The organism is Tissierella simiarum (genome assembly GCF_018917865.1).
Taxonomy (GTDB): domain Bacteria; phylum Bacillota; class Clostridia; order Tissierellales; family Tissierellaceae; genus Tissierella_C; species Tissierella_C simiarum.
In genome coordinates this window covers 173,014-230,684 of record NZ_JAHLPM010000002.1, presented here as the reverse complement: position 1 = coordinate 230,684, position 57,671 = coordinate 173,014, and the positions used below count along the sequence as shown (strand labels likewise).

Sequence of the window (57,671 nt, the reverse complement as noted above, 5' to 3'; positions counted from 1 at the left end):
CCAAATGCAGATTTTACTAACTTACTTCCAGTATTTCAAAGTAATATAAGATTAGTTCCAAAGGGAATAAGGGTTAGCTTTTTCAGTTATATAGGCTTTGAAATACTACTTTTAACTATACCCTATGCTGAAAAAAAAGAAAAAACATTAAAATATAGTCTTATGGCATTAGCCATTGTAACTTTAATATATATATTAATCTTTGTAATGGCTTTATCTCAGTATGGAATCCATCAATTGCAAAGACAAAACTGGCCTACTCTTGCTTTGATAAAAGAAATTGACTTACCCGGATATTTTATTGAAAATTTAGACGGAGTTGTTATGGCTTTCTGGGTACTGGTCATCTTTGGAACCATGGGTCCAGCTTACTACTCGGCAGGTAAAATTCTTTCTGAATTATTTAACACTAAAACTCATGAATTATTTATCATACCTTTATTGCCTATAATATATATAGTATCTTTAATTCCTCAAAACTTAGTCCAAATAAATGATCAAATGGTATCGATAGTTAACTATTTTGCTTTTTTTTCTATAATGATAATGTCTACCCTTATCTATATTGTAGGATATATTAAAAAAAGGAGGGAGAATGAATGAAAAAGAAGACCCTTCTTTTGATAATGGTAACTTCAATTATATTTCTAACTGGTTGCTGGGATATGGTTGAAATAAATCAAAGGATATTTCCATATTCAATTGGTGTAGATATTAATGAAGGGGGAGATGAAGGGAAATATCTAGTGACTATTTCTTACCCAAATGTAAATGCTATAGGTAAAAATCCCTCCCAGGAAGAACAAGTATATATAATATCCACTACTGCAACAAGTATATTTGAAGGAAGCCGACATTTAGCGACTAGGGTTCAATACCCCTTTTATTTTAAACACTTAAGAGTGCTGGTATTAGGAGAAGAGTTAGCTAAAGATGAGGTTTTAGTGCGGCAAGTTATGGATGGTTTAAATAGGGATTTTGCAATAAATAAAAAAGTCCAAGTTGCAGTGGCAGAAGGAAAGGCTAAGGATTTAATAGAAACTAAAACTGAAAGACAAGAGGTAATAGAAGGAACTATATTTTCTTTACTTATAAACGATAAGGCGTCAGCTAGATTTACATCTCAAACTTTAACAGATTTTATTAAAAGTACTGATGCTAATGGGGTGGCCTTAGTACCTAAAGCTATTAGTAAGAAAGATGAAATCAAGATTTCTGGAGGAGCTCTATTTAAAAAATATAAATTTATAGGTTATATTGGAGAGTTAGAAAATAGAGCAATATCTATGGTAAAAGAGAAGGTTAATAGAGAGCTAGTAGAAACGGAGCATAATGGAGTGACACTCTCTTATTCAATAACAGACTTAAAATCTAATAAAAAATTAATAACAACTGAAGAAGGGATGAAGATAAGAATATCCATAGAAACAGAAGGTGCTCTTCAAGAATATATATTAGAAGATAGACCTACAATTAATAATGATGAAATTTTAAATAGTATGGAAAGAGCTGTTGAAAAGCAGTTAAAAAAGGAGTTGGAAAAAACTATTGAAGTTCTTCAACAAAAATATAATGCAGATGCTTTAGGAATTGCAGAATATCTAAGTAAATTTCATCCTAGAGTGTGGAGGGAAGTAGAAAAGGATTGGGATACAATTTTTCCTGATATAGATTTTGAAGTATCTGTTGATGTAAAAATGAGACGTAGAGGCCTTGTCCGATAAAGTAATAAATTTAGGTATAAAAAAACCAATATTGGTAAGAATTAATAGTGGAGGAGAAATTATTCTACATAAAAAGGACAAGGGAGGAATGAAAATGAAGCATAAGAAATTGGTATTAATATTATCATCTTTTATATTAGCCTTCCTATATATTATCAATCCATATTTTGAGAAAAAGACTACTAATAGTGAAGGATTTAAAGATGAAATTATAAGGTTTCATATTAGAGCTAATAGTGACAGGGAAGAAGATCAAGCTTTAAAGATTAAAATTAGGGATGAAATACTTGAAGAAATGGGAGCGAAGTTTGAACATAGTAAATCTATAGGAGAAACTAGAGATATTATAACGGATAATTTACATAATATAAAAGACATATCAGAAAAGGTAATAGCTAAGGAAGGAAAAGACTATTCTGTAGACGTATTCTTAGGAAAAGATTATTTTCCAACAAGGAAGTATGGCAATATGACTTTTCCTTCAGGAGAATATGAGACTTTATTAGTAACTATTGGAGAAGGAGCAGGTCAAAATTGGTGGTGTGTAATGTTTCCGCCTCTATGCTTTGTAGATATAACTCATAGTGTATCTTATAATTTGGAAAAGGATTTATCTGAAGTTCTGACAGAGGAGGAAATAGATCTTCTTCTATCCAATAAAGAACCTCCGTTAATATTGAAATCAAAGTTAGCTGAAGTGTATGAAAAGACTAAAACTTATTTTGCAAAACTATCTATGGAAAAGATAAAATAAAAATAGCTTCCTAAATTTTAGGTCACTAACATCTAAAATTAGGAAGCTATTGATTTTGAAATTTTAATGAATTTTATCTAAGAATCTATTTTGTATTTGATCTTGGATAATAATTTGGATTTCTAAAGAATTCATCTTTTAATTCTCTAACTTCCTTCCTCATAACAATAAGACCTATCATATTAGGAATAATTATAGTTGCTAGTAGTATGTCTAGGAAATTATATAAAAATTCAATACCACCATAAGCACCTAGGAAAATAGCAACTAAATAAACAACTCGCATTATTTTGGAAAATCTAATACCAAATAAATATTCAGCTTGTTTTTCACCATAGAATATAATAACGATGATTGTTGAAAGTACAAATAAAAATATACTTAAAGTTACAATACCCCCACCTAAAGTATTTCCCATAAGCTGTTGGAAAGCTCTAGCAGGAATACTTGCAGCTTCAGCTGCTGGAATTGTTTCATATAACCCTGTAGTTAAAACTACTAATGCAGTAACAGTACACACTATTAAAGTATCTACTACGATCTCAAATACTCCCCACATAGCTTGACGAGCTGGATGATCGGTAACTGCTGTGGCGTGGGCAATAGGTGCTGTACCCATTCCAGCTTCGTTTGAATAAACTCCTCTAGCAATTCCCCATCTCATAGCTTGAGCAATAGCAGCCCCAGCGAAACCACCTTTTGCTGCTGCAGGAGTAAAGGCATGTTTAAATATCATTGCAATAACACCAGGTAAGTTTTTAATATTAATTATAATAATAATTATAGCACCAACTACATATAGAGTAGCCATGAAAGGAACTAATTTTTCTGTAACTTGAGTAATTCTTTTAATACCACCATATACAACAATACCAACTAAAACAGCAATTATAACACCAGTGGCCCAACTAGGGATACCAATGGTTCCTGCAGTTTGAACAAGGGATACAGTTTGGGTGGCTACAGAAGGTACGATTTCAAGCATTAAGAAAAATGCAAACAATGTACCGACCCAAGGAGCTTTCAAACCTTTACTTAGATAATACATAGGACCGCCAACATACTCATTAAGTTCATTTTTTTCTCTATATTTAATGCCTAAGACTATTTCACAAAATTTAGAAGCACAGCCAATAAGGGCAGTTATCCACATCCAAAATACTGCACCAGGACCGCCAAAAGCAATAGCAACGGGGACACCAACGATATTAGAAGCACCTATTGTAGAAGCTAAAGCAGCAGTAGCAGCCTGAAAAGGGGAAACGGTTCCTTCACCTTTATGGCTTCTATCAAAGATTTTACCAAAGGTTTGTTTCATTATAAATCCAAAATACCTAAATTGGAAAAAGCCTAAATAAATAGTTAAAAATAAACCTCCACCTACTAAGATAACCAACATAGGAATTCCCCAAAGCCAGTTAGAAAAATTTACAATTGCATTTACTAAGCCTTCCATAAAAATACCTCCTTATGCAGTTTTAAAATATCAGACTTTAAACGTTTGCCTCCTTTCTTATTTTTCAACAAGTATGTTATAAGGATAGTACTAGTAAAAAAGATTCCAAATTTTCAGTATATATTGTTATAAATTAAATATATCACCCATTAAATAAAAATTCAACAATTTTCGAATAATTGAAAATCTATAGAAAAGAGTGATTTTTACAGGATATATTTTAAAAAAGTTCTACTAATGAAGAATATTTAAATAAAAACCTTTTTTATCTCCAAAAATGTATAAAATACGAAGTTTTACAAAAAATAATAAAAATATATGGAAGGAGGAACTAATTTGAAAAGATTTATAGTAATGACTACTGTGTTTATAATGTTGTTTCTATCAATTTTCTTGTTTTATGAATCAAACAATAAAGTAGGAACAGCATCAAAATACAATATGTACTTTGCTCCTAGAACTCTATATTGGGGAGTAGAAGGAGCAGATGTTAAAACTGTTCAAGATAAACTTTTAAGATGGGGATATTATGATGGATATGTAGATGGAATATATGGCGCTAGAACCTATAGGGCTGTAATAAGATTCCAGAATAAAAATGGCTTAAATCCAGATGGAGTAGTAGGACCAAGTACTGCACAAGCTTTAGGTATGGTGACAACAGCTCCAAGTTCAGCTCAAGGTGTAAGTAGGAAAAGTGATGAGTACCTTTTAGCAAGAGCTATTCATGGAGAAGCTAGAGGAGAACCTTATGTAGGTAAGGTAGCAGTAGCAGCAGTAATACTTAATAGGACTAGAAGTCCATCGTTTCCAAACACTATAGCTGGAGTAATTTATCAGCCTTTAGCTTTTACAGCTGTAGCTGATGGGCAAATTAATTTAACCCCTAATAAAGATTCCATAAATGCAGCAAGAGATGCTCTAAATGGTTGGGATCCAACTTATGGATGCCTTTATTATTGGAATCCAGCTACAGCTACTAGTAAATGGATATGGTCTAGAAAAGTAGTCCTTAAAATTGGGAAACACTGGTTTGGATTATAGGAGGTGAAGATATGAACAGAAGATGGTGGATTGCCCCGACTTTACTTGCACTACTATTAGTAGTATCTGGAATTTGGGGATATAATCAATATACAATGAAAAATAGATATGAAGTAGCATTAGAAAATCATTATCAAAGATTATTCTTTGATGTAAAAAAGCATGTGGATAATGTTCAAGTATCATTATCTAAAGCATTGGTATCTGATTCTAAAGAACAAAACGTATTATTGCTTTCTCAAATAATGAATGAAGCATATTTTGCTCAAGATAAACTATCTCAGATGCCTATAACTCATGCAGAAACAGCAAAGACAGAAAAATTCTTAAATCAGGCAGCAGATTATAGCTACCATATAATACAAACACATTTACTAGGAGAAAATGTGACTAAGGAACAAAGAGAAGCTTTAACCAATCTTCAAAAGAATTCAGCTACTTTTAATGGAGAATTAGCAAAGCTTCATGCAAGTATGATGGAATCTAACTTTGCTTTAGGAGAATTAAGTAATAAACAAAGCAGAAGAGTTGAAGAGGGGAATGAAAAAGTATTTCAAACTAGTCTTGTAAGTATGGATAAACAAATGAGCAAATCTCCAGAGTTAATTTATGATGGTCCTTTTTCCGATCAAATGCTTAACAGGAAGCCCTTAGGTTTAGGAGGTAATAATGTATCATTAGAGGAAGCAAAAAGGATAGCAACAGATTTCTTTGGAAAAGATAGGGTAGCAAGACTTGAAGTCTTTGAACAAGGAGAGAATGCATCAGAAGTGAGGATACCTGCATATACTTTCCACCTATATCCTAAGAATCAGCAAAAAGATTTGGCTGTATATATTGGTGTATCCAAAAAAGGTGGCAAAGTAGTTTGGATGGTAAATCCAAGACCTGTTTCAAAGAAAACCTTGTCACCTAAACAAGCAGAAGAAAAGGCTTTGAAATACTTAAAAGAAAAAGGTTTTGAAAGCATGGAAGCTAATTATTCCTTAAAATATGATGGAACAATTTTATTTAACTTTGTAAATAAGGAAAAGGATGTAACTATTTATCCAGATTTAATTAAAGTTAAAGTAGCTTTAGATACTGGTGAAATAGTAGGATTCGATGCTTCAGCTTATTATTTAAATCATCATGAAAGAACTATTGAAAGTCCTCATATAGATGAAACTGCAGCTAGAGAAAAGGTAAATGTAGATTTCAATATAGATTCTGTTAGACTAACAATAATTCCAAAAGGAAAAAATGAGATTCTGTGCTATGAATTTAAAGGAAAACATAATGGTGCAGACTTTATAGTGTATATAAATGCCTTAGATGGGCGAGAGGAACAAGTACTACAGATTATTGAAGATGATAATGGAACCCTTACTTTCTAGTAAAATAGGGAATATAAGTATAATAAATAGTAATTGCAGATTAAGTGTATTTGGTTGTGTAAACTATATTAAAGATTAAGTTGTAAATTCCCCCTAATATTAATAGAATATAATAGAAGGGGGAATTTATTTATGGATAATAGACCAATTGGAGTTTTTGACTCAGGAATTGGTGGATTGACAGTACTAAAAGAGATAATAGAACAATTACCAGGTGAAGATATAATTTATTTTGGAGATACAGCACGAATTCCCTATGGAACAAGATCTAAGGAAACAGTAATAAAATATGTATTTCAATCCTTTAGATTTTTATTAACAAAGAATATAAAAGCTATAGTAATAGCTTGTAATACAGCTAGTGCCTTAGCTATGGAAGAAGCTCAAAAAGTATTTCAAGTTCCAATAATTGGAGTAGTAGAACCAGGAGCTAAAGCTTCAATATCTGCCACTAAGAATAATGTCATAGGAGTAATAGGAACAGAAGGTACAATAAATAGTGGATCTTATCAAAGAAAAATAAGAAAGACATTGCCTTCAGGAGAAATAATAGGGGTATCCTGTCCTCTGTTTGTTCAAATAGTAGAGGAAGGATGGGAAAATTCGGATGTGGCATATTTAACAGCACAAAAATATTTATTGGAATTAAAAGAACATAATATAGATACTTTAATATTAGGGTGTACTCATTATCCAGCCTTACGATATACTATAGGAAAAGTTTTAGGAGATAAGGTTACCTTAATAAACCCAGCCTATGAAACAGCTAAGGCTACTAAGGTTTTATTGAAAGAACAAAATCTCTTATCAGGGAAATCAGATGGCGGAAAATATAATTATTATGTAAGCGATGATCCAGAAAAGTTTAAACGAATTGGTGGAAATATAATTAGAAAAGAGATTTCAGCAGTGCAAAAAATAAATATAGAAAATTTATAGGCACTATTATGTGCCTATTATTAGGCAGCTAATGCCAGAAATCAAGCACCTAAAAAGGAGGGAAATTCAATGAAGGACCTGTTTTTTAGAGAAAATATTTTAGAAATCCTAGACTATATAGAAGAAGGCATCCATATTATAGATAAAAGCGGAAAAATAGTCTACTATAATCTATTTGGTCAAAGTATAGATGGAATAGAACGAGAAAGGGCTATAGGAAGACATTTGTTAGAAATATATCCATCTTTAACAGAGGAAACTAGTACTTTACTTACGGTAATGAAAACTGGAGAATCTATACACAAAAAAGAGCAAACCTTTTTAAACTACAAAGGAGAAAAGATCACTACTATAAACTCATCAATTCCAATAAAAAGTAGAGGAAAGATATTAGGAGCCCTAGAAATATCTAAGGATATTACTCAGGTAAGGCAAATGTCAGAAAAAATAGTAGACCTTCAAAATCGGTTGTATAGTAATAAAAAAGAAAAAAGTTCTTTAAATAAAAATAAAGAATTAGCCCAGTATACTTTCCTAGATATAATAGGAGAAAACAAGGAAATGCTGAGATTAAAGGCTTTAGCTATTAAGGCAGCTGAATCAGATGCATCTGTGTTAATCTATGGAGATACGGGAACGGGTAAGGAATTATTTGTTCACTCTATTCATAATGCCAGCCCAAGAAGGTACAAGCCTTTTATAACTCAAAATTGTGCAGCACTGCCTGCCAACTTACTAGAGGGAATTTTATTTGGAACAGTGAAGGGTGGATTTACAGGAGCTGAAGATAGGTCTGGGTTATTTGAGTTGGCTCATGGAGGAACCTTATTTTTAGATGAAATTAACTCTATGCCTTTAGAACTTCAAGCCAAGCTTCTTAGAGTACTTCAAGATGGAAGTATAAGGAGAGTGGGAGGAACTAATACCATCAATGTAGATGTAAGGATAGTAGCAGCCACAAATATACCTCCAGAAGAGGCTGTAGAAAAGAAGCAGTTGAGAAAAGATTTATACTATAGATTAAATGTGGTAAGTTTTGAAATTCCACCTTTAAGAGAAAGAAAAGACGATATACCATTGCTAACAGATTATTTTATAAAGAAGTTTAATCACAAGCTAGGCAAATCTGTTAAGAAGGTTTCAGAAGACGTACTAGATGTGTTTAGCCGGTACGAATGGGGAGGAAATGTAAGGGAACTAGAGCATCTGTTAGAAGGTATAATGAGTATTTATGATGTAGAAGTTATTGAAGTAGAACATTTACCTCAAAAGCTAAGTAAATATAGTAAAAAATTAAAAAAGAAGGTGGAAACTTCTTTGACAGAGATATTGGAGGAAACAGAAAGAAATATAATTATGGAAGCATTAATAGATACAGGTAACAATATTACTCACACAGCAGAGATGTTAAAAATACCTCGCCAAACTCTACAGTATAAAATATCCAAGTATAATCTAAAATAATTGAAATAACTCCTTTTTAGTGCTAAACACTAAAAAGGAGTTATTTATTTAAATGAGTAGCTACTGCCCAAAATTAGGCGGAAAACCTTATCCTGTGTTATAAAATTAACGAATATTAGGGGTTTTATCTATCTTTCTTCTATAAAAACTATTGGCATAAATTTTGCAATGTTAATATAGTGGCGATTTACCTGATCTATTTTAAAACAAAAGGAGGAATATATTTATGAAAAAAGGATGTCCATACGGTACTCACAGAGTTATTGAACCACAAGGAGTTTTACCACAGCCAGCATTGAAAATCGATAATGACATGGAAATTTACGACAATGAAATACTTATTGATGTGCAAACATTAAACGTGGATTCAGCAAGTTTTACTCAAATAAAAGAACAAGCTAATGGAGATATAGAAGAAATTAAAAACATAATGAAAGGCATAGTGGCTGAAAGAGGAAAACACCAAAATCCAGTGACAGGTTCTGGTGGAATGTTAATAGGAACTATTGAGAAAATCGGACCAGCCTTAGAAGGAAAAACCGACTTAAAAGTTGGAGACAAAATAGCTACATTAGTATCCCTATCCCTAACTCCATTAAGAATTGATGAAATATTAGAAGTAAGAAAAGATGTTGACCAAGTAGATATTAAAGGAAAAGCTATTTTATTTGAAAGTGGAATCTATTCTATAATACCAAGTGATTTACCAGAAAACTTAGCACTATCAGTATTAGACGTAGCTGGAGCACCAGCTCAAACTGCTAAATTAGTTAAACCTGGAGATACTGTAGTAGTAATCGGAGGAACAGGAAAATCAGGAATGCTTTGTTTATATGAAGCTAAGAAAAGAGCAGGAGTTACTGGAAAAGTTATATGTATAGGATCAAGAGATACAACTCTACAAAGAGTTAAAGATGCTAATCTTGCAGATGTATACATTAAAGCTAATGCCACAAATGCAGTAGAAATATTAGAAAAAGTTAAAGAAGCAACTAACGGAGAAATGGCTGATATTGTAATCAATACAGTAAATATTCCAAATACAGAAATGTCAAGTATTTTAATTACTAAAGATAAGGGAATTGTTTATTTCTTTAGTATGGCAACTAGCTTTACAAAAGCTGCTTTAGGAGCAGAAGGAGTAGGAAAAGATGTAACTATGATTGTTGGAAATGGTTACACCAAGGATCATGCTGCAATATCTTTAGAATTAATGAGAGAAAGCGAAACTTTAAGAAAGATATTTCAAGAACTTTATGCTTAATTAATGTAGTCTTCCCATATGTAAAAGACTCCCATGTACTTCAAGCTGGTATAAAGATACTAGCTTGAAGTGATTATTTTGATTAATCCTAAAGGAGGAATATGTAATGAGAAATTATAAAGAAATTGAACTTTGGAAAGATGTTACTGATGAACAGTGGAATGATTGGAAATGGCAAGTAAGAAATAGAATTGTAGATGTAGATAGTTTAAGAAAAGTTATAAACTTAACAGCTGAAGAAGAACAACAAATAGGTGAAGTATTGAAGAAATTTAGGGTAGGTATTACTCCTTATTATGCTTCATTAATGGATCCTAATGATCCAAACTGTCCAGTAAGAATGCAAGCGGTTCCAACTATAATGGAAACTCATGAAAGCGTATCAGATTTAGAAGATCCACTAGATGAAGACGTAGATTCTCCAGTACCAGGATTAACTCACAGATATCCAGATAGAGTACTATTTTTAATAACAGATCAATGCTCTATGTACTGTAGACATTGTACAAGAAGAAGATTTGCTGGACAACATGACATGGGAGTACCAAGAGATAGAATTGATAAATGTATAGAATATATTAGAAATACACCTCAAGTAAGAGACGTATTATTATCAGGTGGAGATTGCTTACTTGTAGAAGACGATGTATTAGAATATATTATTAAAAAGCTTAGAGAAATCCCTCATGTTGAAATCGTAAGACTAGGAAGTCGTACACCAGTTGTATTACCACAAAGAATTACCGATAATTTAGTAAATATGTTAAAGAAATACCATCCAATTTGGTTAAATACTCATTTCAACCATCCAAAGGAAATTACTGAAGAAGCTAAGGCAGCATGTGAAAGATTAGCAAATGCAGGTATTCCACTAGGAAACCAATCAGTACTTTTAAGAGGAATTAATGACTGTCCACATATAATGAAGGATTTAGTTCATGGCTTAGTTAAGATGAGAGTAAGACCTTACTACATTTATCAATGTGATTTATCTATGGGAATTGAACACTTTAGAACAAAAGTATCTAAAGGTATAGAAATAATAGAAGCTTTAAGAGGACATACATCAGGATATGCAGTGCCAACTTTTGTAGTAGATGCTCCAGGAGGAGGAGGAAAGACTCCAGTTATGCCTCAATATTTAATAAGTCAATCACCAACTAAGATAGTTCTAAGAAACTATGAAGGAATTATTACGACTTATACAGAACCTCAAATGGTAGAGGAACCATGTAATTGTCCAGTATGTAAAGGTGAAAGAGAAGCTCATATTACAGGTGTAGCAGGATTACTTCAAGGACCTGAAGTAAAGGCTATGGAACCACAAAATCTAGAAAGAAGAATGAGAGCAGCAGAAAGAAATAAAGACAAATAGCAATAGAGAGGGGGGATTCTAGTGGCGTTAATAGAACTTTTAAATGGAAAATATAAAACAATATCCATAGTAGGTATGTCAAAAAATAGCGGAAAAACTGTAACCTTAAACCATTTAATTGGTGAAGCGTATGACGCAGGAATCCCCATTGGTATTACTTCAACGGGTAGGGATGGGGAGGCTGTAGATGTTGTTACGGAGACGGAAAAACCAAGGATATTTGTGGAAGAAGGTACTTTGGTAGCTACAGCAACAGAGATGTTACCTTTAGGAGATGCCAATGTTGAAATAATAAATGTTACGGAATATAGAACACCTATGGGACCCATTGTTATTGGAAGAATACGGGATAGTGGATATGTCCAAATTGCAGGGCCTCAGACTGTGAAAGAAACTAGAGAAGTGTCTAATCTAATGTTAAATCTAGGAGCTGAGTTTGTGATTATAGATGGTGCCCAAGATAGAAGGTCTTCAGCAGCTCCTTCTGTTTCTGAAGCTACTATTCTATCTACTGGAGCCGTATTGAGCAGAGATATGAATAAGGTTATAGAAGAAACTATTCATATAGTAAATCTTTTTAGTCTTCCATCTATTGAAGATAAGAACCTAAGAGAAATTATAGGAAACCTCATGGAACAAAACCAAATAGCCATAGTAGACAAAGAATTAAACATTACTCCTATAAAGATAAAAACAGCTTTAAATGCAGGGCATATAATAGGAGATCACTTAAAGGATGAGTCCAGATATGTAGTGATCCCTGGTTCCCTTGTTAAAAATACAGTTGAAGATATAATAAGGTCTACTAGAAGATATAAAAATGTAGACTTGGTGGTTACTGATGGAACAAAGATATTTATTGAACCTAAGGATTGGCTTAAATTTATGAGATATGGTATAAATGTAAAAGTACTCCATCCTATAAATTTAATAGGCTTAACTATAAATCCTTATGCTCCTCAAGGTTATTATTTTGAACCAAAGAACTTTTTAGAAAAGATGAAAGGCTATATAAGCACTATACCTGTAATGGATTTAATGTTAGGTGGTGAATAATATGGTATTTATGGATAATGAAACTAAGGAATCCTTAGATTTTCAATATATATTAAATATGATTAGCACCATTACTCCTTACGGAATGATGTATAAAGAAAAAATGAAGCCTTTTGTTCTAGGACAAGAAGAAGCATTGATAGAGGAGCTAAATAAACTGGAATGCTATATACCATATGTGAAAGATAAGGATGTAAGAAGGGCGTTTAATAACATCTTTGGGCATATAAAGGATTTAAGAAATTCTGTAAAAAGAGCTATGGAAGGTTCCATCCTTACAGAAATAGAACTATTTGAAATAAAGAACTTCCTCTTTTTAATTAGGAATTTGAATAAATTGATGAAGGATAATGAGATTCCAACATGGAAGGACATGGAAATAGAACCTATAGAAAAGTTGGAAAGCCTTCTAGATCCTGAATCAACTGGTATTTCCACTTTCTATATATATGATTGTTATTCAGAACAGCTAAAAGCTATTAGAGAAAGTAAGAGAGAAACTGATAAAGAAATAAAATTAGAAAAGAAGACAATAAAAGAAAAAATAAAAGAAGAACTAAAAATAGATCTAAGACCTGACGGAACTGTAGTGATACCAAAGGATAATCAACCTTTATTAGAGAAAATAGAGAATTATCCCCACCTAACCTATGTTTCAGAAACTTATATGAATATAAAGTTCACAATAAAACCTACAGAGAATATTACTCTTTTAGAAAGAAAACTCCTATTATTAAAAGATCAAGAGGAAAGAGAAGAATTAAAGGTGCGGGAAATGCTGTCTAAGGAAATTGGGAAGAGAAGAAAATCCTTATTTAAAAACATGGCTAGTATTGGCAAGATTGACTTGATCTTAGGAAAAGCTAAATATGGATTAGACATTGAAGGAGTAAAACCTAATATAGTAAAGGATCATGTTATTTCTATTGAAGAAGGAAGACACCCTAAGGTAGAAGCCTTTTTGAAAGAAAAGGATTTGAAGTTTACTCCTATATCTATAGAATTAAAAGAAGGTGTAGCTTGTATAACAGGAGCCAATATGGGCGGAAAGACTATAAGTCTGAAATTAGTTGGCTTACTTACAGCTATGGCTCACTATGGTTTATTTATTCCTGCTAAAGGAATGACTCTAGGGTTAAGTGAGTATATTAAATGCTCTATAGGAGATATGCAGTCTACAGATAATGGCTTATCTACTTTTGGTGGAGAAATAAAAATTGTTCAAGAAGCTATTGAAAAGTCGACAGCAAAAGGTCTTGTATTAATAGATGAACTGGCTAGAGGAACCAACCCAGATGAAGGCTATGCTATATCTAAAGCCATTGTTTCTTATTTAAAGGACAAAGAAGCTATAACTTTACTTACTACTCACTATGATAATGTAGCTAATTTAGATAAGGTAGTCCATCTACAAGTAGTAGGTTTATCTAAAGTAGATTTTGCAGACCTAGTAAATAATATGGAACATGAGAATAAAATGGACTTAATTAATAGATATATGGATTATAGACTGAGAGTAGTAAAAAAGGATAGAAACGTTCCAAGAGATGCATTAAATATTGCTAGGATAATGGGACTGGATAAAGAAATACTTGATACAGCAGAAAAAATTTTAAAAGAAAAATAAGGAGGTAGAAATCTTGAGCAAACTAAATCTTGATCCAAAACTAATAGACAGTTCAAGAAATGCTGCTAGAAATATAGCAGATGATGTGCAGAAGTTTATAGATGAACATACTACTTCTGCTACAGAAAGAACTGTCGTAAGACTTTTAGGTATCGATGGAGTAGATGAAATAGAAAAACCTCTACCAAATGTAGTAGTAGATAATATTAAGGAAGGGGGAGGTTTAGGAAGAGGAGCAGCATATTGGATAGGAAATGCAGTAGTAAATACAGGAAATACTCCTCAAGAAATCGCAGAAAAAATAGCTCGTGGTGAAATAGATATTACAAGATTACCTGCAGCTAATGAAGAAAAAATAAGAGAAGTCATTTTTGACATGGCAGAAAAAACTGTTGAAAGAATTAAAGCTAATAGAGAAAAAAGATCGGACTTAATTTCTACTTTAGGAGAAGGTAAAAGACCTTATCTATATGTAATAGTAGCAACAGGAAATATTTATGAAGATATAATACAAGCACAAGCTGCTGCAAGACAAGGTGCTGATGTTATAGCGGTAATAAGAACTACAGGGCAATCTCTACTAGACTATGTACCCTATGGAGCAACTACAGAAGGATTTGGTGGAACTTATGCTACTCAAGAAAACTTTAAGTTAATGAGAAAAGCCTTAGATGAAGTAGGAGAAGAAGTAGGTAGGTATATTAGGTTATGTAATTATTGTTCAGGTCTTTGTATGCCAGAAATAGCAGCTATGGGTGCTATGGAAAGGCTAGATATGATGCTTAATGATGCTCTATATGGAATTTTATTTAGAGATATAAATATGCAAAGGACTTTAGTAGACCAATATTTTTCAAGAATAATCAACGGATTTGCTGGAATTATTATAAATACAGGAGAAGACAACTATTTAACTACTGATGATGCAGTAGAAGCAGCTCATACAGTTTTAGCATCTCAATTTATAAATGAGCAATTTGCTAAAAAGGCTGGTATTCCTGAAGAACAAATGGGTTTAGGGCATGCCTTTGAAATGGACCCAACCTTGGAAAATGGATTTCTATATGAATTAGCTCAAGCTCAAATGGCAAGAGAAATATTCCCAAATGCACCTTTAAAATATATGCCTCCAACTAAATATATGACTGGAAATATATTTAAAGGTCATATACAAGACGCTTTGTTTAACATGGTGTCTATAATGACAAATCAAGGTATCCAATTGCTAGGAATGTTAACAGAAGCTATTCATACGCCACATTTACATGATAGATATCTATCTATTGAAAATGCACAATACATCTTTAGTAATGCTAGAAATTTAGGAGACGAAATAGAATTTAAAGAAGGTGGAATGATTCAAAACAGAGCACAAGAAGTTTTAGGAAATGCAGAAGAGTTACTAACCCAAATAGAAAAAGAAGGATTATTCCAAACTATAGAGCAAGGTAAATTTGGTGGAGTAAAGAGAGCACGTACTGGCGGAAAAGGGTTAGATGGAGTAGCTAAGAAAGATTCAGGCTATTTCAATCCATTTATCGAATTGATGCTTGGAGGTGACAGATAATGGTAGAAGTAGCAAAAGTAGATTTAACTAATGTAAAGCCTTATGGAGATACATTAAATGATGGTATGGTTCAACTCGGATTTACATTGCCAGTTCCAGCAGGAGATGAAGCAGGAGAAGCGGCTAGACAATTGGCGAAAAAGATGGGATTAGATGAACCAAGTGTAGTATATTATAAGGACTTAGGTGTAGGATATACCTATTTCGTAGTATATGGAAAGTGTGCTCATACTGTAGATTATACAAAGATAGAAGTACCAAAGGTAGATGTAGATGTAATGAGTAAAGAGGGAGTAGAAGAATATATAAAGGATCATATTAAAAGAAAAGTTGTTATAGTAGGAGCTTGTACTGGAACGGATGCTCATACTGTTGGTATAGACGCTATAATGAATATGAAGGGATATGCAGGTCACTATGGGTTAGAAAGATATGAGGGAATGGAAGCTTATAACTTAGGAAGCCAAGTTCCTAATGAGGAGTTAGTAGCTAAAGCCATAGAATTAAATGCAGATGCTATTTTAGTATCCCAAGTAGTAACTCAAAAAGACGTACACATTCCAAATTTAACTCAATTAGTAGAACTATTAGAAGCAGAAGGTATAAGAGATAAAGTAGTTTTAACTTGTGGAGGTCCAAGAATTTCCCATGAATTAGCAAAGGAATTAGGATATGATGCAGGTTTTGGAACTGGCTCTTTTGCAGAAGATGTAGCTACTTTTGTAGTAACAGAAATGGTAAATAGAAATTTAGTATAAGACAGAGGAAAAATTCTTCTGTCTTTTTATTTAAAATTTTTCCATGTAAATATTAAACATATAAAGTATAAATTGACTACATGATATAGTTTTTGTTATAATATACTTAGTACTGTATAAACTTAAAAATATATTAATAATGAGGAGGGATAGTGTGGAGAAGTCAAGTAAAAAGTCTGAAAATTTTAAACCTTATATACCTTCAGACAAGATTATGCCAGAAATAACACCAGTATCTTTAATTGTTGGTATTTTTATGGCTATTGTTTTTGGAGCTGCTAATGCTTATATTGGTCTAAGAGTAGGTATGACCATAAGTGCATCTATACCAGCAGCAGTTATTTCAATGGGAATTATTAGGGGGATTTTAAAGAGAGACTCTATACTAGAAAACAATATGGTACAAACCATAGGATCTGCAGGTGAATCTTTGGCTGCAGGAGCCATATTTACCTTACCAGCTTTATTTATTTGGTCTCAAGAACTTGGAATGGCTCAGCCAAGCTTATTAAACATAGTATTTATCTCTTTAACGGGAGGTATACTTGGAGTTTTCCTAATGTTGCCTTTGAGAAAGGCATTGATTGTAAATGAGCATGGAAAATTACCTTATCCAGAAGGTACAGCTTGTGCAGAAGTACTAATAGCAGGAGAAACAGGTGGAAGTAAAGCAACTACTGTATTTTCAGGATTAGGAATAGGGTCATTATTTAAATTTATTACTGATGGAATTAAGCTATTCCCAAGTGAAATAGAGTGGGCTATACCAGGTTATAAAGGTGCAGCTATAGGTATGGACACTTTACCAGCTTTATTGGGAGTAGGATTTATTGTAGGACCACAAATATCATCTTTTATGTTAGGTGGAGCAGTACTAGGTTGGTTAGTAATTATACCTCTTATAACTCATTTAGGACAATATATACCAGATATAATTTATCCAGCAGCAGTACCTTTAAGTCAGTTAGATTATTGGGGCATATGGGGCAACTATATTAGATATATAGGGGCTGGTGCCGTAGCTTTTGGAGGTATTTTAAGTCTAGTAAAATCTTTACCACTAATTTTCAGAACTTTCAAAGAAGCTTTGGGAGGATTAAAGAGTACAGCAGGAAACAAATCTATCTTAAGAACTGATGAAGATATGTCTATAAAAATAGCACTAATAGGAGTCATTATAATAGTAGCATTAATAGGCTTTACCCCTATAGTTCCTGTAGGAATAGCAGGAGCATTAATAATAGCAGTATTTGGGTTCTTCTTTGCAACAGTATCAGCAAGACTTGTAGGATTGGTAGGTAGTTCCAATAATCCTGTATCAGGAATGACCATAGCTACTTTATTGATTACAAGTATAATCTTTAAAGCTATTGGTTTTGATGGGGAAGAAGGAATGATTGGTGCCTTATCTGTAGGAGCTGTAATATGTGTTATAGCTGCTATGGCAGGAGATATGTCTCAAGACTTGAAAACTGGTTATTTAGTAGGGGCTACACCAAGAAAACAACAATATGGGGAACTAATAGGTACCGTTGCATCAGGTTTAGTAATAGGCTTTGTATTAGTATTATTAAATAAAGCTTGGGGATTTGGATCAGCAGAACTACCTGCACCGCAAGCTACTCTAATGAAACTAGTTATTGAAGGTGTAATGAATGGTAATCTACCTTGGGTTTTAGTATTCGCAGGAGTAGGTATAGGTATAGTAGTAGAATTACTAGGAATTCAAATTCTACCTTTTGCAGTAGGACTTTATTTACCAATCCATTTAAGTACTCCAATTATGCTTGGTGGTATAATTAGAGGAATCCTTGAAAGAAGAAAAGAGAGTGAAAAAGTATTAAAAGAAAAAGTAGATAGTGGAATATTATTCTCTTCAGGGTTAATAGCAGGAGAAGGATTAATAGGAATATTACTAGCTATATTAGCAATAATACCAGCAGGATTAAATGCAGCGGGAAAAGAAATTACTGTAGCAGATAAAGTAAATCTTGGAAACAATGTTTTAGGTCAATGGGGTTCATTAGCTTTCTTTGGATTATTGACTTTATTGTTAATAAAGAATTCTTTCTTCAAAAAAGAAGAGAATTAAAAGGTTGTCCCAGTTAATCTGGGACGACTTTTACATACTGGGAGGAAAAGTTGTGGCTAAAAATAAAAAGGATGAAAATTTATTAGATTATGTGCCTAATAAATCGAAAAAAGTAGTTTATAATAAAAAAGAAAATGGGCTTATAGAAATAATAATGCCTAGAGATTCCATAATTGAAAGGATAATAAGAAAACTATTTTTTACTCCAGATAAATATAGGGTAGAGTTAGATAAGATGGGAACTTTTGTCTGGGAGCAAATAGATGGACAAAGAACTATCTATGAAATTGCAGGATTGGTTCAAGAACATTTTAAAGAAGAAGCAGAGCCTTTATATGAAAGGTTACTTCAATATATAAATATCCTAAAGAACAACAACTTTATAACCTTTGATAGATAAACTACCCCCTTTTTTATTCAAATAAAAAAGGGGATTATTTTATTTAGTTAATTTATCTACCATTATATCTACTAATTGAGGATGAAATTGTTTGCCCTTATTTATGTTTAATTCTTCTACAACCTTTTCTACCGGAAAACTTTCTTTATAAGACCTACTTGACAACATGGTATCTACTGCATCAGAAATTCCTATAATATAACTACCGAAAGGAACTTCATTTTCTTTTAATCCATCGGGATATCCTTTTCCGTCATAACGTTCATGGTGATGTTTAATCATTATAGGGACATCCTCTAATTGTGGCGTATTGACCAATAATCTTTCCGAAATATTATAGCTGCTAATAGGATGATTTTTCACTATTTCAAATTCACTTGTTGTTAAGGGACCTGGTTTGTTTAATATATTTTTATCTATAATAGATTTACCTACATCATGTAATAGTCCCCCAAAGTACAATTTTTTTACTTCATTATAAGGAAACTTTAGTCTTACAGCTATTTCACTAGATAAACTAGCCACATTGTGACTGTGACCAGGAAGACTTGGATCCTTATGTTTAAGGCATTCTAACACAATGTCAGACAGGTCAATTAAATTATGAATAGGATTTTCTTTAATTGATAGAAGATCTAGCAGTTTCAAAATAATAGAAATATACTCCAGAAACATAGGATTTTTTTCTATTAGAAAACAATCATACTCCCTATAATCAAAGGAACCAAAATAAATATAGCCAATGAGAATAGAGCTATTTTTTTTATTTACAAAAGCTGGTATATACAATTCACTTTTTATTCCCTCAATCATAGGTAAGGAACTATTAGGTTTATATCTTTTTTCCAACATGGACTTCTCTAATAATAAATTATGGAATATATAATTCATTGTATTTTGTATAAAAATAACCTTTGGTATCTCTATTAGATTTTTAGCTCTATTAGAAAGATGTTCACCACATAGCAAGGCAGCGTTTCCACTTTCGTTAATTAAATAGGTCAAGCATAGGTCATATTTTAATTTTTCATTTAATTTATGCAAATAAGATTCCATCCTTTTCTTAACAAGAGAAGATTGGTAGGATAATAGTCCTTCAGGGCTAATATTTTCATAAATAGACACTAGATTCACCCCTAATTATTATTAATAATGCAAGAGCATTAATACACATATTCGACATTTTTCTTATAAATCCTCCCAATTTTAAAATAAATGTAAAAATATTTACTTCTCTTGTTAATATTAAGACATAACTTTAATCTTCCTATTTTCTCCAAAATCTTGCATAATAGTTCCTATTAGTGTAAATTAATATTGGGACAACTTTTTAAACTAAATTGGAGGTTTGTTGTATGTTACTATCTATATTATTAATATTAAAGGTTATTTTATTTATAAATGTAACTCATGTTGAATTCAATAAGATTACTATATTTTTAATAAGCAGCTTTATTTCTCTTTTCTTCTTATCAATAATTTATTTTAGTAATAATAAGAAGAAACAAACTGTGGCATTTACTTTTTACTCTTTTGTATCGATCATTATGTTTGTAGATGCTGTATATTATACTTATTTTAATGCTTTACCATCTGTAGCAATGTTAAAACAACTTAACCAGGTAGCTGCTGTAGGTGATAGTGTAAAATCATTATTAAGTATAAGGACTCTATTATTTATAATAGATATACCCATACTTATCTTTTATTTAAAAAAGAAAAAGTCGAAAATAGAAGAAGAAAATATAAAGTATGGCAAAAATGTTAGGATAGGTGTACCTGCCGTTATAGGTATTATGATTGTTGTCTTATTAACATCTTTAGGTTATAAAGGACAGTTAGATTCAATAAAGGCTCAAGAAGTTTATAGCTATCATATTAGTGATATTAAATACGCTATAAGTGGGGATCCTACACATGTGGCGGAAGGAAGAGGTATCCTTACAAAGGAAGATTTAGATGAATTAAAAGAAAGAACTCAATTAAAAGATGGAAAATTAACAGGAATAGGTAAAGATAAGAACCTTATAGTTCTTCAAGTAGAATCTTTACAAAATTTTGTTATAGACTTACATTATGATGGACAAGAAGTCACTCCAAATCTAAATAAATTAATTAAAGATAAAAGTTCAATTTATTATGATAGATACTATCAATTACTAGGTAGAGGGAATACTTCTGATGCAGAATTTGTATCCCATAATTCCGTATATCCTTCTATGGAGGAATCCAGCTATGTTCAATATGAAAACAATACTTTTTATGGTTTGCCAAAGATATTAAAAGATAATGGTTATACCCCTTGGGCATTTCATGGATACAAAAAGGAATTCTGGAATAGGGCTAACGCTTATGTAAATCAAGGATTTGAACGTTTTGTAAGTGAGGAAGATTATAAAATTGGGGAAACTTTAGGATTTGGATTAGGAGATGAAGATTTCTTTCATCAATCTATAGATTATTTAAAGGAATTAGACAGTAAGGATGATAATCCTTTCTATGCCTTTATGGTGACCTTAACATCTCATAACCCCTATAAGATGCCAGAAAAATATCACGAGATAAGCTTAAGAGATGAACACAAAGACACTATTTTAGGGAACTATTTGCAATCAATCCATTATACAGATAAGTATATAGGGGAATTTATTGAAAGATTAAAGGAAGAAGGTCTTTATGATAATACTGTTTTAGCTTTATATGGAGATCATTTTGCTATAGCTAGTGTAAACAAAGATGTTCAAGAGCTAATGAGTAATTTTTTAGAAAAAGACTATGACTATGATACTATGATGAATATACCTTTAATAGTTCATGTACCTGGAGAAGAAATCAATGAAACCATATCTAAAATGGGAAGTCAGTTAGATTTTTTACCTACTATGTTAAATATTATGGGATATAAAAACGAAAAAGGATTGATGTTTGGTAGAGACTTAACTAACTATAAAGACTATAATTTTATAGCTCAACAAACTTATATGCAAAAAGGTTCATTTATGGATGAAGACAAAATGTTTGTCATAGCTAGAGACGGTATATTTGATCATAGTAAAGCTATTAAATTGGACACTAGGGAAGAACTTGATATTAGTCAGTTTAGGGGTATGTATGAAAAAGTAATTGATGAAATAAATAAATCTGATTTTATTTTAAAGAAGGATATCCTAAAGGAGTTATTGCAGAATAACGGAGAAATAGATTTTGATCAATTACAAGGACCAGATATAGCAAATAAAAACTATATTAAAAATAGTTATTATAATTCTTTAGAAGAACTTAATAAAAGTTATGAGGAAGGCTATAGATTACTAGCTGTAGATTTACAATGGACAAGAGATGACGAAATAGTTCTTCTTAAGGATTGGTATTGGTTCTATAACAATTTATTTGAAAATCCTAAAGATCATCTTTTCTTAGATGAATTTAAAAACATGAAAATGGTTGATGATCAGACTCAAATGACTATGGAAGACTTGGCAAAATGGATGAAAGAACATGAAGATGCTTATGTAGTTCTTAGGACTACAGAAGAGAAGGATAATTTATTGATGAAAGTAAAAGAGGATTATCCTGATTTAAGATTTAGATTTATCCCAGAAATAAAGTATTTTGACCATTACTTTACCCTATCCTTTAGAGGTTTTAGAAATATAATATTGAATCTAACAGAAACTGAGTATTCAGAAGATGAAGTACTAGATTTCCTAAATATGCATCCTCATTTTGGAGTGGCTATAAGTGAGAAACAAGCAAAATCAGGGTTAGCTAAAAAGATTGAAAAAGTAGGAGTTAACTCTTATGTAGACAGTATCAATAAGGAAAGAAAAGTGAAAAAACTAGAAAGAAAAGGAGTATATGGAGTATTTACAGATGATATACTGCCAAAAAAATAAAAGATAGACAGAGAAATTTTAAAATGAGTTCTATCAAGTAGACAATCTAAATAATAAAAATCATTAAGCAGTCAAAGTTCAATATTTTATTGGGCTCTGGCTGCTTAATTTTTCATTCTCTAGTTAGATATATGTTTTTTGGATCATAGGGAAAATATATTCCTATAGGTGATCAGTATCTTTGATGGAAAATAAAAAAGTATTTCTAATTATAATAATATATAGTAATTGTGAAAAAAATAATTGCACTAATGTTAGCTATAGTGTTACCCGTCACAATATTTTCCGGTTGTACGGCAAAATCTACAAATTCTTCATCCGATTCTGCCACTGTTGAGGATGGTAAACTGATTATAGTTACCGAGGAAGGTTTTGCTCCTTATGAGTATTATGACGGTCAAGATGTTGTTGGTGTTGATGTGGATATTGCAAAAGAACTGGCTGCTATTATGGGTAAAGAACTTGTAATCAAAGATATAGCGTTTGATTCCATTATTCCCGAAATCAATTCAGATAAGGCGGATTTAGGTGCAGCTGGTATGTCTATAACTTCCGAGCGTCTGGAAGAAGTTGACTTTACTATCAAGTATGCAACGTCCAAACAGGTTGTTGTAGTAAAAAAAGATAATACTACCATTAAAAATCCTGAAGACATTAATGGAAAAAAAGTGGCTGTACAGCTTGGTACCGTTGCTGATCTAGTGCTTACCGAAGATTATCCAGATTGTACATTAATTCAGCAAAAGAAATATCTTGCGGCAGCTGAGGACGTAAAGTCTGGTAAGGCAGATTGTATTGTTATGGACGCTCTTCCTGCGGAGGAATTGGTTAAAGCAAACCCAGAGTTGGTTATTTTAGAAAAAGAGTTGTTCACAGATAAATATGGTATGGCTATGAGAAAAGGAAATACAGAATTGCTTGAGCAGGTTAACGAAGTTCTACAGAAGCTAATGGATGAAGGTAAAATTGAGGAGTTTACACTTAACCACACATCCAAATAAACTCTCACCCTAATAACATTTACCAAGACAGCAAGGTATTTAAGCCATGCTGTCTTGTATAAATTTTACGAAAGGATGCGAAAAATTGGAATTTTTACAGAACATATCACAGGATTTCTATAAGAATATTGTCGCTCAGCAACGTTATTTATTTTTTTGGAACGGATTGAAAGCCACTATTGCAATGGCATTGATTGCCATTGTAATTGGTGTTCCTATTGGAATGATAATTGCTCTTATAAAAAATAGTGCGAAAGAAAACAAAAAGTTACGATGGGCTGAAATCATCTGCAATCTTTATGTAAATCTGATTCGAGGTACCCCTGTTGTCCTTCAGCTAATGATTATTTATTACATTATATTCCGATCTTCCAACATTTCAAGTATTTTGGTAGGTGGCTTGGCGTTTGGAATCAACTCTGGAGCTTATGTTTCTGAGATTGTTCGTGGAGGTATCGAGTCCATTGATAAAGGACAGATGGAAGCAGGACGTTCACTAGGGTTTAATCGTAGTCAGACTATGCGAATGATTATTTTGCCTCAGGCAATTAAAAATATTCTTCCGTCACTGGGCAACGAGTTCATTATGCTGATTAAAGAAACTTCTGTTGCAGGTTATATCGGTATTCTTGATATCACAAAGGCATCTGACATCGTTGCATCTAGAATCTATAATTATTTTTTCCCATTGACTGTTGCTGCTTGTATTTATCTAGTGCTGACACTGGGACTAAGCAAGCTTATCCGTATTCTTGAAAGGAGGATGGCTAAGAGTGATAACCGTTAAAGGACTACATAAGAGTTTTGATGGCAATCATGTACTGAAAGGCGTTGATATAACTATTAAAAAAGGTGAAAAGGTTGTTGTTATCGGTCCGTCTGGATCAGGAAAATCCACATTTTTACGTTGTCTCAACCTTTTGGAACAGCCCACGCAGGGCGAGATATGGTTTGAGAGCAGCAATATTACTGATCCAAAGACTAATATCGATAAAGTTCGCCAGAAGATGGGTATGGTATTTCAGCACTTCAACCTCTTTCCACATCTTACTGTGAAAAAGAATATTACACTTGCACCTGTAAAATTGGGGCTTCAGACACAGGAAGAAGCGGATACAAATGCTATGCACCTGCTGGAACGTATTGGTCTTGCTGACAAAGCGGACAGCTATCCTAATATGCTTTCGGGCGGACAAAAACAGCGTATTGCCATTGTTCGAGCACTTGCTATGAATCCTGAGGTGATACTATTTGATGAGCCTACATCTGCACTTGACCCAGAAATGGTGGGTGAGGTGTTGGAATTGATGAAAGAACTTGCTAAAGAGGGTATGACAATGGTAGTTGTCACTCACGAAATGGGATTTGCACGTGAGGTTGCCACCCGTATGCTGTTTATGGACGAAGGTATTATCATGGAACAGAATAATCCTCAGGAGTTTTTCTCCAATCCTCAAAATCCTCGTCTGAAAGATTTTCTTACAAAAGTTTTATAGAAATCATCATATCCTATTTTTACGGTAAGATAAAGCTGTCTGCCATTTGGCAGACGGCCTTTTTATACAATAAGTTCATGAGATAAATAAAGAATGAGTAAAAAATTAAATATTATTTTACGTTAGTACATCTTAATGTGTTCACTACTTTATACTAGTACTAGACTCATAGAGATTACGTCTGCATTTAATAAATTGTGTTTTTTGTATGACAGAATTTAATGTTTGCCTTATTTCATAAACCTCATTGCCATCTCATTGTTCAAATTGTTCATTTTCCAGATTCAGATATAGAATTATGTCTTAAATTCGAAATATACTTGGCATAACTAAACGATATATAGTCCAAAACAACATTTAATGTAATTGGAGACCAATGTAAAATACCATTACTCAGAGTTTCGAATTTTTTAAAATACAAACTATAATCAGCTCTTGAAGCAATAAAATTCGTCTTTAAAGATGTAATAGATATTATTTTTACTCCTTTCATTTTTAGCATATTTAATAGAGGTTCTATATCCTTAGTATTTCCACTTAGAGATACAACAAAGAATACGTCATTACTTGATACAGAAGAAAGAACATGCTCTTTATCTGCAAGAGTTCTAAGTTGTATGATAGGTTTATGATAGTACATTAAATCGTTACTAAGAGTTTGAAGAGCAATAGTTTGTTTCCAACCAGTACCATATCCATATAAGTTATTTGCGTGATAAATGGTAGCGCATATATCTTCCATATTTTTTTTATTAATTGAATCTAATGTTATTTTTAAGTCATTTAGTAATACATCTTCATAATTTAATTCCATGGCTATATCATTTACTTCATTCCGTTGCCCTTTAAGAAAAAATTTAAATTCAATAAATCCTGAAAAGCCAAGTTTCTTTGCAAGTCTATGCATTGAAGCAGTTGAGGTATTACAAAGTTCTGAAATTTTTTTAATATTCATTTCTGACAACATATCCCAATTATCTAACATATTCCTTAATATATATAGATCATTTTCATTTAATTTATTAAAATGTTTATTGATAATTTCCTCTAATGTCATAAAAACCTCCTTTGAAAAAAAATTCGAGTTTTGAAAAGAAAAACGTTTTCTGTATTATAGAACAAACATTCTAAAAAATATTGTTAATCAAAATTATACATGATATATATATAATAGTAAACCGGTGCTACATGATTATTGATTGAAGGGAGACTTATAAAATGAAAAAAATAACGCTTTGTATTGCCGGAGGAGGAAGTACACATACTCCAGGTATTGTCAGAACATTATTAAATAACATTGAGAAATTTCCAGTAAAGACAATAAGACTTTATGATATTGATGCTGAAAAAAATGATGATATGTATGTAATTATAAAATATATGTTAAAGCAGCAAGGATTAAATGGAATTGAAGTTATGAAAACAGAAATACCAAAAGAAGCTTTTGAAGGCTGCGATTTCATTTTTTCACAAATTAGAGTTGGTGGATTTAAAATGAGAGAGCAAGATGAAAAAATCCCACTTAGACACGGATTAGTTGGTCAAGAAACATGTGGATTAGGAGGTTTTGCATATGGATTAAGGTCCATGGGTGGATTCCTTAAGATGATGTCATATATTCAAGAGTTTGCACCAGAAGCTTGGGTGCTAAATTATACTAATCCTGAATCAATTATTGCTGAATCCGTTAGACGTAGATTTCCAAATGCCAAAATTATTAACGCATGTGATATGACAATTGGAATTGAAGAGGTTCTTGGGAATACATTTGGATACGACAGTAAAGATTGGATTCCAGAATACTATGGTTTAAATCACTTTGGATGGTATAAGAGCATTTATGACATTGCTTCTCAAAAAGATATAATGCCTGAATTAATTGATAAAATAATAGAAAACGGTATCCATTGGGATAGAGCAGGGGAAAGTTGGAAAAAGGCATATTATATGATGGGGCATATGGTTAAAGTTTTTCCTTCTAATATACCTAACAATTATTTAGAATACTACTTATTCCCTGACATGGCTATAGATGGTGAAGATGTAAGCTATACAAGAGCTAATGCAATTATGGATGGTAGAGTAAAAGAGCTTAAAGAAAAGGCTGATATGATTAGGAAAGACCATGAAAGAACAGATATTGATTTTGGAAGTGGAGTCCATGGGCAATATATTGTAGATATGGCATCTTCAATATTAAATAATCTAAACATGAGATTTAAAGTAATTGTACCTAATAAAGGAGCTATTCCGAACTTAAGACAAGACGCAGTTGTTGAGGTTCCAGCATACGTGAATGCTAAAGGGGCTGAACCAATTTCTTTTAGAGAAGACATTCCTGATTTCCATAAAGGTCTAATGGAGGCTCAAGTAGCAGCAGAAAAACTGTTAGTAGATGCATTCTTTGAAAAATCTTATCAAAAAGCATTACAAGCATTTACTTTAAATCAAAGTGTACCATCAGCAAGAATAGCAAAACAAATATTAGATGAAATGATTATAGCCAATGAAGGTTATTGGCCTGAATTGAAGTAAAGGAGAAATAAAATGGGAAATGTTATTTTTAACGCAGACGATTTTGGATATAGTAGAGCAATAAATATGGGAATCATTGATGCACATAAACATGGTATATTGACTTCAACAACACTTATGGCTAATACGCCGGGGTTTGAGCATGCAGTTGAATTGTCTAAAGAGAATCCAAATTTAGGAATAGGAGTTCATTTGACGTTGACTCATGGCAGACCGTTGCTTGAGGGACATAAGACAATAGTTAAAGAAGATGGTTCTTTTAGGAATATAGCATTTTATGAAAGGACAAACTTTGTGGTAGATCCAGAAGAAGTATATGCTGAATGGGATGCCCAAATTCAAAAGGTTATCAAAGCGGGGATAGTTCCAACCCATTTAGATAGTCATCATCATGCACATACATTTGGTATAAATAGGGAAATAGTAATTGAGTTAGCTAGAAAATATAATTTGCCAGTGAGAAATAATCTCTCTTTACCAGATGATATTAGGCATACAAACAGATTTGAAATGAATTTTGATTTTGTTGGCAGAAATTCTGAGCTAAGACAAGAAAAATACTTAGAAAACCTTATTGAAGATTTTAAGAGGTTCGAAACTACTGAAGTAATGTGTCATCCAGGATATCTAGATTATGAAGTATTATCTACTTCTAGCTTGACAGAAAATAGAGTGAAAATTTTAAATTTTATAATTAATTCTCAGTTTTCAAGAAAATTAAAAGAAAACAAAGATATTACATTAGCTACATATAATTGTTTAAAATAAAGTTATTAGGGGAGAATTTCTATGAAAGAAAGAATTTATAAATCTATTCAAATGTTCTCAAGGGCAATTATTCAACCAGTAATGTTTATGACAGTTACCGGATTATTTATTGCAATTGCAGCTGCACTCAAGATAGAACAAATGCCAAAAGCTGTAATTGATATAGGTAATTTCTTTTTTAAAGTTTTAAGTAAGGGAGTTATTTCACAATTACCATTAATTTTTTGTGTTGGTATTACTGCAGCTCTGGCAAGGAAAAAGAAGACAGATGCAGCAATTATGGGAGTAACAGTATTTCTAATTTATATTTATGCAAATAATACAATTTTAACATTAACTGATAGATTAGCTAAGGTAAATGAATTAGGTAGTTTAAGTGGAACTGGTCAGGCTATGGTACTAGGTGTACAGATTACTGACATGGGTGTGTTCCTTGGCATACTTTTAGGATGTGTTTCAGCTTATGTTTTCAATAAATTGTGTGATGTAAAATTCCATTCATATATATCTATGTATGAAGGAACAAGATTTGCATTCTTAGTAATGATTTTTGTTTCTATAGCATTAGCAGTGGTATTATCATATGTTTGGCCAGTAGTAAATACAGGAATTACTCATTTAGTTAATTTTATTGCTTCAACCGGACCTTTTGGATTATTTATTTATGGTTTTGCAAATCGTATGTTATTACCATTTGGATTGCATCATTTATTGTGGATGCCTTTATACTATACTCCACTAGGTGGAACAGCTCATATAGCTGGTGGAACATATAGTGGGGCTTTAAATATTTGGTTGGCTGAAATCGGAAATGTTAGTTCACTAACATCGATTGATCCTTCAGTAGGATATTTGGCAAACTTTGGGTATATTGCTTTACCTATTGGTATTGCTTTAGCATTAATAAAAACTGCAAGACCAGAGAATAAAGATAAGGTAAAAGGTGTTCTTTTACCAGCAGTATTTGCAGCTGTTATAGCGGGTATAACAGAACCTATTGAATTTATCTTTCTATTTGTATCACCAATTTTATGGATTGCGCATGGTGTCATTTACGGATTAGGGCTAGTTCTTTCAAAGGTATTTGGTTTAAATATTATGATTCATAATATAATTGATACGATAATGTATGCATTAATTATACCTATGAATTTAGGAAGACAATGGTTAATTCCAATATTATTAATTATCTTAACAGCGCTTGAGTATTTTGTATTTGTATTTATAATTAAGAAACTAGATATTAAAACAATTGGTAGAGAGATTATGGCTGATGATGACCTAGCACAGTCTACTGGGAAATTAAGTGAATCAAAAAATGAAGCGTTAGGTTATATTGTAGAAGGATTAGGTGGAGTTGACAACATTGTTGAAGTAAATAACTGTATTACAAGATTAAGAATTGATATTGTTGATAATGATTTAGTAAACGAAAGTATTATTAAGAAATATAAAAATTCTGGAATTATTAAGAAAAATAAACATATTCAAATTATTATTGGAGTTGGAGTAGACAACGTAAAAGAAAACCTTGTTGAATACATAAAATCTCATTCAACAAAATAAAAAAATAAATTAATTAAACTTAAAAATAAGGTTTCTACTCTATTTTTAAGTTTAATTAGCAATTTGTAGAGGAGATTGTTTTTATGAAAGCAATTATGATTGAAGGACCACACAAATTAAGAATTATTGATATGGAAAAACCACAGATTAAAAATAAAGATGATGTATTACTAAAGATTATTAGTGGTGGAATTTGCGGATCGGATATTGGTATTTATAATGGAACTAATTCTCTGGCAACATATCCAAGAATTATTGGGCATGAATATGCTGGAATAGTTGAAGAAATTGGTTCGGGAGTTACTAATGTAAAAATAGGAGATGTGGTGGCTGTTGATCCAGTTAGATCATGCGGTAAATGTTATGCATGTAAAAATGGAAGACACAATGTATGCTCAACGTTAGAAGTTACTGGAGTTCATAGAGATGGAGGGTTTTGTGAATATGTAGTTACTTCTGAAAAGTATGTCTATTCAACTGATTTAGGTAAAGATAATGATTACTTAGTATCACTGGTAGAACCCTATTCTATCGGTATGGAAGTAAATAATAGAGCAAATATTAAAGAGGAAGATACTGTTCTAATAATGGGGAGCGGTCCTATTGGATGTTGTGTAATGCAGGTTGCTAAGTCTAGAGGTGCAAAGGTTGTAATGACAGATTTGGTTGATAACAGGCTAGAAAGAGCCAAAGATATGGGAGCAGATGTTGTTTTAAATGTTTTAAAAGAGGACTTGAGTTCTAAGATAGAAGAAATAACTTCTAATGAGGGATTCCCAGTTATTGTTGATACTGTATGTTCACCTAGATCTTTTGAACAGGCAGTTGAGCTGGCTTCTCCAGCAGGGAGAGTAATTGTACTTGGGACTACGAATAAAGTTTCAGAAATACCTCAAGTAAATATAACAAAGAAAGAGTTAGATGTGAAAGGATCTCGATTAAACAATCATTGTTTTCCAGAAGTAATTAAAGGTTTTGAGATGGGTAGTCTTACTCCTAAAAAACTTTGTACACATGTTTTTGATTACAAAGATGCTCAACATGCTCTTGAATTATTACAAAACTCACCCGATGAAACATGTAAAGTAATATTAAAATTTTAAACTGGAGGATTTATTATGAAGATGTCATTTAGATGGTATGGTAGTAATGACGAAGTTACACTTAATAATATACGACAAATACCTAATGTATCATCAATAGTGAGTGCAGTATATGATGTTCGTCCAGGAGAAGTCTGGGATTTTGAATCTATTATGAAATTAAAGAAACAGATAGAAGATGAATCTATGGAATTTGAAGTGGTGGAAAGTGTTCCAGTTCATGAGGATATTAAATTAGGAAAGCCAACAAGGGATAAATATATAAATAATTATAAGGAAAATATTTTGAGATTAAGCAAAGCGGAAATAAAAGTAATCTGCTATAATTTTATGCCTGTTTTTGATTGGACACGTACGCAGTTAGATAGAAGATTAGATGATGGATCAACAGCTTTAGTATATTATCCCCATCAATTAGAGAAAATGAACCCATTAACTGGAGAATTAAGTTTACCTGGATGGGACGCAAGCTACACTAAAGAAAGTTTGAAAGAGGTATTTAATGAGTATTCAAACATTACAGAAGATGATTTGTGGAGTAATTTGGAATATTTCTTAAATGAAATTATACCATTCGCTGAGAAATGTAATGTTAAAATGGCAATACATCCTGACGATCCCTGTTGGCCTATTTTTGGGTTACCTAGAATAATTACATGTGAAGAGAATTTGGACAGGCTATTAAAAATAGTAGATAGTCCATTTAATGGATTGACATTCTGTACAGGATCATTAGGAGTTTCTAGTGATAATGATATTCTAAAGATGGTGGATAAATACTCAAAAGCAAATAGGATTCATTTCTTACATCTAAGAAATATTAAAATTACCCCAGATGGTGGTTTTGAAGAAACAGCACATATGTCTAAATGTGGAGATATAGACATGGTAAAGGTTTTAAGTATACTTCATCAAAATAATTTTACAGGATATATTAGACCTGATCATGGACGAATGATTTGGGGAGAAACTGGTAGATCAGGTTATGGATTATATGATCGTGCGATAGGTGCGTCATATATCAATGGAATATGGGAAACATTATCCAAGAAGGAGTAGCTTTATACAGTATATTTGCTAAAGTACTAGCTAAAAATGATGCAAAAGCTTATAAAGTAAATGTATTAGATAAACAGAATTTATCGGATTACAAAAATACCTGCATATTCTGCTGCTAAAGCTGCGGTTAGCAATTTACAGAATGGTTGGCAGTGCACTTTTCAGAAACAGGAGTAAGATGCAATGCACTAGCGTCTGGATTTTTTATATATTGACTTTTAAGTCTCATATTAAATAAAACCATGATTAATCAATATCTGATTAATCATGGTTTTAAAAATTTATCTTCATTTACATTATTTTAATGAACCCTATATACTCAAGGGGTACGACAGTAGCATGAGATGTTTTCTCTCTCATACTAGTCTTTCTTCCAAACTACATGTTTATTTTCATGTTGATTTTCTCTACTATCACGAATAATTATCTCGGAGCAAGTTCCAAGTTTTATACTTTCTTTTAGCCATTCAGGCAATACTGTATTTCCATTATCACACTTAATCCATCCATGGGGAGGATTGTCAGTAAGATATATAATATACTCCATATCAGTAGTGGTACCATTTAACTCGTGAGGATTAGTATGGGTACTTAATATTACATGAGTTAATTCTAAGTTTTTGGTAAATTCGATTTTTGTTATTTGGCTTGGAAGTGCTTTATCTGTTGCTGTAGCTCTAATTTCAACGATTTTATCTCCGCTTAAATCTTCTGTAGCCAATAGCTCTCCTGAAATCCAAGGGCTATCATTCTTTGGATTTATTCTATACTCAAAGTCCTTCCAACCATTTGTATTAGGGTTATAAGCAATAGATGTTATTTTATTATCTACATCATCATATTCAGCTACAGGTCCAGATGCAGCGGCTTTTATTACAGCTTTTCCTTCTGGGAGGGAAGCTAAGGTAGTTTCTGTAGCTCTTTGTCTAAACTCCAATTTACCAGCCTTAAATTCTACTTCATATGCATCAGACTGTGCATCTAGTCTTTTCCAACTATCTTCGCCAATTCTGTATTCTAAGTTTTGGTTGCTTTGGTTGGAGATTTTTTTAGTACCTATATTGTAATAAACAGAACCTAATTTCGGTAATTCTTCTCTTTTAAGATCTGCTAGTATTTGTTTATTTATAGATGGCTTACCTTTTTCTCTTATCCATACATTCATACCTGGTGCAAAATCTACATTAGTTTTTTCATTACTAGCAGCCTTCCAGTTTCCATCTGTTCCGTCAGTAGAGTTTATACTATACTCCATATTGGTTGTTGTTCCTTCAATATAACCTCCAGCCACATTAACGCTAACATTGTCGAAAGTTAAATTTTTTGTAAAAGAAACTCCTTTTTCTTTACTAGGTAATTCTGTAGTAGTAGCAGCTTTTCTTACATATACCATGATATTGTTATCTTTTTCTGAATCACTATCAAATACATTACCTAATTTCCAATCACCATTGCTACCAATTTTATATTCAAAGGTACTATCTATATTCTTCCATTCCTTATTAGTTGAATCATAATAAAGAATTTTCTTATCCTTATCATCTATACTTTTGATTTCTGGAGGATTTGCAGGTTCTTTTATAGTAGCCTTTTCTACTGGTAGAGATGGTAATTTAGTAGTAGAACCTTTAGCTCTAAATTCTAGCTTGCCAGGTTTAAATTCTACACCTGTTACCTCGTTTCCATTTATGCTAATCCACTTATCTTCAGCTATTCTATATTCTAAAGTATTATTTACTCCCATAAGTTTTCCGTCTTTTATACTATAATTGATACTATTTAGAGTAGGTTCTGCTGCTTGTTCAACTGTACCTAGTTTTCTTATGTTGATGCTGCTTCCTTTTTCTCTTACCCATATTGTAGTTCCTGAAGAAAATTGAACTAAAGTTTCATTACTTTTTCCAGCAGTCCAACTACCATCCGTTCCATTAGTAGAGTTTAAGCTATATTCCATAGAAGTGTTGGTTCCTTTAATTTTTCCTTCTCCTACACTTAAAGCTACATTACCTAGGAACAATCCATTTAACCTTTTAGTAGATTGAGATGGAAGGCTTCCACTTTCGCCAACTACAGCTTTAAGCCTTACTCTTAAATCTGCTTTATCATCTAAAGTTATTTTATCAGTTGATGTAGATATAGGAGTCCAGTTGTTGCCGCCGTCAATACTATATTCCATAGTATTCACTATGTTTTTCAAACCTACAGCTGCTTTACCTAATGTACTTTCATAGTCTACTGAAGAAATTTCAATACCTTCAGGTGCTTTCTCATAATTTAGGTTGACTACTTCTCTATATACTTTAGGCTGTAATTTTTCTCTTACAAATAATCTTACAGGCTCTAACTTATCAATAGTTACATCACTGTCACCAATAGTCCAAGTTCCATTGACTCCATTAGTAGAGTTTATACTATATTCCATTTCATCAGTTATGCCGATAAATATAATCTTATTATTTTCTATTTTATATTTAACATTTTCTAAGTCCATAGGTACACTTTTTTCAATTTTTACTTCTATATCATTAGAATCCATAGAACCTTGTTCTGCTACAGCACTTCCCTTTATTTTAATTCTAATAGTTATTTTGTCAATAGGATTAGAGGATGTTCCTGATACTTTAATTTCCATCTTTTTATCATCTAACCTTTTTACAGTAGTTTTCAATCCACTTGGAAGTCCTGTGATAGTAATATCTTTATCCGTAAGATCCTCCTTTAAATTACTATTGGTCACTTCTATTACCCAAGTGTCCATACCAGGTCTTACGGTTTTACCATCTGGGGCTTGCATGGTTACAGTATCCTTACCATCTGCAACTTTTCCTTCAACCTTTAATATATCAGGATGTAAAGTGAACATTGGTACAGCTATTACATCTTCTTCTGCATTCTCTATTAATTCTTTAGGTATAGTAAGTTTAACCGTTTCTTTAGTAGTACCGAAGTCTACATTCACAGGAGGTAGAGTAATAGTAACTTTTTTACTAGAGTTTCTAACAACATGATTATCATTTATAGCTTTAGCTATTTTGTCCCATCCACTTCCTCCTTGGAAGCCAGAAATCAATTTATCTTTATCAATATTTCCTTCCCAATTTCCATCAGCCAACTCTATAACTATAGTGTTGCCCCCTGTTATTATATCTTTTTGTCTAATAGTATTCTTTACAACATCACCTGATATAGTAGCCTTTACTGTAGGTTTAATAGTAATAGTTCCACTAGCTTTAATAGGGTTAATAGCACCTTTAATTGCTTCTGGAGGAATGGTTAAAGTAATTTTTTGTTCTTCTACTATATCGTAATCCTTAGTTTCAGGGAAGGATATAGTTAGAGTCTTATCGTTTATAGTTAAAGCACCACTTCCATCTGCTATAAGGCTATTGATTACTTTGGACCATTGACCTTGTTGGTTATCGGCGTTAAATCCACTAAAGAATTTATCTCTTATAGTTTTATCTCCTTTTAAATCAGCCCATACAGCATCGACTAATTTAATTTCTAGTGTTTCTCCACCAGTAACTATTCCACCTTCAAGAATTTTCTTATCTTGAAAATTAGCACTGCCTTGTTTGATTTTGTCGGATTTTATTTCAAAGGTTTTATAACCTTGAATTTTATTGTTATTGTCTATTTCAAAGATGGTTAAATGTTGTCCTACTTTTACTGTAATATTTTTGCCTAGCTCATAATCTTCTCCAGTGGCAGAATCTCCTTTAGCTGGTATAGCATAAGGTTTATCTTGAAGTACTATTTTATATTTCTTTCCATCACTAGCAGTACCTATTTTAACAGTGTCTATTTCGCTACCCATATTTATATCTAGGTTTAAAACAGGGGCATGTTCTTTAACTTCATTACTAGTTACCTTAACGACAGCGTATCCTTTAGTTTTGCTGCTGCCGTCTACAGCCAATAATAGAATATATCCATAATCATTATCTTTTACTGGATTTACTTGTATATCTTGTCCTAAAGTATAGAAGGAAGCGTCATCAACTATACTGTTTAAATAAGGCTTTTCGCTAGGATCTAAATCCTTTTCAAGGGTTTTAATTTTCCATCTATTGGCACCACTGATTCCGTAGAATTCTAGTTTGCTAAATTTAGTAGTTCCAGGTTTACTTCCTGTTGTAAGGGTATAGTTTACATCTGTTAATATAGGAACTTCTCCGCCACGAATATTTTTATCCGTTAACCTAAATTCTCTATAGGCTTTAACTTGTCCATTATCATCTGTAGCAAGTAAAATCAGATAATCATTTACTTTTACATTTTCTATATCGCTATCTTTTATATAAGGAGTACCTTCGAATTTACTATCTAATTCTATAGAACCAAAGGTTTTATCTCCAATTTTATATATCCACTTAGTAGCCCCGGTAATATTGGTACTAAAGCTTAAAAATCCAAATTTAGTACTGCCATTTTTACTACCGGGCACTGGTTCAGTATAATTGGTGTTTATCATTAAAAGAGGAGCATTAGGATTTTTTATTTGGTCTTCTTTTATTTCAATTACAGCATATCCTTTAGTTTTTAAATTAGAATCTGTAGCTAATAAAAGTATATTTTCTCCTGGTTCAACTCTAATATCTCTGCCAGCTCCATAGGAAAGACTTCTTTCTACAATAGAGTTATATTCAACATCTATATTTTCTTTTATTATCTTATATCTCCATTGATTAAATCCTTCAATACCTACTTGGCTTAGATTCTCTATCTTTACTGCATTTGCCATTGAACCTTTAATAGGGGCGGAATAATTTTCTCCTTCTTTTAGTTTTTTAGCTTCAGGCATCTTTACATTTTCAGAGTTTAACTTTATAAAAGCATAGCCTTTAATCTTATAGTTTGTACCATCCTTAACTGTAGCTAACAATAATAAATTTTTATTGAAATCTTCTTCAGAATAAAATTCATCTTTCTCAGCAACTACAATATCTTTCTTTGCTTCAATGATTTTAGCTCCTTCAACCATACCATTTGATTCTGGTATTTGGAAGTTTTCTTTTCCAACTACATACATCCACTGATCTACATCTTTTATAGATGTAGTAGCAGATAGAACTTCAAATATAGTAGTACCTATATCTGTACCTTTCTTAGGATTAGAATAATGAACTCCTAGTTCTAAAACCATTGGTGGAGAATTTTTAATCATATCTATCGTTAATGTTTCTTTACCAAAGGCTTTTACTTTTCCATCATTATCTGTAGCTAATATTAGAAGGGTATCTCCTGGGTTAGCTTTTATATCCTCACCTAAGATATAGTCCTTGCTTCCTGGGTATACTTTGTCTAATAAAGCATCTGATAAGCTTTTACCCGTTATATACATCCATTTATTTGCTCCATCAACTTTGTCTAAATCACTAACCTTAGTAGTTTGTGGAGCATTACCTTTCTCTGGACTAATTTTAAATTCAGGAGCAGCTTTACCTTTTATTTGAGTTTCTTCTAGTTTAAATAGGGCATATCCCTTTATTTTATTTTCATCATTAACGCTAGTTAAGAGTAGATAATCTCCTGGATTAGTTTCAATATTGCTGCCATCCACATAATCTTTACCAGTAAATTTACTATCCATTAGAGGAATATTTATTTTATTTTTGCTTACTAGTATTTGCCATTTAGTGGCTTCTATGGTGCCAAAGTTTAGTTTTTCAAACTTAGTAGTGCCATCTTCAGTGCCAGCAATAGGTCCCGTATAATGGGTATTAGCTATTAATTTAGTAGGAGGTAAGGATAAATTGTTCTTAGTTACCTCTAAAATATTGTAACCTGATATCTTTCCGTCTTTGTCTAAGGAATATACTAAAACATATTTTTTAAAATTATCCTTTATAGAATCAATATCCTCTCCACTTACTACAATAATATCTTCACCAGATACATAGTCTATGGCTTCTGTGAAATTATGATCCTTATAAACCTTATCTAAAGAATCGTTAAGTACTACGACTTTCCATTTATCGTTACTGTCCAATCCTTCTATAACTACAGACCCTGCTATGTTATTGCCTTTGACTAATTTTCCAACTTCTAACTTAGCAGCTTCCTCTCTAGGTTTTTTAACCATCTTATCAGTAATTTTTATGTTGACATAAGCTTTAACTTTATCCATTCTATCTGTTGCATAAAGACCTAAGTATTTACCGGACTCTATTTCGATATCCTCATTTTTTGAATAAGGAGTACCATTGGTTAATTGAAAATCTTTATTTAAAGAATCTTCTTCTTTGTCTAAAACTTTTATATACCATTTACTAGCTCCTATAGGCATATTTAAAGTAGAAATTTTAGTAGTACCATCTTTATAACCAGGTTCAGGAGTAGAATAATCCTTGCTAGTCAATAAAGGTATAGCTCCAACATTTATATAATCACCGAGGTTTCCTTTTCCTTCATCTTCAATTTCATTGAAAGCTACGGCAATGTTTTTAGTAATCATATCAAAATCTACTCCTAATTCAATACTGTTTTCTCTCATATAATTTGCTATGTCTACTGGAGTAGTAATACCTTCTCTTTTTAATATTTCAGATAGGTATTCTAAATGCCTATCTTCTTCTTTTTTAATATTTACATATTTTCCTTCTTCTACTTCTCTATAAAACCTTTTTACATCTGCACCTTCTAATATATCCTTTAACAACTCATCTTGTTCCTGACCATTATTCACTCTATAAGATTTTTTTAGTCCAGTATGGATAATATCTCCAGGTGCTGCAAAAGAAACTATACTGCTCATTACCATTACAATAAGCAGAATAACTGCTGTTGTTTTTCTCATAGCTGCCAGACCTCCTTACTATAAATTATCACTAAGAATCAGTTTTCCTTCACTATTATATATTTCATATTTATAGCCATCTATTTTAGGTAGTAGACCTATATCAAAATCGTTTATAACAAATTTCCCATCTTTGCCAAGGATTTTTTCTTTATAAAGTCTACCTTTCTTAGAAAGAAGAGCTACTCTATAGCCTGTAAAGTCGCTGCTTCCTTTTAGTTCACCACTAAATATACCTGCAATAGAAGTATTGAATTTAAGATTATCCAATTTTATTTCTTCGACTATAATCTCCTTTTGAGGTACTTTATCTAACTTTTCTAAAAGGGTATAATCTTCATCTCTTAATCTACTATTTAAGGCTTTTTCTATAGTTAAAGCGACAGTCATTCTGGTGACTTTTTCATTAGGAGATATTCTCATATCTCCTAATCCTATTTCTAAAGCCTTTTTATAGTAATCTTGAGGGAAATCTATAAAGTCTATGCCGTCTTCATAGCCTAATATTCTCATTAGTACTGTAAGAACTTCTACATAAGAAACGTTGTATTGGGGATTAAACTTATCCTTTGAAACTCCTTCCATTATTCCATGTTCTTTAGCTAAGGATATATAAGGAACAGCCCATCCTCCTTGAAATTTCTCTATATCCTTATAATATATTTTTCCTTTGTAGCTTAATGCGGATTTCTCAAGTCCCATTAATCGAATAGATACTGTAGCAAGTTCTGCCCGATTAATTTTTCTATCCAGTCCTTCTTTTTCTAAAAATCCTCTTTCTATAACCTCTTTAATATCACTTATTCCTTCCCCCTGAGCCAATACAAAGTTGGGAAGGAGTAGGGTTAGAGAAAGAATAAATATGATTAATCTTTTCAAGATACCACCACTCCTTTAACTCTTTTAATTTAAATTAGATTCTAAAATCAATTTTCCACCGCCATCATAAATCCTATATTTATATCCAATTATTTTGTTAATTATATCTACAGGGAAGTTGGTTATTTCAAATTCTCCCCCACTAGAAACCATTGTACTACTATGGGAAGTTCCTGCCTTTGAAAGTAATTCTACTTTATATCCTGTAAAGTCTTTTACTTTGTTGCTAGATAATCTTCCTTTAAATATTCCAATAACAGTAGTATCAAACTTAAGATTAACTATGGATATGTCTGTAGCCCCTTCGGTTCCTTTATATACATTTATAGTGTAAATTCTTTCTTTTTTATTGGCTTCTTTCACAGAAATAGATATTTTGTTTCTACCTCCATCAAGGGAAACTGATTTACTGCTTCCACTAGATACTTCTGCTCCATTAATAGTAATTTTACCATCATTAGCATAAGGAGTAAGGCTAATACTATCTACATCGCTAGAAATATTTACTTCATAATCATATATATTTCTTGAAAAAGATGGACTTAAGCTTCCATTATCTACAACTAAATTTGTTAGACCATAGGACATATCCTTATCTAAAACTACTTTATATTTGAAAGTAGATATAGGACCAGCTCCAAGGCCTTCTTTATAACCAAAGGCATTAATCTCTACATCCCTATTTATAACAATAGGCTTAGTATATAAATTACTTGAAGTAGTAGGAGTACTACCATCTAAAGTGTAATAAATGTCAGCATCTGAAGTATCAGTATATAAGCGTACTTCCGTTCCTTCTGTTATTTCACCATCAGATGGATTGGCATAAACAATGCTTACATTTTCTTGATATATATCGAATTCTTTTATAACAACCATATTTTTATCGAAGACTTCAGTAAACACATTTACGTCCCATAAGGATATAATATAACTTAAAGCATTGTGAACATTGTTGCTTAATCGTTCTTCTCCTGTAGAGCCAGATTTAATCCATTTATCATCATTTATTGAGAAATTTCCTTCTACTATTAAGTGAAAATCTTTTAATCCTTTTTCATAAATAGAGTATTTCAAATTGAAATCGTAATTTCCATAGGAGAAACTTCCATACAATCTTTCCAGTTGTTCTTCTGTTTCTCGAAGAAGATCTACAGACCTAACCCTATTTTCTTCTATATGGAAAGAATAAGGTGGATTTTTTTCATTCGGGAAGACAATCTTACCGTCTATAACTAAATCTGGATAAACTCTTTTTACTTCTGAATTTAATCTTTTTAAATATCCCATTTTAGCATATAAGGACCACCTCAAAAAGTCATTAGAACTTGGGTGAACTATAATGTTTGCTGTATCTCCATTCATGCTAACTTCATAAGCAAAGTTAGTATTGCTATATTTCTTTAAAGTATTATTTAAGGATTCAGCTAAATAAGTTGGATTTATTCTATTATCCCTTTTCAATCTGCTATTAGTGAAATCAAAATAGATGTCTTTATCTCTACTATTAAAAGTAATATAGTTTTTATTGGATGAAATAGAGTTATAAGTATAAGATGGATTTCTAACAGCACCGCTAATTAAAATATCTTCATTATAAAGGTTTACCATAGCCGTATACATATCCCAAATCCAATCTTCTACATCTACCCTTTGAAGCTTGTACCAGCTGGAATTACTAGAATAAGGGAAGCTTATATCTAGATACATCCAGTTGCCCCGTTGTTCTGTTACTTTAAGCTCTACTCTTAAATCTCCACAAGCACTAAAGTTATCGTTTAAGTATTTTTCTAAAGATTTAACATCTGTTATCCTTTTATAAGGAATTCTTAGTTGCTCTACTACATATTTTCTCTTTTCCAATTCTTCTATTTGTAAGTTTAAGAGATAGTTTCTACCTTCTCTAAAGCCTATTAATTTAGTCAATGAAGGAAAGTTTGAATCCTTAATCAATATTCCATTGGCATCAATATTAATAGAAGTTTTGCTATTATTTAAACTTGGAGTTATGTATAAATAGGGAGCAATGTTATCTAAGGGTACATAAATTTCATTTTTGTATTTTAATGGTTCAGCATTTAAATTTAATTTTTTACCATCTAAATACACTGTTGTATTTCCAAAGCCTACATTAATGTTTTTTAATTTGTCATTTTTATTAGAACTAGGACTTTTACTAGAAGGAATTTTCCCTTCAATAATCTTCATTTCTTCCTCAAGGATATCTATAATCCTTTCTTTCGCTTCAATTTCATATCCTTTTTGGAAGGCATCGGGTAATTTAGATTTGTCTATATCAACGTTTAATTTATTCTTAGAATTTAGATAAACAGTTCCATTGCCGTTAATCTTAATACCTAAGTCTAGACCTTTAGCTAAATCTGATATAGACACCCATAGATGTTGATCATATATAAAAGGTTCTTTATGACCACTTATCCTATTTCCATTAACTTTTAGTTCTAAATTACTAAATAGGGCATCAACTTCTTTTACAAAGCCCTTTCCTTCTGCATTTAGAGGAAGGAAGGACAAAAACATAATAATCGACAAAAATATAGCCATTCCTTTTATTCTCAAAAAATCTACTCCTTTCAATAATATGATTCTATATATATTTATCGGCACAATTCTTTTTTTATTGTATAATATACTTAACAATTTAGCTAATTTTGCCGATAAAAATAGGTAGATTATAATATTTTAACGGGAGGGGTTTGATGCTTAAATTAAAGAAGATTTTATCCTATATATTGGTCATATCTATGATTTTACCCTTGATACCCATAGGGGAAATAAAAGCTTATGCCTATGATGAAAAGGAGTTTAGAATAGATTCCGTAACCTTATATAAAATTTACGATAGGAATAGACAATTAACAGAGAGAAGGGTTTTAATCCGAGGAAAGTTCTTAAAGGATGCTTCCGTAGGTATTATAACCAACAAGCAGTATAAAGAGCTTACCAATAGAACTATAAACCAAGACACCATACTTCAATTCGACTTAAAAGGAGATGAAGTAGGAGATACATTGGTAGTAGGTTCAGCAGAAATAACTTTAAATGAAGGAAGCATGCCTACTTTAACTCAAGTATCCAGAAAAGTAGAGTCAGGTATTGGAGATTTAATATTAAAAGGAACCAATTTTCAAAACGTTGGAAGTGAAGTAAAAGTAATATTGGATCAAGGTGGAGCAACTCAAGATATAACCAACTTGATTTCAGGAAGCAGTGAAGAAGTTATAATAACGGGAATAACTGGAGCATTAGGGATTCAAGATATAGTGTTTAAAAAAGAAACAACTACTCCCTACGACTTCAATGAAAAAAATAAGAATGTAGATGTAAAGGTAAACATTACTTATACATATGAAAATCAGTTTCTATTGTATCAGAATATAATAGTGAACAATTTAGAAATGCGTCCTAACAGGGGGATGGCAGGAGAAACTGTATTCTTTGAAGCTCCTTTAATGGGAACTACTACAGACCTTCAAGAATACGATGTATTCTTTTTAAAAGCTATAGATGGAACGGATAATTATAAATTAGAGAACAAAGGAAAAAATAGAAAGTTTCAACCAAAGGTAGTAAAGGATAATAAAAATTATAGTGTACTAACAGTAGAAGTACCAGATAAACTTCCTGTAGGAGAATATTTTGTAGTCCTAACCAATGTAACGGATGGGAAAGACCCTATGGAAGCTGTAACTCAAGAAATGGTTCTAGGACAAAAATTTACAGTAATAGATGGATTGCTAAAATCAAAGATTACTGATGTTCAGCCTAATAGAGGACCAGATACAGGTTCTACTACTACCATAAGTGGACAATTTTTTGGTAGTTTAAATATAGGAGAGTTTACTCCAGCTAAAAATGAAATAAAGGTTGAAACTCCTGTAACAGATGTAGATCCTAAGACATTAAAGTTATCTTATGGAGAAGGTACTTTTGGTGCAGGAGAAAATAAAGTTGATATAGAAAAAGCTACTAGAGATATAAAGGTATTAATCGGTGGTGAAGCTGTATTTTTAACGAAAGACGGCAAATTCGATGTAAGTTTTACTAAAGAAATAGACAGGCTTACAGTACGAACCAGTCAAATAACGGATGGAGATACTAATCCAATAAAGGATGTAGTAGTAGAAACTACTACTACCTTTTATAAAAAAGGTGGAGGAACCATAGTTATTAGAGAAAGAGCCGAAAGGAAAAATGGCTATACTTATATTTTAAGCCAGACAAAGCCAGAGATTACTTCCATAACTCCAGAAAAAATTCAAGTAGTATCTACGGGTATCTCTTATGAGATTTCAGAAGAAAGAATGGTGGCTATTCATGGGAAGAACTTCCTCATTCACAAATATACAAACGATAAAGGAGAAGAAGTATTAAGATATCCTAAAATAGAAATTGGTAATATTGTAATAGATAAAAATACGGATAAAGACTTGTATGTAAAAATTCTTGATGACAAAGGAAATGAATTAGATGGAACAGAAAGAAATGAACTAGGGAGTAAAATCCTAATAAGACTTCCTAAGGAAACAAAGGTAAGTAGACTTGGAAAAGAAGCTGTAACAGTAACTAACCCAATTAGAAACTCTAATCAATATGGATTATTCGATAAGAAAATTGACTTTGTAGAATTTGTACTAACTCAGAACAATGAAAATCCAGTAATTACGGATTTAAAGCCAGATACAGTACCTGTAGAAGGTGGAGATTTAGTAACCATAACGGGAACCAACTTCCAGCAAGGAGTAAAGGTATTTATAGATGGAGAAGAAATAAAGTCCATTAAAAGACGAGAAGATGGAAAAGAAATTACCTTTACTGCTCCAAAGGGAAGAGAAGGGGAAACACAGCTTCAAGTAATGAATCCTCAAGGTGGAATGGATACTCGTCCTTTCTTCTATGTTAAAACTTTTACCAATCCTAAGATTATAGATTTTGCACCTAAAAAGGGTAATACAGGAACTATAGTAATGATAAAAGGAGATAACTTCCTAAAGCCAGACCCTATGGGAACAGAGGAAAATGTATATAGGTTGGTAGGAACTAGAGTTTTATTAGGAGATGTGGAACTTAACGAATACAATAGGAATCCACAAACAAAGAGAATCGAAGTAAGAGAATTTACACCAAAAGAAATACTATTTACTATAGAAGACGGTTCTGTAAAGGCAGCAGACTATTATCATGGATTATTATTAAAGGATGATAGCGGAAAATATTATACAATAGATGTAAAACCTAATGGAGAAATTACTCTTTCTGATGGAGGAATGAATACCTTTAAGATAGAACAAGAAGGAGATAAAATAATAGCCAATAAAGAAGGAGGAGATATCCATAAGATGGATGTTTCCACTAGTGGCATTACAATAACAAAGCCTGATTCAGGAGAAAAAATTGTTTTGAAACATGCTAGTTTGTTTAAGGTGGAAGATGGGAAAATAGTAGGACAAAGAGTAAAGATAATAGATAGAAACACTATTTACTTTACTGTACCTATATTAGGCACACCAGGATTTTATGATTTAACTGTAATAAATCCTGATACTAAAAAGGATTCTAGAACGGGTAAGGCTGGATTCGAATACGTAACTCAGCCAGACTTAAAGCCAAAAATAGATAGTATTCACCCTAACGAAGGTTCTGTAGAAGGGGGCTATGCTATAGACATTATTGGAGAGGACTTTGAAACCAATATAGGCAACAAGCCAAAAGTATATATAAATGGAGTAGAAGTACCAGATAAGGATACCAATGTAAGTATAGACGGAAAGATAATAACAGTTATAGTACCTAAGTATCAAGGTGATCTAAGAGAAGATAAAGACACGGACAGATGGGGAGTACCTGTAGTAGTAGTAAATCCAGATGGAAGTACAGCCAGTGAAGAAAAAGGATTTTTCTATGTAGTGCCAGCAAGTAGACCTAATATAGAAAAAATAGTACCACAAAAGGGTTCAGCGGCTGGAGGAGATATTGTAGAGATTACAGGCTTCGATTTTAGATTCTATGAACCTTATGATGATAGAAATAGAGACCAAATGTGGAATCCTGGTGAAAAGTATAATGACTTAAACAAGAATGGTGTATGGGATGACCTAATGGCATATACAGGAGAGGAAAGGGAAGCGTTAGCGGAGAAGACACCTTTTGATCATCCTCAATTTAACTACTACTATAAGTCTCCTATATTACCAAAAGTTTATTTTGGAGATAAGGAAGCAAAAATAGTGGAATTCAGTAGGGGATACTTAAAGGTAATTACACCAGAAGGTCAACCTGGAAAAACAGATGTCTTTATCTTAAATAACGATGGAGGAATATCTAACAAAGTAGGATTTACTTATGAAGCTACTAGCGTAAGTATCGACTCCGTAATTCCTAACCAAGGGAAAAAGCAAGGGGGCGACAAGGTAGAAATCCACGGAAAGGGCTTTACCTTATCTGAAATGGAAATATATAAAGATGATTCTACTTTTGAAAAGAAAAATATGCCTTTAGTTAAATTCGGTAATATATCTAATAGAAATATAGATAGGGATAAGGAAAATGGAGGTAGAATAGATAATAAAAGGGCCACAGTAAACTTAGCTGGAGGATTAAGGGTAGAATATAATGGAAACGACAATAGACTAACCTTAATTATTGAAGAAGGAGACGAAATATACAGAAAAGAGATTCAAGGTTACGACAATACTAAAAAGTATATTCCAATAGATTTATTAAAATCTGGAGACAAATCCTATGAAGGAAAAGAATTAATTAAAGTTTCCATAGAAGATAAGAGATTAATAGTAGAAAGAGGATATGCACCAAACGTAACTTATAGAAGTTCTATCCATTTAACCTTAGAAACTCCTTCCTATTATACTATAGGAAGTGTACCTATATTTGTTATAAATCCAGATGGTGGTACGGGAGAAGGCAAGTTTGAATATAAAAATCCAGACAGCTATCCTACTATTACCAATATTACAAGAGATGGAAGAGATCCTATAGAGGAGTATAGAAAAGAAATCAATGGAACTGCTAGGGTTCTAAGGGTAAATTATAAAGGTGGAAGTATTTTAACTATAGAGGGTACTGACTTTAGGGAAAAGGCTATAGTGAAAATTTCAAATCTCCTTACTATGACGGAAAAAGAAATAGACTATAGTTTACCAACAAAGTTAACCTTTGTAATGCCTCCAGTGCCTGAAACGGAAGTTGGAAAATTGCTTCCTGTAGTAGTTCAGAATACGGATGGAGCATCAGCAGTATCGAATAAAAACATTCCTCCAATATTTATAGAAATTACAAAGGGAGAATCGGATCCAGAAATTATAAGCGTAGATCCAAATAAAGGTTCAGCAACAGGAGGAACAAAAGTAAAGATTATTGGAAATGATTTTAGGGAAACTATAAAAGGATATGAAGGTGAAAAATTAAGAGTTTTCTTTGGAGAAGAAGAAGTAAAAGAAAGTAGTGTTAAATTTATTGACTATAGAACCTTAGAAGTAATAGCTCCATCTTCTAAGAAACTGGGACAAGTACCAGTAAGAATTGAAAACCCAGACGGTTCTATAACTCAAGGAAATGTAACCTTCAACTATATAAGTAAACCTAAAATAGAGAAGGTTTCACCAAATAAACTGTTTACCAACGATACAAAAACAGAAGTTACCTTAACGGGAGTTATGTTTCAAACAGGAGCTAAGGTAATAGTAGGAGGTAAAATAGTAGATAAAAAAGATATAAAGCAGGGTATGGATATAAAAGGTGAAGGTATTATAGGTGTAGATGGAGCAGGAAACAATAGGGAGGTAGCAGTAGTAGGAGGAAATGAGGCTGCTACAGTAAAGGTAGAAGGGGATAAGACCATAAAGGTAACCTTTAAAGAAGGCAATGAAATAGAAAAACCGAACATTATAATAATAAATCCTGATGGTGGTATTTCTGACCCTTATGACAAATTTAACTATGAAAAACCAGTACCTATGAAACCTTTAGTATTAGAAGGAATACCAGGCTATGAATCAACGGTTCAATTAATATGGTCAAAATCTGATGAAAACATATTAAACAAAGCTACACGCTATGAAATCTATGGTAAGATTGCCAAAGATAAGGACTACACTTTCATAGGAGATACAGCAGAAGCAGAATTTTTAGTTAAAGAATTAGAACTAGGCACAGAATATATATTTATGGTTAGAGCCTTAAACGAACACGGCAGTGCCATAGATTTTGCTACAGTAAAAGTAAGAACATTAAATATTAGACAAGATGAAAAACTAAGAGAAAAAGAAGAAAAGTTAAGGGAAGAAGAAAGCAAACTAAAAAGCAAAGGAAAAGAAGAAGTGTCAAATGGAAAAATGGTTATTACATTAGGTTCTGATACCGTTACAGGTGGAGCAGGAACAGTAGACCTTTCCTTATCCAAATATAAAAAACATGACAAATTTATTGTATCCATACCAATAGAATATGGAAGAAAGGATACTAGAATAACCATTAGAGATGGCAATATGACCCTAATATTAAGTGTAAAAGATCTATATACTTTAGCTGTAAGTAAAGTAGACCAAGGAAACACAGATGGATATCTAAGAATCCACTTAAATAGAACCAATGAACCTCATATACCAAGAGGGAAAAAAGCGGCATCAAAGGCATACGAAGTATCTTTTGACTATATGTATGGTAAAAACTTTATAGAAATTGGTCAGTTATTAAGAAGTGGAAAGGTATTTATAGAAGAAGACAGCATACTTTATCCAAATAGGAAAAATGTAAGTATTTATAGATTTAGCGAAGAAACGGGAGAATATACTTCCTTAAAATCCACTACAGTAGAAATAAGAGGGAAGAGTAAATACATTCTTCTATCTGATAGATAAAGGAGAATACTATATGAAAAATAAGGTAATAATCTTACTAACCATAATGCTAATAATAACCTCCTGCCCTGTATTTGGGGCGGGAGAGACCTCCCTTTCAGGAACTATAGAAGGGTTGAATTTTAAAGACAATATAATAACTCTACTAGACTATAAGGGAAGAACTCATGAAATAAAAGTTCTTCCTACAACAACTCTTCAAATAGAAGGGTTAAAGAAAAAGCTAGTAGATTTTTATTTTGGACAAGAAATAGAAGTGGCAATGAGAAACAATACTGCCATTAAAGTCGTTGGATTTACAGAAGATGACCCAGAACTAGATGGATATATTATGGCAGGAAGCAGATTTAAAAGGGGACAAGTCCTATTTATTTCTCAAAACCAAATAGAGATAAAAGGCATACAAGGAAGAGAAAAGTATAGAATAACGCCTAATACATCTTTATTTAAAAATGGAAGAGTTATAAACCTTTTTCAAATAAAAGAAGGGGATAATGTAGTTCTTACTTTTGACAGTATCTATACTTCTGAAGTAGATACTATAAAGGTTGAAGATGAAGAAAAACATATATCTGGAATATTAAGAGGAAAAATTGAATTAGTAGATGAAAGAAATAAAGAAGTCCTTATAAAATCTCCTTATATATATAAGGAAGGAAAATGGGAAACTTATTCAGATCATGTAGTTAAACTTAAAGTTTCAGAAGGTAATCTATATAATGGTGGAGATAAGATTTCTCTAAAAAAATTAAAAAACTTTAAAGATAAGGAAGCCTATATAGCCTTTGACGAAAGCTTTGGAAAAATTACCGTATCAAAGTTAAATGTAAAAAATGGCTTAGCGCAAGGCTATCAATCTAAAGTAAGAAGTATTGAATATGGTACAGGGAAAATGGTAGTAGACAATAATCTAATCTTTTTCAATGATGGAACTATAGTCATAAAGGATAATAGATTAGTAGACTCTTTAAATATTGATAGAAACAAAGACGTATTAGTAACAGCAGATAATGTAAAGGGAAATAAAAATGCCAATCTAGTATCTATAAGTTCCACTACAGTTCTTGATGATAGAATAGATGGCAGTAAGATATTAGTTTACAGAGGAAAGATAGAAGATATCTATGAATATGAAGTGAAAATTGGAAAGATTAATTATAGATTAGACTATTTAATGTTAAATGATTATAAATGGAAAGAAATAAAAGACTCTGAAAGGTTTACTTTATCAGAAGATACTTTAATCTATGACAGTCAGTTAAAGGAAACTATAACAGCCAACCAATTTATATCTTCCAGATTTATAAACTATACAGACATAAAAAATCAAACTTTAAGAGACAGACTAAAAAATAATTTCTATAAAAATAAGACTGCATATTTTGTAGTTAGAGAATCGGAATATGGAAAAGAACTTTTAGCTTTAAATATTACTCCTCATATTCAAGAATATAGACAAAATGTAAACTTAAACTATTCTACTTTAGGAGAAATAAAGGCTATAGACTATGATAGAGGAACTTTAACTTTAAGTAAAGTTAAAAACTACAATACCTTAAATAACCGTTGGGAAAATGCTAATGATGAAACCATAGATATAAACAAATCTGTAATTCTATTAAACGATATACCAATACCTAGAGATAAAATATATACATTAAGACAAGGAGCAAAGGTATATGTACTAAAGAATAAAACCTCTTCCATTGATGATGGCTATGTGCTACTTATAGAAGACTAAGGAGGGATACTGTGAAAAAATTCATACCTATATTAATGTCGTTAATTTTAATATTAATACCTCTTGAAACTATGGCTATAAACATTCCTGGATACGAAGGGGGTATCAAAAATGAAACCACCTATAAAGAAGTAATATTTGTAACAGGAGAGCCTGTAATAATGGAAGGAACCTTAAATATAAACTCTAAGCAAAAAGATAATGTTATAACGGAAACTTATACCTATAAATTAGAGAACTTAAAACACAAGGCTAAATTAAGCAGAACTATAAAACTTACAGAAACCTTGGAGACGAAAGGAAGCCAAGTTACTTCAACTAAAACTTTAAATGGATATAAAGAAACTATAGATATAGATGGAAAAAGATATGAAGTAAAAGATGATTATTACCAATGGAATCAAGGTTCTGTATTCCATAATACCCCTATTTTAAGCTACTATGCCGGAGATTTTTCTGCTAGAAAAACCTATCAAGTAGATAGGGGAAGAGCAACTGTAACGGTAGAAACCATAGGAAGTCTAGTAGGCTATGATGGTCCTTGGTCGGCTACTGAAACTCAAACTATTGACTATATAATTAAAAATGAAGATAGAACGACGTCTACAAGAAATTGGGAAGGTACTGCTACAGTAGAAACTTCCTATAATAAAACTAAAGATTATTCCTATGCAGAAAATATTCCTCAACAAATAAGTTTTAAAGGTGGATATAGGGTTACCGAAAAACAAGAATCTGTGTTAAAATATGATTATGATCTTCCCAGAATCACAGGAGATATAGTTAATAAAGGGAGAAGCCAAGGGAAAGACAGCTTGACTGTAGATACGAACCCTATAATAAATCGCTTAAACATACCGGCAGTAAGAGATGTTTTAGGACATGAAAATGAAGAAGAATTACTTCTTCTTGCTAGTATGGAAGGACTTCCAATAGATAGTACTTACATTGGACCTTCATCACCTATGAGTAGAGGAGATTTTGCCAGGGTTTTAGTAAAGTCTATGGACATACCTATAATAAAGGAAGAAACTACTAAGAGTAAGAGCAAAAGGAAAAAGGTAGAACCAGCTCCACCGCTTTTTAGAGACGTAAAAGAAAGTCATAGAAATTTTGACTATATCCAAGAGATAGGAAAGAGAGGTATAATGGAAGGAGTAAATGAAGTTTACTTCCAACCAGATAAGCCTTTAACTAGAGTAGAAGCTTATTCAATTATAGTTCGTATACTAGGGTTTAAAAATCTAGCACCTGTTAAAAACTATTCTCTAGGATATAAAGATGAAGGTATGATTCAAGCTTGGGCAAAAGACTACATATATGTAGCGAAAGAATTAGGCTTTATAGAAAAAGGGGATTACTTCTACCCTAATAGAGAAATTACTAAAGCAGAAACGGCAAAGCTTATAGTAAATTTAATTAACTATATGCAAGATGAACTGAAATATGATTATAGGGAAGGGATACTTAACAATTAGGAGGAAGATATGAAGAAGTTAGTACTTGTTTTAACCATAGCTCTTGTATTGGTAACAGCCAATATATACGCTATTAATGGGACAAGCTATAAAGAAGAGATTGATTTACTAATAATATACGACGACTCATCAGATGGTTATTTAGATATATACCATAATTACAATCAATCCCTTATAGCTAATTTAAATAAGGAAGCTATATCCTTAAAAAACTTAAACCAAATAGATATAAATAAATTTAATGCTATCTATTTAGACCCTAATATAATAGGAAAAGATTTATTTAATTTAAGCAAAGACAATATAATGGAATACGTTAAAAAAGGTGGACATTTATTTTTAGAAGACTCTTTTTACAATGAATTCCCTCTTGATTTCATTGGAGCAGAGAATTTTGAAGAAATAAATGGTTTTCCAAAAGAACTGCAATTTCCTGAAGTAAGAGAGAATTTAAAGGGACTACAAAATATAGTAAAAATGTTTCATAAGGATGTAGCAAACTTTTATGATGAAAAAACTCGTGAAAGCTTAAATATGGGACATGGCTTTTATCCTACCACAGCTACTTCTTTAGTAAGGAAAGGCAGTTTAACTTTGTTTGGAGTAAACAAAGTAGGGGAAGGTAGTGTGTTTTATGCCAATAGCTTACTACCAAATAATAATTATATAACAGGCTTCGATATGACAGCCAAAAATGAAAATCAGCAATTTTTCAGCTTTACCTTTGCTACAGGAAACTATTTAATGAGAAATGAATTTATATCCTATGTATCCAAGGAACTTTACGGATATACAGCTAAAAAAGTATTAGGTACCTATGGTAGACCTGCAATGGCATGGCAAAACCATTTTGAAGTAGCTTCTGCTGTTAAAGATGGTTCTATGGAAAGATGGATAGATGTACTAAAGGAATACGATGAAATTCCTTCTTACTCTTTAGCTAGATCTCTTTATGAATGGGGAGATTGGAAGGAAAGTATAGTCTATCATAAGAATATAGGGGATAATACTAGTTTTAAATTTGTTGGAGAGGAAGAAAATTCTCATTACTCTTCAGGAGAACATTTAATGACATCTAAGGACTATGTATCATTAAATAAATATCCAGAATACAAAAGTTTATCTGCTAAAATAGATTTGCCCTATAGAGCTTATCTAACTTTAGGAGATTTAAATAAGAATGGAACACTGGATATTGTTACAGGAAGCAGCGATGGCTACATTTATTTGTTCTTAGGTAAAGATGAAGGAACTTTATATGAAGATAAGGTTAAGTTAATGGACGATAAAGGTAACCCCCTTCATGTAGGCAGTTATTCAGCTCCAGTCTTATACGATATAAATAAGAATGGTTTACTAGATTTAATAGTAGGAAACGGTGAAGGAAAAGTTACCTTATATATGAATATAGGTGATATGACTTTTAGAAAGGTTTCAGATTTAATAGAAGATAAGAACCTTAAAAATGCAACACCAGCTATAGGAGATATAGATGGAGACGGTACTCCAGATTTAATAGTGGGAGAATCTAAAGGAAATCTCTACTTCTATAAAGGAAAATGGGTTAACAATACTTTAACTTTCGATAAAAAAGGAACTCCTTTAAAAGATGGTAAAGGTAATATAAATGTAGGAACATATCCAGCTCCAACTATATATGATGTAGATGGGGATGGAAAATTAGAATTAATAGTAGGAAATTCTACAGGATATTTAAGAGTATATGAAGTAAACTATCTTAATTTAACGGATAACGGATTTATTGAAGGAGAAACTTTAAACCTATATGGAAATAAAAGATTGTGGGGAGGCTACTATTCTGTACCAGCTTTTGGAGATTTAAATAAAGATGGAATGGTGGATTTAATAGTAGGTCAAGTAGAATTTGGATTGCCAATGCCTATTGATACCGATTTATTCCCTTATAAAGAGGAATTAAAGAAAGCTTTAGGATATGCAAGCGAACACCACATTGAAATCTATCCTCATACTTATTTCCATAAGTATAAAAAACCAGCACAGGAAATGAAGGAATTGGAACTTCACAAAGAAGCTTTTAAATACTATGATATTCCTTGGAATAAGCTAGGAGTAAATCAGCATACTTGGAATATAAACAATATATCTCCTACTCAGACCTTCTATAGTGAACAAAAAGAAGGTATAAGCTGGAACTCAGGCTTTAGACCAAGTGGTAAGGCAGGAGAACCAAGTTTATCTAAAGACTATATATGGGCTATGCCTTTCAGATTAGAAAAAGGATATGAAACCAAAGACTTTATATTATTTACCCCAGCACCTCATATGCCTATATTAGAAAAAGCTTACGATAGTATTACTGCTTTAGATATGCCTATATCCTATTTCTATCATATGGAGTATGCAGTAAATACACCTAAAGGATTAGAGGATTTAAGATACAAAGCAGAAGCTTTAAATAAAATGAGAAATGAAAAAGATTATAACTTTATGATGGAACCTCAAATGTTTAAAGCCTTTGAAGCCAATATGAAAAGCAAAGTAAAAGTATTGAAAAATACAGTATCTAATAATTATAGTTATACTTTTGAAGTAGATAATCAAAATTTAAAAGATAATGATTATGCCAATACAATAGGTATAAGCTTTGAATTAGGAGAATCCCTATTAAGCTACGACTTCCAAACGGATGCAGATATCTACCAAAGAAAAGATAAAAACCTTTATATAGGATTAAATAAGAAAGTAAATGTTACTCTTTCCAGTGGAAAAGATAATCCTCATATAGTAAGAGTAAATGGACCTGTGGAAATAGGAAAAGAAAGAGATTCAATGAAGATCAACTTAAACTACGCAGGTTTACAACAGTTAAAGGTTTATGCACCAGGAGGAATAGAAGTAAAGAATAAGGATTTCAAAGTTGTCAATGAAGGCGACTACTTCGTATTGACTAGGTATGGAGATAAAACTATTTTAGAGATTAAATTATATTAATGTATTCCTAACTCTATGAAAGCTTCATAGAAGAAAAGGAGAGATAATAATGAAAAGACAGTATGATTTTAAGAGAACCATAATATTTATGCTATTGATGTCTATGGCATTAGCCTTACCTTTACAGGTTTATGGAGAAGAAGCTGTACTAGACTATGATTTAGAGTATTTTACAGAAATAATGAATCTAGTACAAAAGAACTATAGAAAAGATATATCCCAAGAAGAACTTTTGGAAGGAGCTTTGAAAGGGCTATTTTACAACCTTGATGAACATAGTCACTATTATACAAAAGAAGAGTTTCAAGCTTTAAATGAAGATCTTAATGGAGATTTTGTAGGAATTGGTGTTTATATTATGGAAGAAGATGGGTATATAAAGGTCATAGCTCCTATTGAAGGCAGCCCTGCCTATAAAGCTGGAATCAAACCAGGAGATATTATTCAAAAGGTGGATGGAAAGGATATAAGGAATATGACTACTGTGGAATCATCCAACCTTATGAAAGGTAAAGCTGGTACTTCTGTTAAGTTAGGAATAAAAAGAGGAAAAGAAATAAAGACCTTTACCGTAAAAAGAGAAGAAGTAAAAATAAACCCTATTAGCTATGAAATACTGAACAAGAAAATAGGATATATAAAAATCTCTCAGTTTAATCAATATACCTATACCAATATAACTAAAGCATTGAACCAATTAGATAAAAACAAAGTAACCAATATAATTATAGACGTAAGAGATAATCCTGGTGGTTATTTAGACGAAGTAATAGAAATATGTAAACTTTTTATCCCAGAAGGACCAATAGTCCATATAAAGGATAGGACTAAGAATATTGAAACTTACAATTCGGGCTTAAAAAAACCTAAATATAAATTAGTAGTCTTAGTAAATGAATATAGTGCAAGTGCCTCAGAAATCCTTGCAGGTGCTGTAAAAGATAGAAAGGTTGGACAAATTGTAGGGGTTACCACCTATGGTAAAGGAACTGTTCAACAGGTAATTCCTTTACCCTATGGAGATGGAATGAAATTAACCATAGCTGAATACCTTACACCAAATAAAACGAGTATTGACGGGAAAGGCATAAAGCCAGATGTGATAGTAGAGGATGAAGACCAGCAACTAAAGAGGGCTGTGGAATTATTAAAAAAATAGTTTCAGAATGGTAATGAATTTGTAACATAACTGTAATGGTATTTTCCATAAAACTTATGTATAATGACAATATAAAAGAAATACATGGTCAACATTTAGTTATGTTACAATATGATTACAAAGGCATTTACCTTGTTGACCTGAAAAAAGGTTGATGCTATAATACTTTATAGAGTGCAAATATACATAGACTATTTGCGACTGTAAAGTATAACAAAATTAAAAAAAACCAAAATTTAAAGGAGGTCTTTAAAAAATGAAGAGAACCCTATCATTAGTGTTAGCATTAGTTATGGTTCTAGGAAGTTTCACTGGTGTATTTGCTGCTGAAACAAAAGCAGAAAAAGTAAATGCTCCAGAATTCCTAAAGAAAGTTGGCGTTCTTGAAGGTAATGACAATGGCGATTTAATGCTAGACAAAAACCTAAAAAGACGTGATACAGTAGTATTATTAAGTAGATTAATGGGAGTTGAAGATGTTGCTAAGAAATTCCCAGCAGCAGACGATGTTTTAACTTTCAAAGACATCACAGATGCAAATTACAAAGGATATTTAGCATGGTCAGTGTCCAACAAATTAATTGAAGGACATACACCAGAAAGATTTGGATTCAACGAATTCATAACTGCTCAACAATATGCAACTATCCTTTTAAGAGCTTTAGGATATGAAGTAAATGATGATGCTTATGCAAAAATTATGGATACTGCAAAAGAATTAGGAATCCTTAAGAATGTTGAAGCTGAAGCAAAAACTGAAATAACAAGAGCTCAAATGGCTGAAATGACATTCAACGCTCTTGGAGTAAAAATGAAAGATAAAGATGAAACTTTAGCAAACAAATTAGGTATTACACTACCTACACCAGAAAAATTAGAAGTTGTTGAAGTTAAAGCTGACAACTTAAAAGAAATCAAAGTTGTATTAAACAAAGCTGTTAACGAAGAATCAGCAGTTGATCTAAACAACTATGAAACAAATGCTGGAGATATCGCAGATATTAACTATTCAGCAGACAACAACACAATTGTAATCTTATTAGACAAAGCTATGAAAAACAAAGATAAATATGAATTAACTATTGATGGTGTTAAAGACGACAAAAATGTTTTAGATGTTAAGAAAGAATTCGTTGCACTTGACAATGCTATACCAGAAGTAGTAGAAGTAGTAGCTTTAGGAACAAAAGCAGTTAAAGTTGTTATGTCCGAACCTGTTGATGGAGCAAAAGCATCAAACTTTAAGCTTGATGGAAAATCAGCTTATGGTTCAGTAGAAGTAGCAGCAGGTAGAGATATAATTTTAAAAACATATTCAGATGTATCAATTGGAGAACATGAATTAACAGTTAGTGGATTAAAAGATTTTGCTGGTTTCAAATCAGTAGAAACTAAACATTCATTTACAGTAGAAGAAGATAAAGA

At 32.0% G+C, this 57,671-nt stretch carries 36 protein-coding genes (2 of these 36 only partly in view); 30 read left to right on the top strand and 6 right to left on the bottom strand.

The genetic code is table 11. From position 1 onward, the window contains the following. The 3 genes from KQI42_RS03285 to spoIIR form a co-directional block, all read left to right on the top strand. A protein-coding gene (locus tag KQI42_RS03285) for a GerAB/ArcD/ProY family transporter (protein WP_216516711.1) crosses the window boundary here: on the top strand, positions 1 to 603 show its 3' portion. The gene continues 492 nt to the left of window position 1, outside the view; only the last 603 of its 1,095 coding nucleotides appear in the window; its start codon lies off the left edge, out of view; the stop codon is at positions 601 to 603. Further along, positions 600 to 1,724: a Ger(x)C family spore germination protein gene (locus KQI42_RS03280; RefSeq protein ID WP_216516709.1), complete on the top strand. Its 1,125-nt coding sequence runs from the start codon at positions 600 to 602 to the stop codon at positions 1,722 to 1,724. The genes KQI42_RS03285 and KQI42_RS03280 overlap by 4 nt, the downstream gene beginning before the upstream one ends. Positions 1,725 to 1,818: 94 nt before the next feature. Further along, positions 1,819 to 2,478, top strand: a complete 660-nt coding sequence (gene spoIIR / locus KQI42_RS03275; protein ID WP_216516707.1) for a stage II sporulation protein R — start codon at positions 1,819 to 1,821, stop codon at positions 2,476 to 2,478. 85 nt (positions 2,479 to 2,563) lie between these two features. Here the strand turns inward: spoIIR and KQI42_RS03270 are convergent, their stop codons facing one another. Then, positions 2,564 to 3,934, bottom strand: coding sequence for an alanine/glycine:cation symporter family protein (locus KQI42_RS03270; protein WP_216516705.1), 1,371 nt, complete (start codon positions 3,932 to 3,934; stop codon positions 2,564 to 2,566). A gap of 336 nt (positions 3,935 to 4,270) precedes the next feature. Between KQI42_RS03270 and sleB the strand changes: the two genes are divergently transcribed. From sleB to KQI42_RS03210, 12 genes are all read left to right on the top strand, one after another. Next, a complete protein-coding gene (gene sleB / locus KQI42_RS03265; protein ID WP_246566028.1) occupies positions 4,271 to 4,978 on the top strand; it encodes a spore cortex-lytic enzyme in 708 nt (235 codons plus the stop codon). A gap of 11 nt (positions 4,979 to 4,989) precedes the next feature. After that, positions 4,990 to 6,354 (top strand): germination protein YpeB, encoded by a 1,365-nt coding sequence (gene ypeB, locus KQI42_RS03260; protein WP_216516701.1) that lies wholly within the window; start codon positions 4,990 to 4,992, stop codon positions 6,352 to 6,354. Between the two features lie 132 nt (positions 6,355 to 6,486). Next, a complete protein-coding gene (gene murI / locus KQI42_RS03255) occupies positions 6,487 to 7,293 on the top strand; it encodes a glutamate racemase (protein WP_216516699.1) in 807 nt (268 codons plus the stop codon). Positions 7,294 to 7,362: 69 nt separating this feature from the next. Then, a complete protein-coding gene (locus tag KQI42_RS03250; RefSeq protein ID WP_216516697.1) occupies positions 7,363 to 8,757 on the top strand; it encodes a sigma-54 interaction domain-containing protein in 1,395 nt (464 codons plus the stop codon). Between the two features lie 226 nt (positions 8,758 to 8,983). Further along, entirely contained in the window at positions 8,984 to 10,021 is a 1,038-nt protein-coding gene (gene kdd, locus KQI42_RS03245; protein ID WP_216516695.1) for an L-erythro-3,5-diaminohexanoate dehydrogenase, read from the top strand. A gap of 106 nt (positions 10,022 to 10,127) precedes the next feature. After that, a complete protein-coding gene (gene kamA / locus KQI42_RS03240) occupies positions 10,128 to 11,396 on the top strand; it encodes a lysine 2,3-aminomutase (protein WP_216516693.1) in 1,269 nt (422 codons plus the stop codon). Between the two features lie 21 nt (positions 11,397 to 11,417). Continuing rightward, positions 11,418 to 12,452 carry a lysine 5,6-aminomutase reactivase subunit KamB gene (gene kamB / locus KQI42_RS03235; RefSeq protein WP_343231636.1) on the top strand — a complete coding sequence of 345 codons (1,035 nt, stop codon included), beginning with the start codon at positions 11,418 to 11,420 and terminating at the stop codon, positions 12,450 to 12,452. 1 nt (position 12,453) lies between these two features. Continuing rightward, entirely contained in the window at positions 12,454 to 14,079 is a 1,626-nt protein-coding gene (gene kamC / locus KQI42_RS03230) for a lysine 5,6-aminomutase reactivase ATPase KamC (RefSeq protein ID WP_216516691.1), read from the top strand. Between the two features lie 13 nt (positions 14,080 to 14,092). Continuing rightward, positions 14,093 to 15,646, top strand: a complete 1,554-nt coding sequence (gene kamD, locus KQI42_RS03225; RefSeq protein WP_216516689.1) for a lysine 5,6-aminomutase subunit alpha — start codon at positions 14,093 to 14,095, stop codon at positions 15,644 to 15,646. Continuing rightward, complete coding sequence (kamE, locus tag KQI42_RS03220; protein WP_216516687.1) at positions 15,646 to 16,404, top strand: lysine 5,6-aminomutase subunit beta; 759 nt, start codon at positions 15,646 to 15,648, stop codon at positions 16,402 to 16,404. The genes kamD and kamE overlap by 1 nt, the downstream gene beginning before the upstream one ends. Before the next feature lie 139 nt (positions 16,405 to 16,543). Further along, entirely contained in the window at positions 16,544 to 18,496 is a 1,953-nt protein-coding gene (locus tag KQI42_RS03215) for an OPT family oligopeptide transporter (RefSeq protein WP_216516685.1), read from the top strand. 52 nt (positions 18,497 to 18,548) lie between these two features. Then, positions 18,549 to 18,896, top strand: coding sequence for a PqqD family protein (locus tag KQI42_RS03210; RefSeq protein ID WP_343231635.1), 348 nt, complete (start codon positions 18,549 to 18,551; stop codon positions 18,894 to 18,896). 39 nt (positions 18,897 to 18,935) lie between these two features. Here KQI42_RS03210 and KQI42_RS21620 read toward each other — a convergent pair whose 3' ends face one another. After that, positions 18,936 to 20,021: an HD-GYP domain-containing protein gene (locus tag KQI42_RS21620; protein WP_216516683.1), complete on the bottom strand. Its 1,086-nt coding sequence runs from the start codon at positions 20,019 to 20,021 to the stop codon at positions 18,936 to 18,938. A 230-nt stretch (positions 20,022 to 20,251) separates the two neighbouring features. Between KQI42_RS21620 and KQI42_RS03200 the strand changes: the two genes are divergently transcribed. The 4 genes from KQI42_RS03200 (at position 20,252) to KQI42_RS03185 (ending at position 25,289) form a co-directional block, all read left to right on the top strand. Continuing rightward, entirely contained in the window at positions 20,252 to 22,792 is a 2,541-nt protein-coding gene (locus KQI42_RS03200) for a sulfatase-like hydrolase/transferase (protein ID WP_216516681.1), read from the top strand. A 230-nt stretch (positions 22,793 to 23,022) separates the two neighbouring features. After that, entirely contained in the window at positions 23,023 to 23,793 is a 771-nt protein-coding gene (locus KQI42_RS03195; protein ID WP_216516679.1) for an ABC transporter substrate-binding protein, read from the top strand. 85 nt (positions 23,794 to 23,878) lie between these two features. Then, complete coding sequence (locus KQI42_RS03190) at positions 23,879 to 24,580, top strand: amino acid ABC transporter permease (RefSeq protein WP_216516676.1); 702 nt, start codon at positions 23,879 to 23,881, stop codon at positions 24,578 to 24,580. Further along, positions 24,567 to 25,289, top strand: coding sequence for an amino acid ABC transporter ATP-binding protein (locus KQI42_RS03185; RefSeq protein WP_216516674.1), 723 nt, complete (start codon positions 24,567 to 24,569; stop codon positions 25,287 to 25,289). The genes KQI42_RS03190 and KQI42_RS03185 overlap by 14 nt, the downstream gene beginning before the upstream one ends. Before the next feature lie 271 nt (positions 25,290 to 25,560). Here the strand turns inward: KQI42_RS03185 and KQI42_RS03180 are convergent, their stop codons facing one another. After that, a complete protein-coding gene (locus KQI42_RS03180; protein WP_216516672.1) occupies positions 25,561 to 26,346 on the bottom strand; it encodes a MurR/RpiR family transcriptional regulator in 786 nt (261 codons plus the stop codon). A gap of 161 nt (positions 26,347 to 26,507) precedes the next feature. On the opposite strand from KQI42_RS03180, the gene KQI42_RS03175 reads away from it, so the two are divergent. The 5 genes from KQI42_RS03175 to uxuA all read left to right on the top strand — a co-directional run bounded on the left by KQI42_RS03175 (position 26,508) and on the right by uxuA (position 32,320). Then, the gene (locus KQI42_RS03175) at positions 26,508 to 27,824 is read left to right on the top strand and encodes a family 4 glycosyl hydrolase (protein WP_216516669.1); all 1,317 of its coding nucleotides are present in this window, start codon (positions 26,508 to 26,510) and stop codon (positions 27,822 to 27,824) included. A gap of 12 nt (positions 27,825 to 27,836) precedes the next feature. Continuing rightward, on the top strand, positions 27,837 to 28,592 hold the full coding sequence (chbG, locus tag KQI42_RS03170) for a chitin disaccharide deacetylase (protein ID WP_216516667.1): 756 nt from the start codon (positions 27,837 to 27,839) through the stop codon (positions 28,590 to 28,592). A gap of 21 nt (positions 28,593 to 28,613) precedes the next feature. Beyond that, positions 28,614 to 30,158, top strand: coding sequence for a PTS transporter subunit EIIC (locus KQI42_RS03165; protein ID WP_216516665.1), 1,545 nt, complete (start codon positions 28,614 to 28,616; stop codon positions 30,156 to 30,158). A gap of 83 nt (positions 30,159 to 30,241) precedes the next feature. Beyond that, complete coding sequence (locus KQI42_RS03160) at positions 30,242 to 31,261, top strand: zinc-binding alcohol dehydrogenase family protein (RefSeq protein WP_216516663.1); 1,020 nt, start codon at positions 30,242 to 30,244, stop codon at positions 31,259 to 31,261. A gap of 15 nt (positions 31,262 to 31,276) precedes the next feature. Further along, a complete protein-coding gene (gene uxuA / locus KQI42_RS03155) occupies positions 31,277 to 32,320 on the top strand; it encodes a mannonate dehydratase (protein WP_216516661.1) in 1,044 nt (347 codons plus the stop codon). Positions 32,321 to 32,681: 361 nt separating this feature from the next. On the opposite strand, the gene KQI42_RS03150 is transcribed toward uxuA, so the two are convergent. From KQI42_RS03150 to KQI42_RS03140, 3 genes are read right to left on the bottom strand one after another with little or no spacing between them, the layout of a single operon-like run. Then, positions 32,682 to 39,119, bottom strand: coding sequence for a hypothetical protein (locus tag KQI42_RS03150; RefSeq protein ID WP_216516658.1), 6,438 nt, complete (start codon positions 39,117 to 39,119; stop codon positions 32,682 to 32,684). An 18-nt stretch (positions 39,120 to 39,137) separates the two neighbouring features. Further along, entirely contained in the window at positions 39,138 to 39,998 is an 861-nt protein-coding gene (locus KQI42_RS03145) for an S-layer homology domain-containing protein (protein WP_216516656.1), read from the bottom strand. A 24-nt stretch (positions 39,999 to 40,022) separates the two neighbouring features. Next, a complete protein-coding gene (locus KQI42_RS03140; RefSeq protein WP_216516654.1) occupies positions 40,023 to 42,578 on the bottom strand; it encodes a chitobiase/beta-hexosaminidase C-terminal domain-containing protein in 2,556 nt (851 codons plus the stop codon). 140 nt (positions 42,579 to 42,718) lie between these two features. Between KQI42_RS03140 and KQI42_RS03135 the strand changes: the two genes are divergently transcribed. From KQI42_RS03135 to KQI42_RS03110, 6 genes are all read left to right on the top strand, one after another. Beyond that, on the top strand, positions 42,719 to 48,895 hold the full coding sequence (locus KQI42_RS03135; RefSeq protein ID WP_216516652.1) for an IPT/TIG domain-containing protein: 6,177 nt from the start codon (positions 42,719 to 42,721) through the stop codon (positions 48,893 to 48,895). A gap of 13 nt (positions 48,896 to 48,908) precedes the next feature. Continuing rightward, positions 48,909 to 50,636: a hypothetical protein gene (locus KQI42_RS03130; protein WP_216516650.1), complete on the top strand. Its 1,728-nt coding sequence runs from the start codon at positions 48,909 to 48,911 to the stop codon at positions 50,634 to 50,636. A gap of 11 nt (positions 50,637 to 50,647) precedes the next feature. Beyond that, the gene (locus KQI42_RS21615; RefSeq protein WP_216516648.1) at positions 50,648 to 52,114 is read left to right on the top strand and encodes an S-layer homology domain-containing protein; all 1,467 of its coding nucleotides are present in this window, start codon (positions 50,648 to 50,650) and stop codon (positions 52,112 to 52,114) included. A 9-nt stretch (positions 52,115 to 52,123) separates the two neighbouring features. After that, entirely contained in the window at positions 52,124 to 55,087 is a 2,964-nt protein-coding gene (locus KQI42_RS03120) for an FG-GAP repeat domain-containing protein (RefSeq protein WP_216516646.1), read from the top strand. Positions 55,088 to 55,136: 49 nt separating this feature from the next. After that, a complete protein-coding gene (locus tag KQI42_RS03115; RefSeq protein ID WP_216516644.1) occupies positions 55,137 to 56,246 on the top strand; it encodes a S41 family peptidase in 1,110 nt (369 codons plus the stop codon). Positions 56,247 to 56,502: 256 nt separating this feature from the next. Then, positions 56,503 to 57,671, top strand: partial view of an Ig-like domain-containing protein gene (locus KQI42_RS03110; RefSeq protein WP_216516642.1) — the beginning only. 2,251 nt of this gene lie beyond the right edge of the window; 1,169 of the gene's 3,420 nt are visible here — the first part of the coding sequence; the start codon lies at positions 56,503 to 56,505; its stop codon lies beyond the right edge, outside the window.

Coding starts and splice junctions, on each gene's coding strand:
- KQI42_RS03280 (WP_216516709.1), top strand. CDS start 600: ATGAAAAAGAAGACCCTTCTTTTGATAATGGTAACTTCAATTATATTT.
- spoIIR (WP_216516707.1), top strand. CDS start 1,819: ATGAAGCATAAGAAATTGGTATTAATATTATCATCTTTTATATTAGCC.
- KQI42_RS03270 (WP_216516705.1), bottom strand. CDS start 3,934: ATGGAAGGCTTAGTAAATGCAATTGTAAATTTTTCTAACTGGCTTTGG.
- ypeB (WP_216516701.1), top strand. CDS start 4,990: ATGAACAGAAGATGGTGGATTGCCCCGACTTTACTTGCACTACTATTA.
- murI (WP_216516699.1), top strand. CDS start 6,487: ATGGATAATAGACCAATTGGAGTTTTTGACTCAGGAATTGGTGGATTG.
- KQI42_RS03250 (WP_216516697.1), top strand. CDS start 7,363: ATGAAGGACCTGTTTTTTAGAGAAAATATTTTAGAAATCCTAGACTAT.
- kdd (WP_216516695.1), top strand. CDS start 8,984: ATGAAAAAAGGATGTCCATACGGTACTCACAGAGTTATTGAACCACAA.
- kamA (WP_216516693.1), top strand. CDS start 10,128: ATGAGAAATTATAAAGAAATTGAACTTTGGAAAGATGTTACTGATGAA.
- kamC (WP_216516691.1), top strand. CDS start 12,454: ATGGTATTTATGGATAATGAAACTAAGGAATCCTTAGATTTTCAATAT.
- kamE (WP_216516687.1), top strand. CDS start 15,646: ATGGTAGAAGTAGCAAAAGTAGATTTAACTAATGTAAAGCCTTATGGA.
- KQI42_RS03215 (WP_216516685.1), top strand. CDS start 16,544: ATGAGGAGGGATAGTGTGGAGAAGTCAAGTAAAAAGTCTGAAAATTTT.
- KQI42_RS03200 (WP_216516681.1), top strand. CDS start 20,252: ATGTTACTATCTATATTATTAATATTAAAGGTTATTTTATTTATAAAT.
- KQI42_RS03180 (WP_216516672.1), bottom strand. CDS start 26,346: ATGACATTAGAGGAAATTATCAATAAACATTTTAATAAATTAAATGAA.
- KQI42_RS03175 (WP_216516669.1), top strand. CDS start 26,508: ATGAAAAAAATAACGCTTTGTATTGCCGGAGGAGGAAGTACACATACT.
- chbG (WP_216516667.1), top strand. CDS start 27,837: ATGGGAAATGTTATTTTTAACGCAGACGATTTTGGATATAGTAGAGCA.
- KQI42_RS03165 (WP_216516665.1), top strand. CDS start 28,614: ATGAAAGAAAGAATTTATAAATCTATTCAAATGTTCTCAAGGGCAATT.
- KQI42_RS03160 (WP_216516663.1), top strand. CDS start 30,242: ATGAAAGCAATTATGATTGAAGGACCACACAAATTAAGAATTATTGAT.
- uxuA (WP_216516661.1), top strand. CDS start 31,277: ATGAAGATGTCATTTAGATGGTATGGTAGTAATGACGAAGTTACACTT.
- KQI42_RS03150 (WP_216516658.1), bottom strand. CDS start 39,119: ATGAGAAAAACAACAGCAGTTATTCTGCTTATTGTAATGGTAATGAGC.
- KQI42_RS03135 (WP_216516652.1), top strand. CDS start 42,719: ATGCTTAAATTAAAGAAGATTTTATCCTATATATTGGTCATATCTATG.
- KQI42_RS03130 (WP_216516650.1), top strand. CDS start 48,909: ATGAAAAATAAGGTAATAATCTTACTAACCATAATGCTAATAATAACC.
- KQI42_RS03120 (WP_216516646.1), top strand. CDS start 52,124: ATGAAGAAGTTAGTACTTGTTTTAACCATAGCTCTTGTATTGGTAACA.
- KQI42_RS03115 (WP_216516644.1), top strand. CDS start 55,137: ATGAAAAGACAGTATGATTTTAAGAGAACCATAATATTTATGCTATTG.